The 57671-nt window shown below is 48.4% G+C and carries 46 protein-coding genes (1 of these 46 running past the window's edge); 18 read left to right on the forward strand and 28 right to left on the reverse strand.

Annotated elements, in window-relative coordinates:
- Positions 1–187, forward strand: a 187-nt coding sequence (locus tag V2I46_14180) for a sugar nucleotide-binding protein (protein ID MEE4178649.1), incomplete at its 5' end; no start/stop codon positions are given.
- 347 nt (positions 188–534) lie between these two features.
- Here V2I46_14180 and V2I46_14185 read toward each other — a convergent pair.
- Positions 535–843 (reverse strand): hypothetical protein, encoded by a 309-nt coding sequence (locus tag V2I46_14185; protein MEE4178650.1) that lies wholly within the window; start codon positions 841–843, stop codon positions 535–537.
- 78 nt (positions 844–921) lie between these two features.
- A complete protein-coding gene (gene metX / locus V2I46_14190; GenBank protein ID MEE4178651.1) occupies positions 922–1959 on the reverse strand; it encodes a homoserine O-acetyltransferase in 1038 nt (345 codons plus the stop codon).
- 125 nt (positions 1960–2084) lie between these two features.
- Between metX and V2I46_14195 the strand changes: the two genes are divergently transcribed.
- Positions 2085–3056: a D-cysteine desulfhydrase family protein gene (locus V2I46_14195; GenBank protein ID MEE4178652.1), complete on the forward strand. Its 972-nt coding sequence runs from the start codon at positions 2085–2087 to the stop codon at positions 3054–3056.
- 3 nt (positions 3057–3059) lie between these two features.
- Here the strand turns inward: V2I46_14195 and V2I46_14200 are convergent, their stop codons facing one another.
- Positions 3060–3737 (reverse strand): fatty acid desaturase, encoded by a 678-nt coding sequence (locus V2I46_14200; protein ID MEE4178653.1) that lies wholly within the window; start codon positions 3735–3737, stop codon positions 3060–3062.
- Positions 3738–3883: 146 nt separating this feature from the next.
- Here V2I46_14200 and V2I46_14205 point away from each other — a divergent pair, with 146 nt between their 5' ends.
- Positions 3884–4561 (forward strand): lycopene cyclase domain-containing protein, encoded by a 678-nt coding sequence (locus V2I46_14205; GenBank protein MEE4178654.1) that lies wholly within the window; start codon positions 3884–3886, stop codon positions 4559–4561.
- An 81-nt stretch (positions 4562–4642) separates the two neighbouring features.
- Here the strand turns inward: V2I46_14205 and V2I46_14210 are convergent, their stop codons facing one another.
- Both V2I46_14210 and V2I46_14215 read right to left on the reverse strand, forming a co-directional pair.
- Positions 4643–6415, reverse strand: a complete 1773-nt coding sequence (locus V2I46_14210; protein MEE4178655.1) for a thiol-activated cytolysin family protein — start codon at positions 6413–6415, stop codon at positions 4643–4645.
- Positions 6416–6631: 216 nt separating this feature from the next.
- Positions 6632–7393 carry a LytTR family DNA-binding domain-containing protein gene (locus V2I46_14215; protein ID MEE4178656.1) on the reverse strand — a complete coding sequence of 254 codons (762 nt, stop codon included), beginning with the start codon at positions 7391–7393 and terminating at the stop codon, positions 6632–6634.
- 617 nt (positions 7394–8010) lie between these two features.
- Between V2I46_14215 and V2I46_14220 the strand changes: the two genes are divergently transcribed.
- The 9 genes from V2I46_14220 to V2I46_14260 all read left to right on the forward strand — a co-directional run bounded on the left by V2I46_14220 (position 8011) and on the right by V2I46_14260 (position 20651).
- Positions 8011–9978, forward strand: coding sequence for a glycoside hydrolase family 97 protein (locus V2I46_14220; GenBank protein MEE4178657.1), 1968 nt, complete (start codon positions 8011–8013; stop codon positions 9976–9978).
- Between the two features lie 48 nt (positions 9979–10026).
- Positions 10027–13182 carry a choice-of-anchor D domain-containing protein gene (locus V2I46_14225; GenBank protein MEE4178658.1) on the forward strand — a complete coding sequence of 1052 codons (3156 nt, stop codon included), beginning with the start codon at positions 10027–10029 and terminating at the stop codon, positions 13180–13182.
- Between the two features lie 398 nt (positions 13183–13580).
- The gene (locus tag V2I46_14230) at positions 13581–14156 is read left to right on the forward strand and encodes a TetR/AcrR family transcriptional regulator (protein ID MEE4178659.1); all 576 of its coding nucleotides are present in this window, start codon (positions 13581–13583) and stop codon (positions 14154–14156) included.
- A 21-nt stretch (positions 14157–14177) separates the two neighbouring features.
- Positions 14178–14516 carry a cupin domain-containing protein gene (locus V2I46_14235; protein MEE4178660.1) on the forward strand — a complete coding sequence of 113 codons (339 nt, stop codon included), beginning with the start codon at positions 14178–14180 and terminating at the stop codon, positions 14514–14516.
- Positions 14517–14594: 78 nt separating this feature from the next.
- Entirely contained in the window at positions 14595–16907 is a 2313-nt protein-coding gene (locus V2I46_14240; protein MEE4178661.1) for an MMPL family transporter, read from the forward strand.
- 10 nt (positions 16908–16917) lie between these two features.
- Complete coding sequence (locus V2I46_14245; GenBank protein ID MEE4178662.1) at positions 16918–17850, forward strand: hypothetical protein; 933 nt, start codon at positions 16918–16920, stop codon at positions 17848–17850.
- 53 nt (positions 17851–17903) lie between these two features.
- Positions 17904–18683, forward strand: a complete 780-nt coding sequence (locus tag V2I46_14250; protein ID MEE4178663.1) for an outer membrane lipoprotein-sorting protein — start codon at positions 17904–17906, stop codon at positions 18681–18683.
- 20 nt (positions 18684–18703) lie between these two features.
- Complete coding sequence (locus V2I46_14255; GenBank protein MEE4178664.1) at positions 18704–19942, forward strand: DUF1302 family protein; 1239 nt, start codon at positions 18704–18706, stop codon at positions 19940–19942.
- Between the two features lie 151 nt (positions 19943–20093).
- Entirely contained in the window at positions 20094–20651 is a 558-nt protein-coding gene (locus V2I46_14260; protein ID MEE4178665.1) for a hypothetical protein, read from the forward strand.
- A gap of 573 nt (positions 20652–21224) precedes the next feature.
- Here V2I46_14260 and V2I46_14265 read toward each other — a convergent pair.
- The 7 genes from V2I46_14265 to V2I46_14295 are packed head-to-tail and all read right to left on the reverse strand — an operon-like array spanning position 21225 to position 28709.
- Positions 21225–21674 (reverse strand): V-type ATP synthase subunit K, encoded by a 450-nt coding sequence (locus V2I46_14265; protein ID MEE4178666.1) that lies wholly within the window; start codon positions 21672–21674, stop codon positions 21225–21227.
- A 27-nt stretch (positions 21675–21701) separates the two neighbouring features.
- Positions 21702–23507: a V-type ATPase 116kDa subunit family protein gene (locus tag V2I46_14270; protein MEE4178667.1), complete on the reverse strand. Its 1806-nt coding sequence runs from the start codon at positions 23505–23507 to the stop codon at positions 21702–21704.
- An 8-nt stretch (positions 23508–23515) separates the two neighbouring features.
- Entirely contained in the window at positions 23516–24118 is a 603-nt protein-coding gene (locus V2I46_14275; GenBank protein ID MEE4178668.1) for a V-type ATP synthase subunit D, read from the reverse strand.
- A gap of 2 nt (positions 24119–24120) precedes the next feature.
- Positions 24121–25446, reverse strand: coding sequence for a V-type ATP synthase subunit B (locus tag V2I46_14280; GenBank protein ID MEE4178669.1), 1326 nt, complete (start codon positions 25444–25446; stop codon positions 24121–24123).
- Positions 25446–27203, reverse strand: a complete 1758-nt coding sequence (locus tag V2I46_14285; protein ID MEE4178670.1) for a V-type ATP synthase subunit A — start codon at positions 27201–27203, stop codon at positions 25446–25448. The genes V2I46_14280 and V2I46_14285 overlap by 1 nt, the downstream gene beginning before the upstream one ends.
- Positions 27204–27209: 6 nt before the next feature.
- Positions 27210–28037 carry a DUF2764 family protein gene (locus V2I46_14290; protein ID MEE4178671.1) on the reverse strand — a complete coding sequence of 276 codons (828 nt, stop codon included), beginning with the start codon at positions 28035–28037 and terminating at the stop codon, positions 27210–27212.
- 51 nt (positions 28038–28088) lie between these two features.
- On the reverse strand, positions 28089–28709 hold the full coding sequence (locus V2I46_14295) for a hypothetical protein (protein MEE4178672.1): 621 nt from the start codon (positions 28707–28709) through the stop codon (positions 28089–28091).
- Positions 28710–29183: 474 nt separating this feature from the next.
- On the opposite strand from V2I46_14295, the gene V2I46_14300 reads away from it, so the two are divergent.
- Positions 29184–29852 carry a YceI family protein gene (locus tag V2I46_14300; protein ID MEE4178673.1) on the forward strand — a complete coding sequence of 223 codons (669 nt, stop codon included), beginning with the start codon at positions 29184–29186 and terminating at the stop codon, positions 29850–29852.
- A gap of 241 nt (positions 29853–30093) precedes the next feature.
- Here the strand turns inward: V2I46_14300 and V2I46_14305 are convergent, their stop codons facing one another.
- From V2I46_14305 to V2I46_14315, 3 genes are all read right to left on the reverse strand, one after another.
- Positions 30094–31833, reverse strand: a complete 1740-nt coding sequence (locus V2I46_14305) for a carboxylase (GenBank protein MEE4178674.1) — start codon at positions 31831–31833, stop codon at positions 30094–30096.
- 146 nt (positions 31834–31979) lie between these two features.
- Entirely contained in the window at positions 31980–33557 is a 1578-nt protein-coding gene (locus V2I46_14310; protein MEE4178675.1) for a 4Fe-4S dicluster domain-containing protein, read from the reverse strand.
- Positions 33558–33568: 11 nt separating this feature from the next.
- Positions 33569–34498: a DUF362 domain-containing protein gene (locus tag V2I46_14315; protein ID MEE4178676.1), complete on the reverse strand. Its 930-nt coding sequence runs from the start codon at positions 34496–34498 to the stop codon at positions 33569–33571.
- A gap of 141 nt (positions 34499–34639) precedes the next feature.
- On the opposite strand from V2I46_14315, the gene V2I46_14320 reads away from it, so the two are divergent.
- Positions 34640–35158, forward strand: coding sequence for a hypothetical protein (locus V2I46_14320; protein ID MEE4178677.1), 519 nt, complete (start codon positions 34640–34642; stop codon positions 35156–35158).
- Between the two features lie 177 nt (positions 35159–35335).
- Here the strand turns inward: V2I46_14320 and V2I46_14325 are convergent, their stop codons facing one another.
- Positions 35336–36472 carry a 4-phosphoerythronate dehydrogenase gene (locus tag V2I46_14325; protein MEE4178678.1) on the reverse strand — a complete coding sequence of 379 codons (1137 nt, stop codon included), beginning with the start codon at positions 36470–36472 and terminating at the stop codon, positions 35336–35338.
- 173 nt (positions 36473–36645) lie between these two features.
- On the opposite strand from V2I46_14325, the gene V2I46_14330 reads away from it, so the two are divergent.
- A complete protein-coding gene (locus tag V2I46_14330) occupies positions 36646–37248 on the forward strand; it encodes a DUF3109 family protein (GenBank protein MEE4178679.1) in 603 nt (200 codons plus the stop codon).
- Between the two features lie 13 nt (positions 37249–37261).
- On the opposite strand, the gene glpK is transcribed toward V2I46_14330, so the two are convergent.
- From glpK to lysS, 8 genes are all read right to left on the reverse strand, one after another.
- Positions 37262–38752: a glycerol kinase GlpK gene (gene glpK, locus V2I46_14335; protein ID MEE4178680.1), complete on the reverse strand. Its 1491-nt coding sequence runs from the start codon at positions 38750–38752 to the stop codon at positions 37262–37264.
- Between the two features lie 159 nt (positions 38753–38911).
- On the reverse strand, positions 38912–39940 hold the full coding sequence (locus V2I46_14340) for an aldose epimerase family protein (protein ID MEE4178681.1): 1029 nt from the start codon (positions 39938–39940) through the stop codon (positions 38912–38914).
- A 130-nt stretch (positions 39941–40070) separates the two neighbouring features.
- Positions 40071–41063 carry a Gfo/Idh/MocA family oxidoreductase gene (locus V2I46_14345; GenBank protein ID MEE4178682.1) on the reverse strand — a complete coding sequence of 331 codons (993 nt, stop codon included), beginning with the start codon at positions 41061–41063 and terminating at the stop codon, positions 40071–40073.
- 84 nt (positions 41064–41147) lie between these two features.
- Positions 41148–41786, reverse strand: coding sequence for a DUF6266 family protein (locus V2I46_14350; GenBank protein MEE4178683.1), 639 nt, complete (start codon positions 41784–41786; stop codon positions 41148–41150).
- A gap of 361 nt (positions 41787–42147) precedes the next feature.
- Positions 42148–43674, reverse strand: a complete 1527-nt coding sequence (gltX, locus tag V2I46_14355) for a glutamate--tRNA ligase (protein ID MEE4178684.1) — start codon at positions 43672–43674, stop codon at positions 42148–42150.
- Positions 43675–43691: 17 nt separating this feature from the next.
- Complete coding sequence (locus tag V2I46_14360; GenBank protein MEE4178685.1) at positions 43692–44321, reverse strand: LysE family transporter; 630 nt, start codon at positions 44319–44321, stop codon at positions 43692–43694.
- 6 nt (positions 44322–44327) lie between these two features.
- The gene (locus V2I46_14365; protein ID MEE4178686.1) at positions 44328–45866 is read right to left on the reverse strand and encodes a GH3 auxin-responsive promoter family protein; all 1539 of its coding nucleotides are present in this window, start codon (positions 45864–45866) and stop codon (positions 44328–44330) included.
- 55 nt (positions 45867–45921) lie between these two features.
- Positions 45922–47655 (reverse strand): lysine--tRNA ligase, encoded by a 1734-nt coding sequence (gene lysS, locus V2I46_14370; protein MEE4178687.1) that lies wholly within the window; start codon positions 47653–47655, stop codon positions 45922–45924.
- Positions 47656–47866: 211 nt separating this feature from the next.
- Between lysS and V2I46_14375 the strand changes: the two genes are divergently transcribed.
- The 3 genes from V2I46_14375 to V2I46_14385 all read left to right on the forward strand — a co-directional run bounded on the left by V2I46_14375 (position 47867) and on the right by V2I46_14385 (position 52683).
- Positions 47867–50506, forward strand: a complete 2640-nt coding sequence (locus V2I46_14375) for a M14 family zinc carboxypeptidase (protein ID MEE4178688.1) — start codon at positions 47867–47869, stop codon at positions 50504–50506.
- Positions 50507–50530: 24 nt separating this feature from the next.
- On the forward strand, positions 50531–51961 hold the full coding sequence (rlmD, locus tag V2I46_14380) for a 23S rRNA (uracil(1939)-C(5))-methyltransferase RlmD (protein MEE4178689.1): 1431 nt from the start codon (positions 50531–50533) through the stop codon (positions 51959–51961).
- A gap of 71 nt (positions 51962–52032) precedes the next feature.
- Positions 52033–52683, forward strand: coding sequence for an NAD(P)H-binding protein (locus V2I46_14385; protein ID MEE4178690.1), 651 nt, complete (start codon positions 52033–52035; stop codon positions 52681–52683).
- A 225-nt stretch (positions 52684–52908) separates the two neighbouring features.
- Here the strand turns inward: V2I46_14385 and V2I46_14390 are convergent, their stop codons facing one another.
- From V2I46_14390 to V2I46_14405, 4 genes are all read right to left on the reverse strand, one after another.
- On the reverse strand, positions 52909–55098 hold the full coding sequence (locus V2I46_14390; GenBank protein MEE4178691.1) for an agmatine deiminase family protein: 2190 nt from the start codon (positions 55096–55098) through the stop codon (positions 52909–52911).
- Positions 55099–55166: 68 nt separating this feature from the next.
- The gene (locus tag V2I46_14395; protein MEE4178692.1) at positions 55167–55436 is read right to left on the reverse strand and encodes an acylphosphatase; all 270 of its coding nucleotides are present in this window, start codon (positions 55434–55436) and stop codon (positions 55167–55169) included.
- Between the two features lie 13 nt (positions 55437–55449).
- Complete coding sequence (locus tag V2I46_14400; GenBank protein MEE4178693.1) at positions 55450–56820, reverse strand: exonuclease domain-containing protein; 1371 nt, start codon at positions 56818–56820, stop codon at positions 55450–55452.
- A 75-nt stretch (positions 56821–56895) separates the two neighbouring features.
- On the reverse strand, positions 56896–57671 hold the 3' portion of the coding sequence (locus tag V2I46_14405) for a hypothetical protein (GenBank protein ID MEE4178694.1). Its footprint extends 172 nt past the window's final position; the window shows 776 of its 948 coding nt (coding positions 173–948); its start codon lies off the right edge, out of view — the gene reads right to left on this strand; it ends in the stop codon at positions 56896–56898.

Raw genomic sequence — 57671 nt, forward strand, 5'->3', positions numbered from 1 at the left:
CGCCAAAGCCATCATTGAAATCAAAGGGCTTGATTGCAAGGTCATACCTGTGCTCACCAAGGATTTCCCCCAAAATGCCCAGCGTCCCCAGTACAGTGTTCTGAACAAAAGCCGTATAAAAAAGGATTTTGGTGTGGAGATTCCCTACTGGCGAGATAGCCTGAAGGAATGCCTGGCAAAATTGTAAAAACCTATTCCTCTCTTGCTTCTTTATGCAGAGAGGTTTTCCTTTTGTTTCTTTTCAAAACTTATTCATGTCTCCATTTCATTCAGAAATGAGGCTGGTTCTGTTTTTAATTTTCAGCCGGGATTTTCTTGTTTATTTCTTAATCGGGCCTTATCTGGCTCGGAGTTTATACGGTTTAAACCGTATAAACTCCGTATTAACTATGAAGATGCTATTAGAAAAGAAAGAGCAAGCAACCAGTATTAGCATTATAGATAATAAAAAACGAGGTGGCGAGCAGCCACCCCGTCTATTGGGATTCAATAAATTAGCTTGAATCAAAAATGTTAAACGAAGACTTTTACATTCTATTCAGGCTTTTCAGGTTTATCCTGAAACCTGGATCTGAAATTTTTAAACTTCTCTGAAAGTTGGTCAAAGGTTTCATCCAGGCTTTCCCTGATATCCTCCCAGGCATCTTCGCCCTTTTCTTTCAGCTCATTTAGTTTTGACTTGCTTTTTGAGACTTTGCCTTCCAGTTCGTCTATTTCGTCCTGGTACTCAATTTTGGTATCGGCTTTTGCAAATTTAGCCCTGGCCTTAAGCTTGTCGATGTCGGCTTGCCATTCATCAATTTTGGCTTCAATTTTTGTTTTGTAGTCTTCAAATTTCCCCATGATGTTTATTTTTTTGGTTATGTTTATAAAAATACAAAAAGATATTTTTTTTGAAACCATTCACCTGCTCTTTTTATCTCAGGACTGGACCTTATGGGTCATTTTTTCTTCCCAGTGGGTAGATTCGATGATGACTTCAAGGCCTTCCTTTTCAACCAGGAAGCCATCGTGGCCATAAAGGCTGCGGATGGTGTGATGGGAGGCCCCCGGAATCATTTCTGCAACCTTCCTCACCTCTTCAATGGGGAACAGGATGTCGGTTTCGATACTGATGCAACAAACGTTTGAGCGGATGCTTTGCAGTACCTTTTTGACGCCTCCGCGGTGGCGTCCCACATCGTGCGAGTCAAACGCGCGGGTGATGGTCAGGTAGGCGTATGGGCTGTAGCGGTTTACCAGTTTGTTTCCCTGGTAACGCAAATAGGAGGGGGCGTTGAAGCCTTCCATTTTATTTTCTTCGGGGTCATATTGGGTTTTTTCAAAGGCCTCGAAGCTGCGGTAGCTGATCATCCCAATGGCCCTTGCGGCACGTAGTCCTGCTTTACCACCTTCTTGGGTGTTTTCCAGAAAACTGGGATCGGCTTCCAGGGCCATGCGCTGGGCTTCGTTGTAGGCTTTGGCCCAGGGGCTGGTGCGCGCCCCTGCTGCAATAAAGATCAGGTGCTTGATGAGTCCAGGCTGCATGATGCACCATTCCATTCCCTGAAAAGCGCCCAGCGAAGCCCCAATAGCCACGTCAATTTTTTCAATGCCCAGATGCCCGCGAAGCAGCTCGTGGACTTGAACCATATCGCGTATGGTAATCAAGGGGAAATCGAGCAGGAAGGGCTTTCCCGTTTCGGGATTCAGAGAGGTGGCGCCTGTGGTTCCATAGCAACTGCCCAGCACATTGGCACATACGATGGTATGATAGCGGGGATCGAATGTCTTGCCTGGTCCGCAAAGATTAGGCCACCATTCCATGGGATCGCTGTTGCCCGTCAGGGCGTGGCACACCCAAACCACAGGATTCCCAGAATGCACATCGCCATAAAGGTGATAGCCGATTTCGATGCCAGGGAAGGTGTAACCCGATTCAGTGGTAAAAGGTTTGTCGGTCTTGAGGATTTGGAGCATAAAGGCAAATTTGCCGTGAAAATACAATTTTTTGGAAAAAAGGATCCATAAAATTTGAAAGAGAAGCTTTCCTTTGGCACGGAAAGAATTTTGTAGCTTTAGACGCTGATTAAAATTTTCAGGATATGAAGAAGTTTCCGCTGGGATTTTTTCCCACCCCGCTGCATGGACTGGAGCGGCTTTCGGATAAATACCGTCCCTATGAACTTTTTATCAAAAGGGATGATCAGACAGGGCTTGCGTCAGGGGGCAATAAAACCCGCAAGCTGGAATACCTTCTGGCAGAAGCGCTGGCGCAGGGATGCAATACGCTGGTCACCTTGGGTGCCCAGCAGTCGAATCATTGCCGCCAAACGGCTGCCGCCGCTGCAAGGGCAGGCCTTGACTGCCATCTCATCGTCAGGGGAAAGGCGCCTGCTATGCCCAATGGCAATCTCTTGCTTTCTTTGTTGTTGGGCGCTGAAATTCATTACGCCGGTGCAGAGATTACGGATGCATATATTGCACAGGTGATAAACGAGCTGCGGAGCTTTGGACTAAAGCCTTACCTGATCCCTTATGGCGGGTCGAATACCACTGGGGTGATGGGTTATGCTGATGCTGTGGCAGAGCTGAAACAACAAATGGAGGAGAAAAGCCTTTCATTTGATTATATTTTCTTTGCTTCATGCTCAGGAGGAACGCAAGCGGGTTTGATGCTGGGGAAAGAAAAGTTTGGCCTGGATGCAAGGCTGATGCCCGTTAGTATTCAGAAACCTGAGGCCGGTTTCTCATCTCTTGAAGAGATGGCTTTAAAGCTCGTTTATGATACCAGGGAATCCATGGGCATAGAACACAATTTCAATGCATCCGATGCCAGGCTGATCAAAGGCTATGATGAAGCGGGTTATGGTGTGGTGACCCAATCGGAGCACAAAGCCATTCATGAACTGGCCCGCCTCGAAGGAATATTGCTCGATCCCGTGTATACGGCAAGGGCATTCAATGCAATGACAGATTATTTGGGAAAGGGGAAAGTCCCTTCAGGTTCAAAAATTCTGTTCTGGCATACCGGGGGATTGCCGGCAAACTTTCATTATGCCGCCGAGATCCTGTAAGGATTAGTCTTTTACTTTGTATAACTTCCACCAGGCGATGTGCGGGTCCTCGTGGTGCTCACGGTGGTAGCCGAAGAAATAGCAGCTCAGCATTGCCCAGAAGTGGTTTTTTCCTTGTGTACGGGCTTTGTGTGGCCCCATAGAGGGCAGGTGTGGCAGGCGGTGAACCCAGTAAACGCCAACCGCGAAGAGCTGAAAGGTGCCCAATATGGCGGGCAGGGCCCAGAAAAGCAATACACTGGTCTGGTCAAGCTTCAGCAGATAAACCATGATGTTGAACAGGGCGGCCATGATCAGCAATTGGGTAATGGTGAGATATCGCCACATAAATACCGCCCACCACGCAAAGAAGTTTTGCGATTTTACATAGAAATCGGGGTCCTCAGCAGAGGCTGGGTTCTTGTGGTGCTTCCCGTGGTTTTTTCGGAGCATTTTATAGGACATCCCGGCAAAAAGCGCAACGGCAAGGGTTCCTATCACCGTGTTCACCCGTTTTGACGGATGGATGTTGCCGTGCATGGCATCGTGGCCTGTAATAAACAAGCCGGTATAGAGATAGGCCTGGATCAGGATATGGACGTAAATCCATGGATTGGTCCAGGAAGGTTCAAGAGAAATCAGCATATAGGCCAGGTGACCTGCCCAGATCAGGATGACCGCTATGGCAATAAGAACACCCATAAATTTGTGTTTTGACGTTTTCCAAAATTAGCCAATTTTATCTATCACCAAAATTTTTTGGGGATCAAAACATTTTTGCCTGATAACGTGTTAGATAAACATTGGTAAAGTATGAAAAAATTGGTTGAATTTTAATTCATAGCCTTATGCAACAATGGACTTATGCCCTGCTATTATTGGCCAGTATAGCCGTGCCCCTGATTCGCAGCTTTGAACCGCGAATTTTCTTTATTGGAAACTGGAAGGCACTCCTGGCAGGAATTTTTGTCATGATGCTGGTATTTATTCCCTGGGATGTGGCCTTTACAAAACACGGGGTCTGGGGATTCTCTCACGAATACGTGAGCGGGCTTTATGTTTTCGGCTTACCCATTGAAGAATGGATGTTTTTTATTGTGATAACCTATTGTGTGGTATTTTCCTACGAGGTGATCCGCTACTTTTTTCCCCGTATCTCTTTCCCCAAAACAGCTATGTGGACATCCCTGATCGTTGGAGCCGGATTGCTAGTTGCAGGACTACTGAATACCGACAAGGTTTACACCTTTATTGTCACCATGCTTGCCGGAGCACTGATGATCCTGATGCCCATCCTGAAATATCACAAAACCTGGCTCAGCCACTATTTGGTAACCTATCTCATTACCCTTATCCCGTTCTTTATTGTGAACGGGGTGCTCACCCGTATTCCCGTGGTTTGGTACAACAATGCTGAAAACCTGGGCATAAGGCTGACTTCCATTCCTGTTGAAGACAGCGCTTATTTTATGGCGATGATGCTAATCGTGATGCCCATTTATGAACGATTAAAACCGAAGAAATAAAATAAAGGTCAATTACAAAAAGAGGCCGCCTCAAATCGAGACGGCCTCTTTTAATTTTTGGCTAGATGAAAACAGATTCAGTTAATCGGGCCGGTATCCAAAATAAAAATGTTTTACGCCAATGTCATCCCCATCGGCATCTTCATTGAAATAAATTTTTCTAATTGGAGCTGGCGACACCACCCCGGTAAATCCACTTGAGAACCCGCCTGGAAAGTCGCCATTCATTATATAATCGATTTCACACTCATTGGTTCCATCAAACGCATAAACCTTTAAATATTCGTATTGACTTGCAGAATTATCGACAATAACAAATCCAATTGCATAAACATTACTACCATTTACACCGATCTCAAAATTATCGTCCTCAAAATTATCTACATCGCCAATGCTGATAGTATGAGGCCAGTCAACCTCACTATCTTCAAAAACCAGCCCTAGATGAACCTCAGGGTGGCCCTCATAAAAACCAGGATCTTTGTTTTCCAGATAGAATTCGAACGGCATGCCTGTTGTGTCAGGGCTGAAAGTAATTTTTTTACCCATCCATATTTGTCCTGTAGAATGGTAGCTGAAGTTTCCTGCTTCGTTGGCTTTTTTAATGTTAGTCCCGGTGGTTTCCCAGGGTCCTTCTGTTAAATGGTATGGCATTGCACTCTCCCAATTTGCTTTATTCTTAAAGATTCCAACGCTAGCTGAGTCATATTGGACCATATCGTAATCCACAGTAGAACTGACCTTTGCAATGCTGTTATCCGTCAGGCTACGTAGGGTATAGGATATGGGAACGGCTGTGGTTAAGGGAGCATCTGTTCTGAAAAACTCACCCAATTGACCTGTGCGAAGAAAGTTCAGCGCAGTTTGGGCATCCCCACCAATGGTAACCAGTTTAATGGTTGATTCTGATAGGGTCGTGAGGTGGTCACCTGAAATTTCTCCATCAATACCATTATAAGAAGCTGACAAGGCCGCTTTCATTTCCGTTTCACTATACGTGGAAGTCATTGTTAAAGTCATCATTCGCCCGTATACAATATTTGAAACATAAACCGGGAGGTTGTTCGGCCCGATCCTGCCCATACTGACTTGTTCATCCAGAATTTCCTGTGTAAATTCCTCACTGAATAAATCACCGGGTCTTTGGGGCAATCCCATCGACACAGTAAACATTTTTTGAACAAAATAGGCGGACACCGTATTTGTTTCGTTTGTGCTTTCCCATTGCAATGATGCCTGAACGCTTGATGTCATATAATCTGCCGAAAGCCCAAGAGCAAGAGCAGTTTGCTGAAAAGAATGGCTGGTCGCCTGGTTGAAAAAGATGCTGCTTCCCGAGATATGTCCAGCATTTTGGGCGGCTTCAACAAGCTCCGCAATTCCTTGCTTCACAGTAACCAGGGTCGGGTTTTCAATCAACCTGCTATTGTTCGACATCTGAAAACTTATGGAAATGGGGAGGTCAGCCCGCTGGTAGATTGGCAGGGATTGCATAGCCCCCAAGCCCTGAAGGTACCCATTGCCCTGGATTAATGATCCCAGGTAAAGGATCTCTGAATTTGGGTCGTAGGTGACAATATCTTCAGGGGTTTTTGTTATAGAGCATGGCGTAGTGGTTTTTACCATTAGGTCACTACAACTAAACTCCTGGATCGGGTCAAACTCCAGCATTGCATCAGCTTCCGGTGGACTAAAAACATCCCAGGTTGGGAGTGATGCGAAATAAGCATTTATCTCAAGGGTATCATCGGGATTGTCTTCTTCTTCCTTTGAGCAACTTATGGGGGCTACAATAAATAACATTAATATTGCCAGCAATAATCCGTTTGATAGGGTAAGCAGGGTCTTTTTCATGTCCGGTTTGGGTTAATGTTGAGATTACCTGTTTTCAGTTAAACAGGTCTTTTTGTAGACGAAGGACTGGTTTAATTAATTAAAACGATGTAATATAAATAATTCTAATAAGATCAGTTGATCAAAAGGGGGCAACGTGCTGTATTTGGGGCGAATTGATTAGCGAAAAAGGTGGGTGTCAAAAAGGAGGGTTAAATGACATTCGCCCCAATTTGATCAAAGGGCCTCTTTAATCTTCATAATGTAGCTTCGCGAGACTGGAATTTTCTCGTCAACTCCTTTTATGATCAGGGCTTGATTGTTGCAATTGCCAATGAGTTTTTCTATGTTATGTGAGTTAACTATACTAATTCTGTGGCAACGGATTAGGTTAGGAAAGTTCTTTATTTGGACTTCAATATTTTTCAGGGTATTTCTGATCAGTCTTTTTTTTACTTGATCTCCATCCAGATAATGAATTTCGGCATAATTATCGGCCGATTTAATAAACAGAATATTTGAGCTTAAAAGGCTGAATTTCTCTGCTTTGTTTTCTGAGATGAAGTCAACCGGCTTATTGGATTCATCTGCTTCCAGCGCCTTCATTTTGCTTTGCAAAATTTCTCCAAGAAGAAGCAAGGCCTCATTTTTCTCTCTTAATTGCAGCAATTTGTCATGAATGCCAATAATAACAGGTGGCAATATACATATCAAAGCAATTTTGTAAATATCAAAAGTTGTTAAGCTTACAGTTCGGGTGAAGATCAAATAAAAGGAAACCGAAAGGGAACAAAGAAACCATATAAGAAAGTTGCGTATTCCAAGCCGTAATTCAGGATAACTTTCTTCCTGGGGATCGCCCGCAACAAAGCTGGGATAAGCGATGCCTGTGAGGAAAATAATGAGGAAAATGATGATTCCAAAACCGGAAGCAAATAAAATCCTGTCTTCGAAATTCAACTGCTCAACATGGAATGGTTCAAAAACAATGACAAACAAGGTTGCCCCCAACCCGATGCCTAAGAAAAGGATCAGTTTCTGGTTTAGCTGGCAAAGCAAATGGTTCCACTTTTCTTTCATCATGGGTGAATGCGTGTTGGAATTTCCATTCTATTTGGAACTAAAAACTGCTAATGGTTATTGCGAAAAAAAAGGATGACATTATTAAATCTTAAAATTTGAAAGATAGGTGGTTTCAAATATACGATAAATTAAATACGGATGCAGGATTATTGTATTTATATTTTAAGCAATAGTTTAATCCAATCGAGATGGGAATGGGTTTCTTTATAAGATTGTGAGTTTTGGAGCATTTCGGATAATGTAAATCCTTTTCTTAATTACACCCCAGGAAATAATCCTATTAAAAAATGCGGAATGTTTTCTATTGATAAAATCAGGAGTTGTAACTATATGCTTTAAATATTTTTTATTTACTGTTTTGATTTAATGAAGGGTTTCTCTATTATTGTGTATTGAAAAAGGCGAGGCTGTTTTTGTAAATATCTCTTTGAAAGGTTTATATTTTCTCCTTTTTTTCGAAAGCCATTTTTTAAAAAGATTTGCCTCATTGCTTGACAAGAAATTGCAATATTCCCCCAAAAAAGAAACCTGCTGTGAAAAAATTGCCGGGCCTCGTGTTGTCATTGATTCTTCTTTCCCCGCTTTCATTATGGGCTGAAGTCATTGAAGTATTATCACCAGATGGGACCATAAGGGTTAAGGTTGAAGTCGGAGACCAGGTCACATGGTCGGTTTTTAAAGGCCAGGAAACACTGCTGTTGCCTTCTCAATTGAGCCTGGAGATTTCCGGAAACCGGAATCCAGGTGTGCAGCCCAGGCTGCGCAGCCATAGTATCCACATGGTGAATGAGGTGATTGAGGCGGAAGTCCCGGTAAAAAACCGTTACATTGAGAACCATTATAACGAGTTGCTATTGCATTTCAAGGAGGGATACAACCTGGCTTTCAGGGCTTATGACGAAGGGGTGGCCTACCGGTTCATTACCGCTTACCCTGAAAATAGCGTGGAGGTGATCGCAGAGACGGTAGCTTTTCATTTTGAGGAGAATCATCGCCTGTTCTGGCCGATGGAGAGCAGCCCTACGTTTCAGTCGCATTATGAAGCCGCTTACCGCGACATTTTCCTCGGTGACCTGACGAAGGAACAATACGGTTCGTTGCCAATGTTGCTGGAAACCCGACAGGGGACGCAACTGCTGATTACCGAGGCCGATCTTTACGATTACCCCAATTTATTCCTGTTTGGCACCGGCGCCAACAGTCTGAGGGGTGTGCTGCCCAAAGCCATTCTGGAGACTTACAAAAGGGGTGACCGGGCAGAGGTGATTGCAAGCAACGCCAATTACCTTGCCAAAACCCAGGGAAGCCGAAGCTTTCCCTGGCGGGTAATGGTCATAGCCTCGGAAGACCGTGAATTACTCGAAAATGAGCTGGTTTACAAACTGTCATCTCCCTGCGTTCTGGCAGATATTGACTGGATCAGGCCCGGCAAGGTGGCCTGGGACTGGTGGAATGCCAATAACATTTACGGGGTGGATTTCAGGGCAGGCCTCAATACGGAAACCTATAAATACTACATTGACTTTGCTTCAGCATATGGCCTGGAGTATATCATTCTGGACGAAGGCTGGTCGGTTTCTACCCTGGATCTGCGTGATGGAAATCCTGAACTTGATTTGGAGCAGTTGTTTGCCTATGCGGAAAGCAAAAACGTGGGCATCATCCTCTGGGTGTTATGGAATGCCCTGGATAAAGACCTGGAGGCAACGCTTGACCGCTTTGCCGGATGGGGTGCAAAAGGCATCAAGGTCGATTTTATGGTGCGGGCCGATCAGGACATGGTCAATTATTATGAGCGGGTGGCGAAAGAAGCGGCCAAAAGAGAGCTGCTGGTGAACTTCCACGGGGCATACAAGCCTTCGGGCTTGAACCGTAAATACCCCAACGTGGTTAATTACGAAGGAGTGAAAGGAATGGAAAACAGCAAATGGGAGGAAGCGGTCAGCCCCTGGCACGATGTACTACTGCCTTTTACGCGGATGGTAGCAGGCCCCATGGACTATACCCCCGGCGCGATGATCAATGCAAGCAAAGAAAATTTCCGGCCGGTGTTTACCCAACCAATGAGCCAAGGCACCCGGGCTCACCAGGCAGCCATGTATGTCTTGTATGATGCACCTCTGCAAATGCTTTCGGATAATCCTTCCAACTATCTCAAAGAACCTGAATATACCCGCTTCATTGTGGATATTCCTGTATCGTGGGATCAAACCATAGGTCTGCCCTCAAGGGTGGGAGAATATGTGGTGATGGCGCGAAAAAAGGGCGATGTCTGGTACCTGGGAGCCATGACAAACTGGGATGCCCGTACCCTTGAGATCGATGCTGCTTTTCTTGAAAATGTTCCCTACAGGATTGAATACATTGAGGATGGGCCCAATGCGGATCGTCATGCCGCTGATTACCGGATGAACACTCGCATTTTGCAGCCTGGTGAAAAGATCACCGTAAAAATGGCTCCCGGCGGCGGCTGGGTAGCAATATTGAGGCCCCTGCCTTAAAGATCTTATTTGAATCCACAGATCAAACACTAACCAAAAACCATAGCCATGAAAAAAAGTGTTTTATTTTCAGTACTTCTTTCCTTTGTGGGATTGATGTTTTTTCCCGGACAGGAAGCATGGGCCCAGGATGAGGGTTGGACGGTCGTCAACCAATGGCCAGTGAATAACAATGCTTCAGGCCTGGCTTACGATGGAACTTATTTCTATATAGGCACCTATGGGAGCAACGGCGGAGACGTTTACCAGTTCGACCCTGCCGCCGGGACAAACACCCTGCTCTTTACAGGTCCGCAGGAAGATGCCTTTGGCCTGAGCTATGACGGGGAATACCTGTGGACCATTAACCAGGTCTCTCCTTCATCCTCTCCTGCTATTGCATTGCAATTGGACCTTGAAGGAAATGTCGTTTCCCAGTTTAACCTGCCTGTCCACTACATGTCGGGCATTGCCTGGGATGAAGGCCATTTCTGGGCGGCTGCCTATTACCCGGACCCCGGAACCATTTATCGGGTGGATAACCTGGGCACGCCGCAGAGCAGTTTCGTGCCTCCGGCCGAACAGCCCTGGGACCTTGCCGTTCAGGGGGATTCGCTCTGGATCATCGACTACTGGAACGGCACCATTGACCTGGTCAGGAAGGACGGGACCTTCGTGCAGTCTTTTCCCTATCCTGATTACCGGGCCTCGGGGATCTGGCACGACGGCACTTACCTGTGGTATGTCGGCAGAGCCTCCAGCGGGGGCAGTACCCTCTATCAGGTGAACCCCTGGGGCGGTGGCACTCCTGTGATCAGTGTTCCGGAAAACCACCATTTCGGCAATGTTACCTTGTCGGAATCAGCCTCCTGGGAGCTTCAGCTTTCCAACACCGGAACCGGTGAACTGGTCATTGAGGGCATCAGCTTTTTGGAAGGGAATACGGTATTTTCCCTTGATAATGCTGAGTTCCCAATAACTGTTGAGGCTGCCGGTTCCGCTTCAGTTACGGTTGTTTTTAACCCGGATGCCATCGAGGAATTTTTCGGAACAATGAGTATTCATTCCAACGATCCCGCCCACCCTGTTGTTAACGTTAACCTGCATGGATTCGGGCTTTTTGATGGAGCATACCTGAGCGGGGTGCAGGAGATGATCGATTTCGACTTTGTGAGGATTAATTCCACTAACAGGCTCTATCTCCATATGGCAAATATGGGAAACAGCCCCTTGGAGTTTGAGAATATGGCTTTCTCCTGTGAATACTTTTACTGGGATGAATCTGTCAGTTTCCCGCTTACCCTTGATCCGGTGGAAGAAAAAGATCTGCCATTCTGGTTCAGGCCAATTGCAGGAGGGGTTTTCAATGAGACCCTTCTACTCACTTTTAACAATGCTGATCAATCACCCTTTTCAGTGTTGGTTAAAGGTTTCTCAGATGACACCTCTCTGCCCCTGGGTGAGATGCTCTGGGAGCATCAGTTTACCGGCTCTTATGATTTCCATGCAAGGGCCATCATGCCGGTGGCTGATATGACGGGAGACGGGATGGAGGATGTGGTGGTGGGGACACGTGATAACAAGATCCGGCTATTTAATGGGAATGCCAGCGGGAATACCGACCTGATCTGGGAAAGGCAACTTGGAACCGTGGAATATCCCAAGGGTTTTGACCGGCTTGATGACATCAATGACGATGGTTATCCTGATATTGTAGCCGGTACCGCCTGGGGTGACCGCGCCGTGACGGCCCTCTGCGGGAAGACCGGGGAGATCCTCTGGCGCTTCCTGACCAATATTTACGGTGCAGGCGGCTGGGTTTACATGGTCGATGTGAAATATGACTATAATGGCGACGGCTATAAGGATGTGCTGGCTGCCAGTGGCGATGATGGAGACGGAACCGGGCCTAAACGTGTTTTCCTGCTTGATGCGCTCAGTGGGTTGGTCATTTGGGATTCTCCCCTGAATGCTGCCGTATATTCAGTGCTGGCTATTGAAGACGTGAATGGCGATGGAATCCCTGATGTGCTGGCCGGAGCGACTTCTCCAGGAGAAAAGGGGATGGTGTTTGGCCTGGATGGTGCCGATGGGGGAATGATCTGGGATCTTTCTACCCCGGGCACGGCCGTTTGGGCTCTGGAACAGATTGATGACATTACGGAGGATGAAATCCGCGATGTGATCATCGGCACCTTCAACGGGGTCTATTACCTGCTGGATGCCACCGATGGAAATATTGAAGCTCAGGGCTCACTTGGAAACTCCATTATTCTCGACTTCTGGGTGGCTGGCGACCTTAACGGTGACGGCTATGACGATATCTTCCCGGCTTATTCCACACAGCCCAATGCGGTGGCCATCTCCGGGCTCGATGGCCAGGTTCTGTGGTCCACGATGGTTTCTGACCAGCCCTGGAGTGTCATCCCAGTGGGGGACGTTTCGGGGGATGGCATTTCCGATTTGGCGGTAGGAACCCTTTATCAGAATAACAAGCTCTATGTCATGAACGGGACCAATGGAACCATACTTTTTGAGCAAACCATGCCTGCGCCAGTGGATGCCATTGGAAATTTGGGTGATGTCACTGGCGATCACTCCCTTGAGTTCATTGCCGGGACGCGCAATGGCTGGCTTGCAGCCTTTGCCGGGGGACTGGATGCCGCTGAACCACAGTTTGAAGTAAACTTTCATGTCGAGGATGCCAGTGAACCGGCCAATGACATCCAAGGGGCTACCATCGTAATTGCCGAAACCGGTGAAAGTTACCAGACCGGCGAAAATGGAATGGCTAGCCTGCTTTTGGTCAATGGAACCTATCATTATACTGTGAGCCTGGAGGGTTTCTTTGATGCGGAAGGCAGTTTTGAAGTGGCCGGTGATGAATTATTGGTGGAAGTAGTGTTGCAGGTGGATGATACCGACGTGCCCGAGCTCTCCGATCCGCGACTGGTGAGGGCTTACAGCTATCCCAACCCGATGAGGGATCATACCCAAATTGCCTTTACGCTTACCCGCGGAGAAGCAGTGAGCCTCCGTATCTATGACTTGAATGGTGGAGTGGTAAGGACTTTTGATAAGCAAGCTTTCCCTGCAGGGGAAAATACCATTCGTTGGGATGGGCGCGATCAGCAGGGCAAGGAATTGCCCGATGGGATGTATTTCTTTGAACTGATTACCCCCACCCAATCCTTGAAAAACCGCATGCTGATCTTAAGGAATTGAAAATTAAAATAATTTGGAACTTGGAATTCTAAAATTAATTAATTGTAAAACAGTTTATTAGGGCATATTCCCGCCTGCGTTTCAGGCATTCAGGGGATATGCCTTAAAAAATAATTGCCAAAATATTTGGAAGTTAGTTAATATACACTAACTTTGTACAATGAAAAACATAAATATCAAATCGCATGAAAATAATTAGATCCATTCGAATGATCGCCTTTGTGCTGATCTTCATTACATCAATTCCACTGGTGGTTCATTTTTTTTCAGGTGCTGAACCAAGGCAAGCTTTTATAACCCATCTTCACGTGTATTCAGGTATTTTACTGCTGATCGTGGCTCCTCTGACAGTTTTTTTTGAAAGAAGGGTAATGGATAAAGCAAAAGGAAAATAAGTCATGCAAACCGACCGGCAAAAAGAAATTATCAGTGTATCGCTTGATCTGATCTCGGAGAAAGGGATTCAGGGACTTACCATTAAAAATCTGGCCCATCGCATTGGGATCACTGAACCTGCCATATACAGGCATTACGAGAACAAGATTCAAATCCTGCTAGCCATCCTTGAATTATTCCGGAAGAATACCGTTCTGGTTTTTGATCAAGAAGTTGGTCTGAAAGGAACCGCCATTGAAAAGATTGAGCATGTTTTTAAGAACCAGTTTCGCATACTTGCGGAAACTCCTCAACTGGTGGCGGTGATCTTTTCAGAAGAAATCTTCAGGAATGAGCCTCTTCTGATGGAACGTATTGGAGCCATCATGGACCAGATAAATCAAGCTATTTCAGGCATCATTAAAGAAGGACAGGAGCGAAAGGAAATCAGGTCGGATATAGAGGCTTCTCATTTGGCTATAATGATCATGGGTGGGCTTCGCCTTTTTGTGAAACGCTGGCAGATGAAAGACTTCGCCTTTAACCTGATGGCAGAAGGAGCCTCCTTCCTGCAATCAGTAAAAAGAATAATTACTTAAACCTGAGAAAATTAATATGTTATGATTATTACTGACTGGAAAGAACAAACCGTGAGGGAAACACCCCACAAAGTAGATGTACGTTTGCTGTATGAAACCACGGACGCACAGGTTATGCACATCAGGCTGCAGCCTGGCGAAGAACTCAAGCCGCACTTTACCCCTGTGGATGTTTTCTTTTTTGTGCTCGAAGGCAACCCTACCATCCGAATTGGGGACGAAATGAAAGAAGTGGCCGAAAACATGCTGGTGGAAAGCCCTAAAGATATCGTTCACTGTCTGTACAATAAAAGTGACAAGCCTGCCAGGATCCTGTTAGTGAAAACACCGAAACCCTTAACCAGCGCCAGGCTGCTTTAATTTAAGAAAAAAACAGGCAAGCGTCTGCTTGCCTGTTTTTTAGAAAATAATAGTTAGTTAACATTAACAAACATGATTATGAGAAAAGTAGAGAAAAAATATCTGGGCCTTTCCTGGGTCATTGTGATATTGGTATTAGCTATAACCGCAGGGTTTATGCTAGGCCTGAAGGAGAATGTCAGGATGGAGACCAACCTTGATGAGTATATGCCCCGAACGCATCCCGCTTTTGTATACAGCGATCAGGCTGAAGAATGGTTTAACATAAAGGATGGGATCCTGGTAGCCATTGAGAATAAGGACGGAATCTATAATACACAGACCCTTGAAAAGATTAGGGACATCAGTGAAGGGCTTATGTTTATGGATGCGATCGATGAGGCGGATGTGATGTCCCTTTTTACATCAGAGAACATCATCGGGACTGAATATGGTATGGAAGTCAATAATTTTTTCCTCAGTGCCCCTAAAGAGGCGAAAGCCCTAGAGGAAATCAAAAATGATGTCCGCACCAACGACATGGTGTTTGGCCGCCTGGTTTCTGAGGATGAGACGGTTGCATTGGTGGTAGCCGGAATGGAAGGTGATGTTTTTACCCAGGAACTTTACCAGGAAATTCTTGACTTTGCCAGATCTTTTGAGAGCGATACCGAATCTATTTATGTTGCAGGGCGACCCATTGTGGAAGGGACCATGGCATTGCTTGGGCCTGCTGACATGAAACGAATGGTTCCCATTGTATTGGCTGTCATAGCCATTGTTCTTTTCCTGCTGTTGCGCAGCTTCAGGGGAACCATTTCCATCCTTGCAGGGGTGTTTATCAGTACTGTCTGGGCATTTGGCCTGATGGCCCTGCTGGGAATTCCCGTTTATGCCGTATCCACTATGATTCCTGTTATGTTGATTGCCATTGGGGTGGCTTACGGGGTGTATTTTTACAATCACCTCAACCAGTATTACCGGGCTCACCCCAATGCCCGCAAGGTCACTGGCATTAGGTATGTGCTGCGTACCCTTTGGAAGCCGCTTACCATGGCAGCCTTCACGACCATTGTCGGTTTTATTTCCCTGCTGACTTCACAGGTATATCCCATCAAGTATTTTGGGACTTTCACCGCTTTTGGCATTTTTGTGGCTTTTGCTTTGGCACTCATGTTCCTGCCAGCCATGGTTATGATTACCGGTTATAAGGTAAAGGGCAAACACATTGATGCCAAACCGGTTGATATCGGGAAGACCCACAAGTTGGCTGAATTGTTCCTGAAAAACAAAAAGGCAATCATTATTACAACCCTTGTTATTGTAGTTGTTTCCATTTTTGGGATTTCCCGCGTGTGGATTAACTCCAGCTTTCTTGACAACTTTGAAAGGGATAGCGACATCGTGCTTACCGATTCATTCGTGAACAGCAAATTTGGCGGGACTTCCACACTTAACGTAATTCTTGAAAGCGAAACATACGATGCCTTCAAGCAGCCCGAGGCTTTGCGGTTGATGGACCAGATGCAAACCGAAACGGAAAAACTGGGCAGTGTGGGAAATTCCTTTTCTCTTGCCGATTATCTGAAACGAATGAACAAGGTGATGAATGAAGACCAGGAAGCTTTTTACAGCATCCCTGACAATTCTGATTTGGTCGCCCAGTATATGCTGCTTTACGAGATATCAGGAGATCCGCAAAATCTTGTAAAGGTTATTAACTACGATTACAACCGCACCAATATTACCTTTCAGCTCAAGGGTGATGACTCCAAAACGATCAAGGAAGCACTTGAGGTGATCAGGGAATTTGAAGCGCCGCTTAAGGAGTTGGGGATTTCCATAAATTATGCGGGATCAGGCTATAAGGCCCTGGTGTTTACGGATCTGATCCTGGAAGGGCAGATAAAAAGCATCGTGATGTCGCTGGTTCTGGTACTGATCATCCTGATGATCATGTTTCGCAGTGTAAAAGCTGGCCTGATAGGTTCGATACCCATTGTGGTAACCGCCCTGATCAGTTTCGGGGTCATGGGGCTTTTCAATATTCCACTGAGCACAACCACGACCTTGTTATCGAGTATTGCCATAGGGATTGGGATCGACTATGCCATCCACTTCCTGCAGCATTACCGGATGAACCTTGCTGCGCATCCTTCACGCCATTATGCCATATACCGCACCATGTCGCAAACCGGTAGGGCCATATTGTTTAATGCCATTGTGGTCATTGCAGGATTCCTGGTGTTGCTGTTCTCGGTCTTTCCGCCCAACCGTACGCTTGGGGCCCTGGTGTCAATGAATATGTTCACCAGTTTTGCCGGAACCCTTACCCTTATGATGGTACTGGTTTTTACTTTCAGGCTTTTTGTAAAAAAGGACACCAGTGTGTCAGAAAAGAAAAACCAATAAAGTTTAAGGTATGAAAAGGCTTTTGTGTTTGATTGTTTTCTTGCTGTTCAACTGGGCCGGGTTCCCCTTGCGGTCGGTTGCAGAGGTAACGGATTCGGTGGCTGCGGAGAATGTTTTCTTTCGCTCTATCCGGGCAAATCAGGCTGAAAGCTATATCACTTTTGGGCAGGGATTTGGCAATATGGAACCCTTGGTCTTCGAGGCCCTGATCGCTCCCTATTTCCTGTTGCGTACCAACCGCGATGCCAGGCTGGGGGCCACCCTTTCTTCGTCCATCATCCTGCGAATGAAGGCTAAGGAGTCCTTCCCGGTGAGGGCACCCAGCTATATGCCAGGTCTCACCTTTTATTTCCAGCTGCAAGATAAAGCTTTGGGGAACCAAACGTCGAGCTATCTCTTTCTTACCTTGGAGCATCATTCCAACGGGCAGTATGAAACTTTTTTCAATGATGATGGGTCCTATAATACAGAGACGGGCAACTTCTCCACCAATTTTCTGGAGCTGGGGGTGTTCGTCAATCAGAATGTGCTGCCCTTCGAGAAAACTATAGATTATTTCCGCACTTCCATCGAATGGCATCCGGATGTGGTAAGGAGCGAGGAGCTGAAGGGCCGCTACAGTTTTCTGAGGTGGCACAACAGTTTTAGGATCTTTCGCTTTCCCGGACAAGATTCCTTTAAAAAACATCACGCAAACATGGAGATCCCTAGGGTGCAAACCAAAGTAGAGACCACCTGGATGTTTGGTGACATGGAGGGAGCCGCTTTCTTTGATGCAGGCGAAAGGTTCAACCTTTCTCTGACCATCGCTTACAGACCTCGTGTACTTAACGATGTAAGCCTGTTTGTGAATTTTTATTCCGGTAAGGATTACTACAATATGCAATTTTTCCGCAGGATCAACACCCTGCGATTTGGCGTCCAAGCCTTTGCTTTTAAATAAATCAAATTTTTTAACCCAAATTTTTAACTGAATTTTATTAAGGAGAATGTATTATGAAAACACTAAAATGGAGTTTTATCATTCCTTTTTCGATCCTGCTTCTTGGCAGTACCCAAACTTCTGCCCAAATGACCGGGCAGCAAATTATGGAGAAGGTTTATAATAACCCCTCGGGTGAAGATACCCAGGGCGAACTGACCATGACCCTGATAAACAGCCGGGGAGAACAGCGCGTGCGCAACTTGTCTCAATTCATCAAAAACGATGGGAAAGTAGAGAAGAAGATCATGTTTTTCACTGCCCCTGCCGATGTTCGTAACACTTCTTTTATGAACTGGAGTTATACCGATGGCCGTGCCGATGACCAGTGGATCTATCTGCCTGCCCTCAGGCGTGTAAGACGCATTTCAAGCGACAGCAAGAGCGATTACTTTATGGGTTCCGATTTTACCTACGATGACCTGGGCGACCGTCATCCAAGCCAGGATACCCATAAGTTGTTGCGTGAAGAAACCATTGACGGGAAAGCCTGCTATGTCGTGGAGAGTACGCCCAAAGAAAGCGGTTACATGTATTCAAAGACCATTACCTGGGTCATGAAGGACAACTACCTGGGTTTAAAACGGGAATTTTATGATGATCGGGGACGCCTCCTGAAAGAACTGACGCTGAAAGATTATGCTAAGATTTCAGGCTTCTGGACCCTGCTTGAAGCCCAGATGGAAAACGTCCAGAGGAATCACCGCACCACCATGAAGTTTTCCGATGTAAAAGTGAACCAGGGCATTCCTGACAGTAAATTTTCGGAACGCAGCATGACGCTTGGGCAATAAAAATCTGAATAAATATGATGATGAAAAGTAAAATTCTTATCACGGTCTTTCTGCTGACACTATTTATTGTGCCTGCAAAATCGCAGGAGCAGGTCAACCTTTCAGGCTTCCTGCGAAACTATACCGGGGTGCTGACCGGGCAGGGCAATGAATTCTCCATTCTGCAGAACACCTTCGATTTTAACTTGGAAACCAGGGGCTCGCGAAAGGCACTGAAGGTGAACCCATACCTCTATCATTATTCCGACAGGAAACTTGAACTTGGTCTTCGCGAGGCTTATCTCGACCTCTATTTTAATCATTTCGACCTCCGGGTGGGAAAGCAGCAAATCATCTATGGCAAGGCCGAAGGGGTTTTTATCACTGATGTGGTTTCTCCCAAAGATTTGCGTGAGTTTTTGTTGCCCGAGTTTGATGAGATACGCATGGGGGTTACGGCTGCAAAACTAAACTTTTACAAAGGGAACAACACCTTTGAACTGGTTTGGGTACCTATCTTTACGCCCACCCAGCTACCCGAAGAGGGTTCTATCTGGCGGCCTGCGATGCCCTTTCCTTTTACACCTTCCTTTGACCTTTCGACAAAGGAAGTGAATCCTGAGCTGGAAAACAGCGAATTGTTTCTGCGCTATTCAGCAATGACTCCAGGGATCGATTTTGAATTGGCAGGAGGGTATTTCTTTGATGATGACCCCATCAACCATATAACAAGGCAGATAGATCCGGAGACCATGATGTTGACAGGCCTTATCGCCCGCCCCGAACATCACAGGCTGGCCATGGGGGGAGGTAGCTTCAGCACGCAGATAGGGCCTTTGCTCTTGCGGAGCGAGGCTGGGTATTACAATGGTAAGTACTTTCAGACCTCAACCCCATCGGTGGCCGATGGTACCATTGAAAAAGACTATCTCCATTATATGGCCGGACTTGATTACAACCTTGCTGGAATTACCCTTACCGCCCAGTTTATCCAGGAATATATCCTTGACTATGAAGAAGGAATCATGAATGAGGAGTTTGAAAACACCATGACTTTCCTCGCAAAAAAGGATTTCCTGAGGGAGAAACTTTGGATAGAACTATTTTCCTATGTTGGGCTAAATCGTGGCGATGCCCTCATACGGCCTAAGATGACCTATTCCTTTGCCGATGGCTTTGACATTCAGTTGGGAGCCAACATTTTTACGGGCACTGAGGGTCGCTTCGGGCAATTCAACGACAACGACATGGTTTACACCAAGCTGAAATACAGTTTCTAACAGCTGGTGCTATACCATATTTCAAATACATCCTGTTGCAAAAGCGAATTGACTTTGCAACGGGATGTGTTCTTTCTTTTAGGGTTATTGAAAAAAAGTGCCTGTTTTTCATTAATTTAGCCTTAGCCTTTAACAATATACTGATCCAATTATGAAAAAGATCCTGATTCTTTTGGCTTTACCGTTCTCCCTGTTTTTTGGTTCCTGCGGCCCGCGTGAACAACAGACTGAAGAACCTGAGACAGATACCCTGGTGATATATGTTGGCCGGGACACCCTGCTGCCGGGCGAGGAAAGCATACAAATGATCCCTGTGCCCGACCGTTTGATTGCTGTTTCTTCAGATCTTGAACTGTCAGAAAAAATCAGGCTGCTGGCCGACACCATTTCCGCCTGTTGCTTCAACAACTTGCCGATGGAGATCCTGTCAATCGATACCCTGCCCGAAACAGGGGTCGTGCTGATGGTGAACCTGGTGGAATTCCCTAATTATGAAGGGCCGGGGACGATGGATTCTTACCAGAGCTGGTATGACTTCTTCCAGGGCAGTATGGGCGGGATGAATACCAGCATCACCCTGCGCGAATCTTTCCTTCAGCCTGATTATGACGGTGTGTGGATTGATGCCGTGGCTTTTTATTACCAGGGTGATCCCATCGGGGCCTGGGATCATCTCCTGCTCGAAGGCGTGCTGGCTTCCGGAGAATAAAAAATAATTCAGGCTCAAAGGTTTTTTTATGGCCAATTCCCTTTTAATTAAGGCGATGCTTTTTTCCTCTTTAGGCTTGTAATCAGCTTACCCCACAACGTTTTCATTCTCTTCATTTTTCCCAAATGAGGGGCTGTCTCGGGTGACAATATGCGGTTTTCCTTGATTAATGCACTTTTGTGATGAAGTCTTACAGCCTTCCCATTCGCCCCTTTTTCTCATTTATTATGAAAAAAATTTTTACAGCAAAGCACTGGTTGAGGCCCTTCGGGGTTTAATCAGACTCGGGGTTCAAACGTATCTGAAACGTAATTAAAACGTAGTTTAGACGTTGGTGCACGTCTAAACTACGTCTTAACTACGTGTTAACTACGTCTGAACTACGTTTAAACTCTGAACCAGACCCTATCCTGATTTGACTTCTTTTCAGTTCATTTTTGAAAGCAATTTCATAGGAAATGGACGGCAGGGAAGGGGAGATGGCTATTCTTAGGGGTTCTGGTCAGGACATAAAAAAAAGAGGCTGCCTCGTGCATTTGAGACAGCCTCTTGTGAAATTTTGATATCTGTTGCTTATGCGATAGCGTTGGAGATCAGGAAGGTTGCGGCAAAGGCAATGATGGCATAAAGCTCGGGGAATACGGCAAGGATCATAGTATTGCCAAATACGTTATATCCCGAACCGATGGCTGCAATACCATTGGCACATACCTGTCCCTGGCGGATCGCAGAGAGCAGGCCAACAAATCCCAGCGCAAGACCTGCACCAAAAATGGCAGCGGCGCTAGCCCACGACATTTCAGGCACCAGATAGCCCGAAAGGATAAAGTAGCCCATAAAGCCATAGAGGCCCTGGGTGCCGGGAAGCGCGCTCAGGATGAGGTAGTTACCGAACGCTTCATCGTTCTTTTTCATAGCTCCGATAGCAGCGTTGCCACCCATCGATACCCCATATGCACTTCCAATTCCGGCAAGACCGATCATCAATCCAACACCAATGTAAGCGAGAATAATTGGTTCCATAATTTCAAGGTTAGGTTTAGTGAGACGTTAAGTTAATTTTTTAAATGGTTCGTATTTCTTTCCACCACCGGTAAAGCCGGCATTTTTGTAAAATTCAACAAAGGTCAGACGAAGGGGGTGAACGAAGGCACCCAGTCCTGACATGAAAATGTTAATGCTGTGCCCAATGACGAGGATCACGACCATGATCAGGATGTTGAGCACGGGAATGTCACCGCTCATCTGGACAGCCAGGCTGTTGAACACCAGCCCAAGAATGGCGCTGGAGATTCCCAGGGCAAACAAACGGATGTATGAAAGCAAGTCGCCTAAAAGGCCGGTGACCATATTATAAGTGTTCCACAAGCCACTGCCGATGTTCATGAACACATTACGGCCAAGGTTGTTGAGGGGCAAAATCAGCAACCCGCTTACCCCCAAAAGAATGTATTGGGCGATTTTCAAGTTCTCAAGAGGGATGTTAGAGAACATGCTGATCAGGTAAAGGGTGATCCCGCCCACAAGCAACAGAATCCAGCCCAAGGTACCCAAGGCAAAGCCCCAGCCAAACTGTTTGGTCTCATTTACTGCTTTGATAAATAAACCAAAGATGATTTGTACACCCCCAAAGAGCAGGGCAAGGTAAAACAGTAAATTGTTAATGTCGGTACCTTCAGCTTTAAACCGCTCAGCAAGTGTGCTGTAAACAGGTAAGCCTGTCTCATAAAGGGGAATGCCAAAGAAGGTCCCACCAATCAGGCCAAACAAAATGGTTGACAGGCCAAGGTAAAATACCAAGCCCAAGACGGGTTTCAGGGGCTTTGACACCTTTTTCTTAAATACGAGGGCCAGGATGGCCATCAAAATGCCATAGCCAGCATCTCCCAGGCAGAAACCAAAGAAGAGCATATAGAATGGCGCAAAGAAAGGCGTCAGGTCAAGTTCACCATATTTCGGCAAAGAGTAAAGCTGGCCCAGCATCTCGAATTTCTCTGAAAATTCCTTGTTTTTAAGCAGGACGGGTGGCTTTTCCTCCTGCGTGGCTTTCTCTTCCACGTACAGGATGTCGTTGGTTGCAAGAAAAGCCACCAGGTCTTCTTTCTTCTCTTCAGGTACCCAGCCTTCCAGCAACATCACCTTTTCGTCGGCTTCCTTAACGGTATTTTCAAGAACCCTTTCAAAGTGCAGGTCTTCTTTCAGTTGCAGCAAGTATTGCTGAATGGCTTCAAGGCTTTCAGAAGCGTGCTGGTCAAATTTGGCCTGTATGGCTTCAATTTCCTCGTTGAGTTTCTGCTTGTAGAAGTTCAGTTCAGAGATGGGACGCTCGGGTTGCCGCATCTCTTCTAGTTCCAGGTCAAGGACATCCTCTTCACGTTTCACCAGGATCAGGTAATAAAGCCCGGCGTGCTGGCCAACCACTTCTATGGGGTATTGCTGAAGCCATTCCTCCTCAAATTTTCTGGCCGATACAGTGTAGAATTTAACCTCAAGTCCTTCATCCTTCAGCTTTTGGATGGTTTCGGGGGTGAAGTCGCCCCAGGGGGCGGAATAGGAAATCTCTTTCCTGAGGACACTGAGCTGCTGATGCTTGTTTTCGAGTTCTTGCTGAAGCTGATCGACTCCTTCAAAGGCTTCCTTTCCATCAAGCCCCTGTTTTGGTGAAGGGTTTTCAATCTCGCGCTTTAACAGGAACTTCACCACTCCATTTACCTTGTTTATCAGGTCATACCTTTCCAGGACCGAATCCGGAACGTCTTTCTGCCGTTCGATCAGGTGAAGCACGCCCAGCTGACGCATATCCTCAAGGAACTTCAGGTAGTCCTTATGGTATACCAGGAAGGAATATTTTTTCATGGGTGCTATCATACGCTGGCCTCCATTTCCTGAATACGGGTTTTTACAATCTTTTGGGAAGCTTTCGAGAGGTTTTCCTCATCTTCAAGGTAGCGCTTGATCTTAAGAATGGCTTCCTGGAATCCGGGAATCTGCACCTTTTCGTAAAGGTTTACCTTTTGCGTGGTCTTGCGGCGGGCGTGATCGAGCAATTCCATCTTTTGAAAGAAGACTTCTCTTTCAATAGCTATTTGTGCCAGTTCCTTCACGATGCTGATGCCATCAAGGTACCAACCCGGTCGGTTGAAGATGCTGAACTCCTTAACGGAGAACTTCACCCCCTCAAGCACCGGGGTCTTCACGCCGGCGATCTTTTTCACAGTCAAATCCACGTCCTCAATGCTCACAAGATCGTTGTCAAATTCGCCCCAAAGCTCAATAGCACGCTGGTAGGCCTCAAGTTTTTTGTTGAGCTTTTGCTCAAACTCCTCGGCCGTGGTCTTGGCTTTTTTCACCTCCACCCGCAGGGCAGCTTCTTTGTTTTTCAGGGTAGGCAAGGCGCGTTCCCTGACTTTCAGCTGCTTGTCTATGTGCTGGAGAGAGGTTTTATTATATTGAAATTTAATCGCCATAATTAGTTTTTCTTCCAGTATTTGTCAACAAACTCCTGGCGGATACCTACCTCGGCGGGGGTAAAGTGCTTTTCGAAGAGTTCATAAGCCGTTTCCAGCATGGTATCCACATCGATATTCACGTCAATGGCCAACAGCTTTTCCGAATAGCCTTTGGCAAACTCCAGTGTACGCTCGTCGTAATCTGTCAGGTCGAAGCCGTTCTCGAGCTTGGTCTTTGCGTTGGCAGCATCAGCAAAAAGCCGCACGGCAGAGTTCATTACCTGCGGGTGGTCTTCGCGGGTTTTCTTGCCAATCACAAGCTGCTTCAGACGCGAAAGACTGCGGAAGGGGTCTACGATTACTTTCCCCACGTCGCTGTCCTTACGCAGAAAAAGCTGACCTTCAGTGATATACCCCGTATTATCGGGAATAGCATGCGTGATGTCGCCGCCTGAAAGCGTGGTAACCGCTACAATGGTAATTGAACCACCGTCAGGAAACTGAACGGCTTTTTCATACAGGCGTGCCAGGTCAGAATAGAGCGATCCGGGCATACTGTCCTTGGAGGGGATTTGGTCCATACGGTTGGATACGATACTCAGGGCGTCAGCATAAAGTGTGAGGTCGGTCAACAGCACCAGCACTTTCTGTTTTTTATCCACTGCAAAATACTCAGCAGCCGCCAGGGCCATGTCTGGCACCAGAAGGCGCTCAACAGGCGGGTCCTCGGTGGTGTTGATGAAGCCAACGATACGGTCGAGGGCTCCGGCATTATCAAATACATGTTTAAAATACAGGTAGTCGTCGTTGGTGAGGCCTACCCCGCCAAGAATGATCTTGTCGGCCTGTGCCCTCAAGGCTACCATGGCCATCACCTGGTTGAAGGGCTGGTCGGGGTCGGCGAAGAAAGGGATCTTTTGTCCGGTTACCAGGGTATTGTTGAGGTCAATGCCTGCAATACCCGTGGCGATAAGCTCGGAAGGCTGCTTGCGGCGCACCGGGTTCACGCTGGGCCCCCCGATCTCACGTTCTTCTCCCATGATATTACTGCCATCCAAAGGCTCGCCGTAGGCGTTGAAGAATCGCCCGGCCAGGTCATCGCTCACTTTCAGGGTTGGTGCCTTTCCGGTGAAAATAACCTCGGCATTCGTGGGAATCCCTTCTGTGCCGGCAAATACCTGCAGGGTCACTACATCACCCATGATCTTTACTACCTGGGCCAGGCGCCCATCCACAATGGCCAGCTCTTCGTTGCCAATGCCTGAAGCATGCAGTGATACAGTAGCCTTGGTTAATTGAAACAACTTGGTATATACGCGTTGAAATGCTTTGGTGTCTTTTTCCATTACGCAGTTTTCCTTTCCTGGATTATGGTTTCAAGTTCTTTTTCGTTCTTTGTGAACTGCTCAGAATCAAATTCTGAATAGTTCATTTGCTTCAGCTGGTTGATGACACGCTTGAAGTATGGGTTTACTTTTTCGAAATTCTCAAATTTGAATTCCATATCGCAAACTTCCAGTACTTTTTCAAGCATATAATGTTGCCGCTTCAGGGGTGTGGAGGCATCGATCTTGTCAAAGGCATCCTGTTGGAGGATTACAAAGTCGATCAATTCCGATTTCCAGTATCTTAAATGATAGTCAAGCGGGACCCCGTCATCGCCCAGGATATTGATTTGTTCGTGGGCTTCCTTCCCGCGCAGCAGGATATCTTTGGCCTTAAACACACTGTCAGTCCAGTGGGCAGCGATTTTATCGTTAAGGTATTCGGTGATTTCAGGATATTCCAGATATTTGGAATAGCTGTCGATGGGGTCAATGGCTGGGTAGCGTTTGCTGTCGGCACGGGCCTGGGACAATGCATAAAAACAACGGGCGGCCTTCTTGGTAGATTCTGTTACAGGCTCTTTCAGGTTACCACCAGCAGGCGAAACGGTCCCAATAAAAGTGATTGAGCCTGTTTTCCCATTGTTCAGGTAAACGAATCCTGCCCTTGAATAGAAGTTGGAGATAATGGCAGGAAGGTCCATGGGGAATCCATCAGGTCCTGGCAATTCCTCCATACGGTTTGACATCTCACGCAGTGCCTGTGCCCAGCGTGAAGTGGAGTCGGCCAGCAGTAACACTTTGAGGCCCATGGCGCGATAATATTCTGCAATGGTCATCGCGGTATAAACCGATGCTTCACGGGCAGCCACCGGCATGTTCGAGGTGTTGGCAATGATGGTGGTACGCTCCATCAGTTTTCGGCCCGTGCGCGGGTCATCCAGCTCAGGGAACTCGGTGAAGATCTCTACAACCTCGTTGGCACGCTCACCGCAGGCTGCAATGACAACCAGGTCGGCTTCAGCATTTTTAGAAAGGTTGTGCTGCAAAACCGTTTTTCCGGAACCAAACGGACCGGGGATAAATCCGGTGCCTCCCTCTGCGATGGGGTTAAGGGTGTCCATTACGCGAATCCCTGTCTCCATGATCTTAAAGGGCCTGGGTTTCTCCTTGAAGGCACGAATTGGGACCTTCACCGGCCAGCGTTGCGTCATGGTAATCTTGATCTCCTGGTTTTCTTTGTCAGTGACCACGGCCATCGTATCGTGGATGTGGTATTCCCCTTCCTTGGCGACGCTTTTCACCGTGTATTCCCCTTCCATTTTGAAGGGCACCATGATCTTATGGGGCATCCAGTTTTCCTTTACTTCGCCCAGCCAGCTTCCGGCCGTCACTTTATCGCCTGCTTTTGCAAGAGGTACGAATTCAAAGGTCTTATCGTCATCGAGCGCATCGGTGTATTCTCCCCTTTTCAGGAATACGCCTTCCATCTTGTCCAGGTCATTCTGCAAGCCATCAAGGTTTTTCGAAAGCAGTCCGGGCCCGAGATCCACCTCGAGCATATGGCCCATAAATTCAACTTTTGCGCCAACCTTGAGGCCACGTGTGCTTTCAAAAACCTGCGTGTAAGCTTTATTGCCCATGATCTTGATCACCTCAGCCATCAAACGTGTGTTATCGTGCTCGATAAAACAGATCTCGTTTTGTGCAGCCGTGCCTTCGGTTTCTACAATGACCAGGTTGGCAATGATTCCGGTTACCTTACCGATTGTATTCATATATGTTTATTTTTCTGTAAATGTTTCTGGTAATTCATAGCTTGATTGCAATTCCTTAAGCAGTTTTTTGAACATCTCATTGCCGTATTCCTTATCAATGCCCAGCCAGCGTTCGGCAATGCCCAGCTTAATAACAAAGGCAAGAATTTTTTCTACGGTGAAATATTCAAAAAAGGTCACTTCATCCAGGTAGCTCCAACGAAGCTCGTCAATAGACTTTTCCCGTTCCTGCACATTGTCGTTTTTCACCAGGTTCGAGAGGTCTTCCAGATAGTCGAGCTCTGCCCCCAGGCCAAAATCCCGCGCGTGGCTTTTACGAATGATGTTCGAGGTTTCGCCCGTACCAATTATCTGGTATTCGTAAGGGATGTCGTATTTACGGGCCAGCAGGGCTGTAACAATGTTACGCAAATTCAGTTCAAACTGAAACCAGTCGCGCAGAAAGGCATTGTCAAGCTTCAGCTTTTCGTCGTAGAACAGGGTGGTAAGCTCGTTTTCGGGGAGCATTTCCGGCATCAGGGGGTCCTTGTTTTTGAAGGCCGTGATGAATTCCATTATATAGCCGGGCAGGTCGTGAGGCTCCTTGATGTTATCCTCCAATCGTATTTGACTGAAGTTGCCTTTTTCGTTAAAGGGTTTCCCTGTCTTCTGCAAAAGGTTGAGGAGGTTGGCATTGTCGTGAGGCAGGAAAAGCTTTTGCACCAGTTTGTAATCCTCGGGGTGCAGGCCCGTCTTCAGCTCTTCACTAAAGGCCTGTTGCGAATACTGCAGCTTGTGTATGTCGATGGTGAGATCCTGAAGTCCCGCCACCAGGTAGTAATAATTTCGCTTCACGTGCTTGAGGTTTTTGTTTTTGAATGGCTTTCCGGCCGTTGGCCAGGGCGCTTATTCCTTTTCCCCGTAAAGCATCTCAATCAGCCTGGGGCGCAGGAAGGCTTTGAAAAAATTCTCAAAGTCTTCATCTGCAAACGAGATCAGGTAGCCACCTTCCTTGGGGCCAATTTTAAAACCGGTCTTCATGCGGTCGCTGTAGTTTACCTCAAGGCCCTTGTCGAACAATCCCTTGGCCTTTTCCTTAAAGAAGACCTCAAAATCTTTTTGCTTGTCACTGGGAAGCAACAGGTTTAATGATACATTTTCCGAATCCTTGGGGTTCCAGTTTTTGACTATGGTTTGAATCAACTCCTGGGTGAAGGCAATGTCCTTAAAAGCCCCTTTGGTCTCAGGTTGAATTACACGTGCTTCCACCAGTCCGGCTATCTTTTGCTTCAGGTCGCTGATGGCTTGCCTGCCTGCGAGCTTCAACTCGTTGAGTGAATTCTGCTGAAGCGTACTTGCGTCCTTCTCGGCAATTTTTACAATGTCATCCGCCTCCTTATGGGCTTTGCTCACCAGCTCTTCCGCCTTCTTTTTGGCATCTGATAGAATCTTCTCTGCTTCTTCATTGGCTTTGTTGACGCCCTCCTGGTAAATCTTTTCGGTTAATTCCTGAAGTTTCGTTTGCATATCTGTTTGATTTATAAAGACTTTTCGGAAAATGAATGTGCGAAAATATAAAAAGTCCGGCAAAGAATAAAGACTTTAACTTAAGTTTTACTTTCTTTTTTCTTCTGACTCCCGTTTAACGTTGCAAAGATAATAAAAATCCGATATGTTATTTTGTTAACAACTCCTAAAACCCCGCCAGATAAGACTTAAAGCTTTTCTGGTTCTATGAATATTCGTTTTTTTTCCATAGGTCAGCCTTATTTTTTTCTTCAGGCAAAAAGCCAATCCAAATTATTAATGCAGTCAAAGAAAAAGATGTTTTTTAGCCTTAACCAAATTGGAATGCCGTTTTAAACAATCATAGCGGAGAGATGTTTAAAGTGAACCTGAAATTAATTAATTTTTTTTGAATAATGTGAACAAATTATAACTCCTCTGGTTTCTAATCTGTACGATCAAATAAACATGAAATTAAAAAACCAAAATAGAAAAATGAAAAAACTGAAGTATTTTGCAGTTATGGCAATCGCAGCCATCATTATGGCCTCCTGTGGGGGACAAAACGCTAAAAAAGCTGAAATCATTGAGAAACTGGAAGCTGGTGAGGTTCCTGAAGAAGTTACCCGTGCTGTCGTTGATGTTCAGGCCAGTGAAGTAGGCTGGGAAGGGCAGAAGATTACCGGCGCAGGCCACAATGGTACCATTGCCCTGAAGGAAGGCGTTATTTACGTATATGATAACCAGCTCTGGGGTGGTGATATGGTCATTGACATGACCCAGATCGTTGTACTTGACCTTACAGATCCTGAAATGAACGCTCGCCTGAAGGGGCACCTAGAATCAGATGACTTCTTCAGCGTGGCTACCTATCCTGAAGCTCGCTTCGAGATTGTGGACTTTGAACCCATTGAAGGCGCTGCCGAAGGCCAACCCAATTACCGCGTTTCTGGAAACCTGACCATTAAGGACATTACCCATAGCCTGGCTTTCGATGCCATTGTCAGTCATTCTGAGGGGCAGATCAACGCTTCTGCTGAGTTTGCTTTCGACCGCTCCTTATACGAAGTTCGCTTCGGTTCGGGACGTTTCTTCGATGACCTTGGCGATAACCTTATTAACGACGAGATCAACCTTTCCATTAAACTGGTTGCTTCTTACTAATCGTTATTGCTAAAAAAATTCATGAAGCCGCCCCAAATTGAGGGGGCGGCTTTTTTTATGGGCACATACAGGTTTATTGCCGTATTTAATCCTGAGGAGTCCAAGTTGGAGCATATGCAAGGGTGGAGAAAGCTTTAGGCCAGGTTTACTGTCTCGGGATAACTAGCCCATTATGACAAAAAAGAATGCGGCTGCAGGATTCAAGGCTTGATCTTGAAGCCGCATTTCAAAGGGGAAAGCTTTAGTCCTCGTGTTTGGTATCTTCTTCGCCGGGATGAAAGGAGGTCCACTTGTAACTGTACAGACCTTCCTGAAGGCGTTTTTCTTTTTCCTCGGGTGAGAGTTTTTCGTATTCTGCTTTCTCTGCTTCGTATTTTCTTCGTTTCTCCTCCTGTAAGGCCCTGATGCCTGCCAGGTGACGCTGTTCAATTTGGTTCGAAAGGAAGGTCGTTGCCACTGAAGGGAACAGCTCGAGCAGCAATTCTTCCTTTTCGTTCTGGGCCAGATGCACTCCGCCAAACTCTTCAAGCACGGGGTTGTCTTGCTTTTTATAGTCCTTTGGGTCGTATGGCGTTTCTTTTTTCGAGCCGGTAATCTGCTTGCGGAATGCTGGGTCGATTGGGATGGGCGTTTTTCCGTAAAGGCCTTTCACCAGGTTGACAAACTGCACGGAATTGGTATTGTAAAAAGGTTTCCCATTATTTTCGTCGATGACACAGTTCACGGCCTGCACACCAACGATCTGGCTGGTGGGGGTTACCAGTGGGGGCAAACCAGCTGCCAGTCTTACCGTGGGAATAATTTCCAGGACGCGGGGCAGCAGTTTCTCGAGTTTAAGTTGTTTTAGTTGTGCAAGCATATTGGTGTACATTCCCCCGGGGATTTCGGCTGTGCGCACGTTTTCATTGGGTGGAGGGAAATTAAAATAATGTTCGATGGCTTGCGTGGTGGCCAGCAGTTCACGTTCCTTACGTTCGCTCGCCAGTTCGATGGCCCTGTCGAACAGGGCATCAATTTCTTTCGGCAGCTGGTCCTTGGTGATGTCAAAGTCAATGGGGAAGATCTGATAGCTGTCGTAATCGATGAGTTCCTTACGGATCTCTTTCAATTCGCGGTTGATCTCTACCACGGCCTCCAGGTTGACGCCGGTATCGATGCCCAGCTTATTACAGAACAGCTGCACGATTTCAAAAGAGGGTCCTGCAGGTCCGCCGGCAAAGTTCAGTATGCAGGTATCAACCACATCAACACCGTTGAGGATGGCTGTCAATACCGAGGCCAGTCCATAACCCGGGGTGGAGTGGGTGTGGAAGTTGATGGGAATACCCACTTCCTCCTTCATCAGCTTGATGATGATTCCTGACTTTACTGGTGGTATCAGACCAGCCATGTCCTTGATGGTGATCATGTCGGCACCCATGCGTTCCAGTTCCTGGGCCTTGCGAACGAAGTACTCTATGGTGAAAACCTTGCCTGGTAAAGGCTTGCCCTTAAGCAGGCCAAGGATGCGGTCGCGATTCCTGAATTTTGGATCCACCGTATAACAAACCGTACAGTCGGCAAGTCCCCCGTTTTCCTTGACGAACTTGATGGTCGAGGTGATGTTGCTGGTGTCGTTGAGTGCGTCGAAAATGCGCATGATATCAATACCCGATTGTACGGCATTGCGGTTAAAGCCTTCGATGACTGTGTCGGGGTAGGGGTTATAGCCGAAGAGATTACGGCCGCGTGAAAGGGCGGTGAGTTTGGAGGTATCACCAATAGCGGCTTTGATCTTTTCCAGCCGCTCCCAGGGGTCTTCGTTGAGGTAACGCATCACCGAGTCAGGTACGGCTCCGCCCCAGACTTCCATGGCATAAAAACCGGCCTTCTTGTATAAGGGGAGAACCCGGTCAACCTGGGCCTGGGTCATCCGGGTAGCGAATAAGGACTGCTGCCCATCACGTAAAGTAAGGTCTCTGATCTTCAGGGTTTTATTCATAGCTGAGAAGGATGTGAGAAATATTTTTTCGATTTTCTACGAACTGCAAAGGTATAGATTATCCTAGAATTGTGAAAAAAATAACAAATTAAAAACTAACCGTTTTTTTCGAAAACGGAAAATTTAATTTGTTTAGAACTAGTGTTTTAAAAAGGGAAGTCGTCAAGGACGTCTTCTTTTGGTCCTTCACTTTCTTCGATGGGGACTGCCACCAGGTGGGTTGAATTGCTTTCCACAAAAATAGCCTTGTAGGGCTGGGTGGGGCAGGCATATTCGCAGGCGCCGCATCCTACGCAGATCTCAGGCCTGACCTCGGGAATACGTAGGCCTTCCCATTCCACCATATGCACAGCCTTGGTGGGACAGTGTTCCGAGCATGCTCCGCAATCGGTGCGGTCGATGGTGACAATGCAGCTCTCCTGTAAAAAGTGTGCAACACCCATCTGTATGGTTTGTTTCTGCTCAGGGCTTTGCCGGGTAATGGCGCCGGTGGGACATACCTCGGTGCATTTCACGCAGTCGAAGTTACAGAAGTTCTTGTGGTAATCGAGCTTGGGCTGCATAAAGCCTTCCAACCCGTAATCGAAGAACGAAGGCACGATTACGTTGGTGGGGCAGGCACCCACGCAGAGGTAACAGGCAATGCAGTTATTGGTGAAGTGCTCAATACTTAAAGATCCAGGTGGAGTTACTGGGGTAGCTGTACCGGTGGGTATCATGCCTGGACTGCTAACGCCCTGTGCCAATGATGTTTTCCTCAACAAGGGTAAGGACAAGGCGCCTGCTGTGAGAGTAAGCAGGAACTTCCTCTTGCCTGTATTTGGAACCGAGGTTTCGTTGGTCTTGGCAATCATTTCCGGTTTCATGCGGCTGTAAAAAAGGGCATCGTTGCTGCATGCCGTAAAGCAGTTGAAACAACTGATGCAGCGGCTGTGGTCGATGGTCTTAGTGCGGCTGTCAAGACATTCAGCCTTGCATACTCGCTCGCATTTCCCGCAAAGGGTACAGGCATCATCCTTGAAAGTGATCTTATAGAAAGATTTACGGGACACCAGACCTAATAGGGAACCAGCCGGGCACAGGGTATTGCAGAACAAACGCCCGCGCCATATTGACAGGGTGCCTATGGTCAGAAGGATGATGGATGAAACAATTAAGACATTCAGGGGCAGTGTTTTAACTTCCATGGGTGCCACCGAGTATATATGAAATTGTTCCAGGAGCAGTCCTAGCTTGTTGTTGATGAAAAGGAATGCCGGTTGCAGAATGCTCACCGATATCTTGCCGAAATTGGAATAGGGATCCAGCAGGTTTACAAGGAACAGGCTGCCGAAGAACCAAAAAATGATGGTAGCTCCAAGGATGCTGTATCGAAGTATGTTATTTGGATTTTTGGAATAAAAGAACCGGCGCTTTTTCTTGCTTTTAAACCTGCGACCTAATGCGATAAAACCATCCTGCAGGGTCCCCAAAGGGCAGATGGAGGAGCAGTATACCCTCCCGAAAAGGAAGGTAAGCAAAAGGATAAGCACAAAGCCCAATCCCGAAACGGTAAAAAATAGGGCCAGGAAACGCAGGATGGAGGGGATGAGCTGGAGGCGCAACAACAGAGTTGAGGGCTTGCTGAGCCATCCTGACTCAATGCCCAGGAAAAACAGCAGCAGCAAAGTGAAGATCAACAGGGAGACCCCGATGCGGATTTTTTTCAGGTGTCTTAATTTCATAAGAATGCAGGTTAAACAGCGACGCGCTTGATGTTGAGGCTGCTGAGGTCCATCTTGCCAATCTTCATCTCATCAGCGATTTTAATATGTCCGATATTTTCGGGCTGAGTGCCGAAGATGAGAGCACTTGCTGCATCCACCGCTACAATGTCGGTCGATACCAGCAGGCTCTTCTTCAACGAAAGGTCGGCTGTAGAAGTGCCTTTTGGGCCGTTTTGGGTCATTACCAGGTAGGCATCCACGATGTTCAGGTCCGGCTTGCTGTAAGTGCAAAAATCTGCAATGCACTGGTGCAGGTCGTTGCGGTGCCAAAAGCGGCGATCCCATACCGCCCCCATGAGGTTCTTCATGGCCACGGTAACGGTTGCCGAACCGTGATGTTTTAACACAGGCACATTGATGAACACATCGGAATCAAGAATCTGCTCGTGGACTTTGGCGGAGGTCAGTCTTTTTCCTCCCGGGATCGTTACATCCCGGTAATAGCGCTCAAGGTTGCCGGGAACCATTTGTCCGCCGGCTTTTTTCACGGCTTCTTCAATGCCGCTGTTTTGATAGCAGCGCTGCCAGTTGTCGCAGGTGTTGTCGAACACAAGAACACGGCTGGCGCCCACCTCCAGGCAATCCTTGACAATGGCTGCCACCAGCTCGGGGTTGGTGTTGCCTGCACGTTCAGCGGGCACGTCCCAGCCAATGTTGGGCTTCACCACCACCCGCTGCCCGCGCCTGACAAAACGCTGCATGCCGCCCATCTCCTGCATGGCACGCCGGTACATGGCCACGGGTTCACCCCCGCGCACTGCAACCAGATCGTAATTACCCCTAGACTGTGAAGTCGTTCGTTGGCCAGCAAAAAGCGGAATGCGGCCCAGCGTGAATGCATATACCCCGGCCAAAGCAGAGTAAATAAAACCTTTCTGGATGAAATCGCGCCTGTTCATAGTATTCGATTTAATGGATTGCCTGAGTGATTACGCAAAATTATTATTTCAGGACAAATTTTCTTATTTTTACGGCCTTAAACACCTTGGAAAGTGTTTATTTATAATGATTTTAAAGTAGGACCCAAAATAAATCAACATATGGCAGCATCTGCAAGCAGTCTCACCGTATCCTCCTGGAAGAGTTTTGTAAAACCAGCCCTTCTGGATGTATTTGCATTAGCATTCATTTATTTTCTGCCCGCCATTTCACATATGCTCAGCATTAAACTTTACCTGATCGAGCCCATGCGGGTAATGCTGGTGCTGGCCCTGGTGCATACCCATAAAAAGAATGCCTACCTACTGGCCCTGACCTTGCCGCTGTTTTCTTTCCTGATATCAGCCCACCCGGTGCTGGTGAAGACTATGCTAATATCGGCCGAACTGGTGGTAAACGTATTCCTGTTTTATTTCCTGGTAAAACGCATCCATGTGCTTGCGGCCATCTTCCTCAGCATCTGGCTCAGCAAGATCTTTTATTATGGCCTCAAATACCTGGCCATGCTTTCCATTCTTCCCGGCGACAGTTTGGTCAGCACTCCGCTGCTCATCCAACTGTCCACCTCGGTAGTGTTTAGCCTTTACCTCTTCGTGTTCTTAAAGAAGGAAAAAGTTTAAGCCTGCCTGCCGCTGGCAGGGTTTAAGGTTTGAGGGTTAAGATTCAGGTTATCAGGCACATCAAAAATCAGAAATCCTTAATCCTTGATCTGAAATCAATAGAAATAGGGTATCAGGTACCGGGTTTCAGGTACCGGTTATTAGCTTTTTCTTTTCAACTTTTCAACTTTTCCTTTTTTACCTCTCATTTTCAAGCGGATACCCCAAAGCGTGGATAAAGGCTTGGGTTTCCTTGCTTTGATTGAATGCCCTTACCTTCAGGGCGTGGGGTTCGCGGCGGATGGGGTAGTCGCCCCGCAAGCGTTCAAAGCTGGAAGGATCTTGGCGCAAGGCCCTGTCGTCTGCAAAAATATTATAGGCCTGTAAACTTAAAAGAAAGAAGATATCCTCCTTACTTTCCACTTTTGGAGGAAGGCTAAGCAGGGCGCTTGCAGGCATGGGGATGGCCTGGGGAGTCCAACCGTCGAGGCCCAGACTGAAAAAGCGACTAAGAGCCCTGACACTCGTCGCCGTGCCCTTGGCTTTGCCGTCGGCTGAGTAGCCTGCAATATGAGGCGTGGCAACAGTCGTGAGGCTGAGTAATTCCTGATCGATCTTGGGTTCATTTTCCCAGACATCCACGATGGCCCCCGAAAGTTTCCACGATCGGATGGCTTCGATCAATGCTCCTGTTTCTGTTACTTCGCCTCTGGAGGTATTGATGAACCAGGCCCCTTCCTTCATTTTTTCGAAAAAGGCTTTATCCGCCAGGTGAAATGTTTTGTCGGGCATCCCAGTATTAAGCGGGACGTGCAGGCTGACAACATCAGACTGTTCCAGTAATTCTTCCAGGCTGCAGAAACCTCCTTGGCCTTCGGCGCGCGCCCGGGGCGGGTCGTTTATAAGGGTCTTTATGCCCAGGACTCTGGCAAGCGCTGCCAGGCTTCCGCCCACATGGCCGGCACCAATAACCCCCAGGGTGGTTTTTTCAAAAGAGGTATCTGTATGGCGAATAATATGGCCAAGGGCCGAGGACATATACTGCACCACAGAGCCGGCATTGCATCCCGGTGCATTGGTCCAGGTGATATTGTTACGCTGGCAGTAATCCTTGTCGATGTGGTCATGCCCTATGGTGGCCGAGGCAATGAATTTCACGGATGTACCTTCAAGCAGGCGTGCATTGCAAAGGGTGCGGGTGCGCACAATCAGCGCATCTGCATCCATCAGATCCTCCTGGCTGATGGCTGCCCCAGGCAGGTAAACCACCTGTGCTACAGGCTCGAGCGCGCCCTTCAAAAAGGGGATCTTGTTATCTGCAACGATCTTAAGCATTCTTATTATGAAAATAAGGCTGGTGAAACTTAATTAACCCCCAACAAATCCAACCACAAAGGTTCATAAAATCATTCAAAGTTCAGCAAAGTTCTGTTACCAAACTCTGCTTTTGTTTTCTTTCACGGCTGAAAAGTCCGCCTTACAAATCAGTTTTCCTTTACCTTTGCGCCATGATTATCATTGGCCAGACCTTAATTTCCGACGAGATTTATCTCGAACAGTTCGTCTGTGACCTGCCGGTTTGTAAAGGCGGGTGCTGCATTGAAGGCGATGCCGGTGCGCCCCTTTCGCCGGAGGAAACTGAAATTTTACAAAAAATCTATCCCCTGGTCAAGCCTTTTATGATGGAGAAGGGTATTGCTACGGTGGAACAAGACGGTACCTGGGTGACCGACCCTGCCGGCGAGCCTGTCACACCCCTGGTGGCGGAAGGCCCCTGTGCATACGTCTATTACGATGCAAACGACATTGCCAAATGCGCAATCGAGAAAGCCTGGGAAGCGGGCGACATCAGCTTCCAGAAACCCATTTCCTGCCACCTTTATCCCATTAGGGTCACTTCTTACACCCACTACGATGCCCTAAACTATCATCGCTGGCCCATTTGCAATTGCGCCCGTAAGAAAGGGAAAAAGCTGAATGTCAGGGTGTATCGTTTTCTGAAGGATGCCCTTATTCGCAAATACGGGGAACAATGGTATGAAGAACTTGAGGCATACATCACCTTGGCCTTCGACGAGAATCCTCAATTTCCTGAAATTTCTTCCGAATAAAGAGGTTTTGATGCTAGCGTGTCCACGAGCGGGCGCGCTGAACGGCATCGGCCCATTTTTCCTTCAGGGTCTGAACTTTACTTTCCGGCATACTAGGGTCGAATCGTCTGCCAAGTTGCCAATGTTCCCTTAGCTCATCGATGTCTTTCCAGAAGCCCGTGGCAAGTCCTGCAAGATACGCGGCTCCCAAGGCTGTCGTCTCGATGATCTCGGGGCGAATGACGGGGGTTTTCAGGATGTCGGCCTGGAACTGCATCAGCAGGTTGTTGGCCGAAGCGCCTCCATCCACACGTAGTTCGCTCACCCTCATCCCGGTATCCAGTCTCATGACGTGAAGCACGTCCATGGTCTGAAATGCAATGCCGTCGAGTGCGGCACGGGCAATGTGGGCGCGGGTTGTGCCCCGGCTGAGGCCGATCATCAATCCACGGGCATACTGATCCCAATAGGGGGCGCCCATCCCTGTGAAGCTGGGGACGAAGAACAACTCACCACTGTTTTCTACTTGTGCCGCCAGCGCTTCTATCTCATCCGAGGACTTGATAATACCCAGTCCATCACGCAACCACTGCACCACTGCACCTGCAATGAAGATGCTGCCCTCAAGGGCATAGGTGGTGGTATCACCGATCTTCCAGGCAATGGTTGTCAGCAGGTTGTTTTTCGAGAAGAAGGGTTTCTGGCCTGTGTTCATCAGGATGAAACAACCGGTGCCATACGTATTTTTTACCATCCCTTCCTGTGTACACATCTGCCCGAACAGGGCCGCCTGCTGATCGCCTGCAATGCCTGCAATAGGAACCTCAGCTTCTATGAAGGGCGTTGAGGTGGTATCATAGATCTCGCTGGAAGAAGCCACCCGCGGCAGCATCGATGCAGGGATGCCCATCAGCTCAAGCAATTCATCGTCCCAGTTCAGGGTATTGATATTGAAAAGCATCGTGCGGCTGGCATTGCTCACGTCGGTCACGTGGGTGCGGCCACCCGTAAGTTTCCACACCAACCAGCTGTCCACCGTTCCAAAGGCCAATTCACCCTTTTCCGCCTTTTCACGGGCTCCATCCACGTGGTCAAGGATCCACTTGATCTTGGTACCGCTGAAATAGGCATCAATGACCAAGCCTGTCTTTTCTCTGATCTTCTTCGCCAGTCCGCGATCCTTTAGCTCATCGCAAAAGGCTGAGGTGCGCCGGTCCTGCCATACGATGGCGTTGCATATGGCTTGTCCGCTCGCGCGGTCCCATACGAGGGTGGTCTCCCGCTGATTGGTGATGCCGATGGCTGACAGCTCGCCTGCACCGATCCCGGCTTTCTCCAGGGCTTCCCTTGCCACCTCCCCCTGTGAGGTCCAGATCTCTTCCGGGTCGTGTTCCACCCAGCCCGGCTTGGGAAAGATTTGCCTGAACTCCTTTTGTGCAACGGATTTAATAATTCCCTGTTGGTCGAATAACAAGGCCCTGGAACTTGTGGTACCCTGATCAAATGCAAGTATGTATTTTTCCATGGAGCAATGGCTTGGGATTTCCCTTTGTAATGGACTTTTCTAATGAACGGTCACCGATCTTAAACAGCAAAAGTCCTCAACAAAGGTAAAGTATTTCCAGTTTTCCTTCCTGACCGGGGCATAAATCTGCGAGGACTGATTACATCCCTTAAGGTTCAGCTATTCTGTCTCAAATACAAACCGGCTCTGGTGGAGATAGGTCTCTCCGGGCCTGAGCAGGGTAGAGGGGAATTCCGGGTGATTTGGCGAATCGGGGAAATGCTGGGTCTCGAGGCAAACCGCCTGGTGCTGGCCGTAGGCGATGCTCCCGTGTCCTTTGAGGCTTCCGTCAAGGAAGTTTGCAGAATAAACCTGAATGCCGGGCTGTGTACAATAAAGGCTGAGCCCGCGGCCGGTTTGGGGATGATGAAGTATGGCCGCCGGGCGATCGAGGCTGTGGCCGTGATTCAGCACAAAGCAATAGTCCATTGGCTCACGGATCAGGCTCATCGGGGCCTGCCCTGGGCGGTAATCGTAAGGGGTGCCCTGCACCGGTATCAACTTTCCGGTGGGAAGAAGGCTTTCATTGAGTTCAAGATAATGGTTGGCGTCCACCATCAGCTGGTGGTCGAAGATCTTGTCGCGAAATCCCCCCAGGTTAAAATAGGCGTGGTTGGTCAGGTTCAGGTGTGTTGGCGCATCCGTCCGGGCTTCATAGGTGATCAACAGCTCGCCGGATTCCTTCAGGGTATAGGTTACCATTGCTTCAAGATTTCCCGGATATCCTTCTTCCAGGTGGGGGCTGAGATAATGCAGGCGCAGGCTTATTTCATCCGCCTTTTGATCAATGCTGTAATCCCAAAGGCGGGTATGAAAGCCGCCGGGGCCCCCGTGTAGGTGACTTGGAGGGCTGTTCAGCGGCAACTGCCAGGTCTTGGCATCCAGCTCAAAGCGTCCATTGGCAATGCGATTGGCATAGCGGCCCGTAATGGCCCCAAAATAGGGATGCTCTTCCAAATAAGCTTGCAACGAAGGGAATCCCGCTGTAATTTCATCGGGTTGGCCATGGCGATCAGGCATCCGGATGGAAGTGATGATGCCGCCATAATTGGTGATGCTTATCCTGAGCCCCCCGGAGGTCTCAAGGGTAAACAATTGAGCGGTTCGTCCATCAGCCAGATTTCCAAAAATAGCGTTGTCCAGAATCATGTGTAAATATAATGAACCTTCCGTTTTAATGTGGAAGCTTGTCTTTTACGATTTGTCAAAGGGCTGTCTTTTGGCCGGTGGCAATTCCAAAACATCTTAATGGAGTCTTTTGCGCAAAGGCCGTTCATCCCTAAACCGGATCATCCTGCACATATAACAGCCCGATCTCCTTCCTTACCCGGTCCAGCGTCCGGATCAGGTCAAGGCTCATCGCGTGTGACATCTTCGGGCTTTCCTTCCTGACCTGGCGCAGGCATTCCATAACTTCCACAATTTCATGAAAATAACCGTTGCCTGTATATTTTTCTTCTATGATTTCGGGGGCCTGGCCGTTCAGATTCAGACTGATCTTTTCGGTATGATGAAAACTCTTGTGTAAGGTCAGAGAGCCCTTGCTCCCCACGATCAGGGCTTCGGTGGGGGTGGTGGCCAGAACGGTTGATTCCAGGATGGCCTTTGGCCCGCCGGCATAGTCAAAGAGCATGGCGCACAGGCTGTCGACCCCTGTATGAGCCAGGCGGGCGATGGCCTGAATTTTGTCAGGTACGCCCAGCAACAGCAAGGCCAGGTAAACGGGATAAATGCCAATGTCCATCATCGAGCCCCCACCCAAAGACTTGTTGTACACCCGCTTTTGCGGATCGGGGTCGCCCAGGAACCCAAAATCGGACCGGATGTATTCAATCTCGCCGATGGCGCCCGACTGAATGATCTCCTGCATCCGGATGATTCCGGGAATGAAGCGGGTCCAGAAAGCTTCCATGATAAACAGGTCGCGTGCTTTGGCCTCTGCCAGCATCCCCTCCACCTCCCGGGCATTCATCCCGAAGGGCTTCTCACACAATACCGCCTTGCCGTATTGAAGGCACAGCATTGCATGGGGATAATGAAACACGTGGGGGGTGGCCACATAAACAATGTCTACCTCCGGGTCTTTAACAAGCGCCTCGTAGCTTCCATAGGAGCTGACCGCCCCGAAGGTCTCAGCAAATTGGCGGGCTTTTCCGGCATCGCGCGAGGCAACGCCTTGCAGCACAGCCCCTTCCACCAGCATTAAGTCCTCTGCAAATTTTCGGGCGATGTTGCCGGGGCCAATAATCCCCCAGCGAACCGGTGTGCTCATGATTCCTGTTTTTTAAAAATGAAGTGAAAGCATTTCAAATCAGTGCCCGCCGTCCAGACAGGCTTTCAAAATGTCATTAAGCGGTCAGGCCTTCACTGCCTGCGAGTTGGAGATATTCGCGGGATCAGCTTTAACGGCAGCCCCGGCCAGGTCGTAAAAAGCAATAAATACCAGCACGGGCTGTCCGGCTTCGGCTGTGGGCAGCTTCAGGCTGGCCTGTCCCTTGCTTCGGATGCCTGCTTTCAGGTTGTCGGTTTCCTCCAGGGTCACTGTGTTGAGGGCCAGCAATAGCACGTGGTCGTTCTTGTCCCAGGGCATGCCTGCTTTAGCATCGCCCCAGCTCACTTTGGCCTCGTTGCCCAGCACCTGAACGTTCAGGTCCATTGCACCGGCCCGCTCGCCCTTACTTACCAGCAGCCAATCAAAGAAATCGGGATTCTCTGATTCCTTGTAGCGGATCAGGTTCTCCGAGAGGGCCCGCTGAAACACGAACTTTCCTTCTGCCAGGTCATTGAAACCAATGCGGATGAAAGGCTTCACGGCTGCCATCACCGACATTACTTTGGCAAAATGACCCTGGGACTCCTTGAGCTTGGGTGAGACCTGGCCCCCTTTACGCGTGGGCATGCTCCGTACAACGGTCTTGCCATTCATTTGATAAACCACCATTTTCCCCAGGCGGCCCTTGAAATTAGCTAATACGCCTTCCTTTGAATATGCCATACCATTAAGTTTTAAAGGATTATACCTGTAAAGTTACAACAAATTCTGAGTTAATACGGAGTTAATACGGAGTTTGTACGGTTTAAACCGTATAAACTCCGTATTAACTATGAAGATGGTAGAACGCTTTTTCTTTAGAAACATAGGGATGATTTGATTATCAACGTATTAAGTAACTTTTTCTGCTAAACACAAAAAGGGCCCAGAAAATTTTCTTTTTTAAAAAAAATGCAAAAGCTCTTTTGCTCATTCAATTAGCAAAAAGGCTGTTGCATCATCCGGGTTTTTTCTTTTCGAAAAAAAACCTTCAGAAAAATTCTGGTTAGGACAGGGAAATCCCAGCTGCCTTTATACCTGTTGGTCAGGTCTTTACGGTTTCGGCGGCATTTTGGATACGCCGGATACTTTCTTCCTTGCCGAGGATGACCATGATCTCTGAGAGGTCGGGGCCCATGCCGCTGCCTACCAGCGACAGCCGGAGGCCGGGCATCAGTTTGCCGGCGCCAATTTCCTTATTTTCCATAAAGCTGTGGATGGCCTCGTGGATGGCGGGGGCGGTGAAGGGTTCAAGGCTTTCGAGCACCACGGCAAGGTCCATCAGGATGCCGGGGGTATCTTCCTTCCAGCGCTTTTTGGCAAAAGCCTCATCGTATTGCGTGGGGGCGGTAAAGAAAAAGCCGGCTTGGTCGAAAAGCTCGTGGACAAAATGCACCCGTTCGCGCATCAGGCCTGCGATACTGGTCAGCTTATCAATATCAGCAGCGATCCCATGAGCCTCAGCCATCCTTAGCAGTTCACGGCCAAGTTCTTCAAGGGGCTTCTGCATCAGGTACTGGTGGTTGAACCATTTGGCCTTTTCAGGGTCGAATTTTGAGCCGGATTTGCCCACCCGGTCGAGGGAGAAAGCTTCAACCAGCTCGCTAAGGCTGAAGATCTCCTGTTCGGTGCCGGGGTTCCATCCCAGAAGGGCAAGGAGGTTGACGAAGGCTTCGGGGAAATAGCCTGCTTCACGATATCCGCTGGAGGTTTCGCCCGATTTGGGATCTTTCCACTGCAGTGGAAAAACAGGAAATCCAAGGCGGTCGCCATCGCGCTTGCTGAGTTTGCCGTTACCATCGGGTTTGAGCAGCAGGGGCAGGTGGGCGAAGCGGGGCATCTGTGCTTCCCATCCCAGGCTGCGGTAAAGCAATACATGCAGGGGAGCCGAGGGCAGCCACTCCTCACCCCGGATCACGTGGGTGATCTTCATCAGGTAATCGTCCACCACATTAGCCAGGTGGTAAGTGGGCATCCCGTCACTTTTGAACAATACCTTGTCATCGAGCTGCCATGAATGTACCTTGACAGTGCCCCGGATCAGGTCTTCCAGCACGATTTCCTCATCTTCCGGGGTCTTGATACGGATCACATAGTTTTCGCCGGAGGCGATCCTTTGGGCTATTTCTTCTTCTGTAAGGGTCAATGAATTCTTCATACTGAGCCTTGAGCGGCTGTCGTACTGAGGGTTACCGCTTTTTTCGGTTTCGATGCGCTGGCGCATCGCCTCCAGCTCTTCGGGGGTGTCGAAAGCGTAATAGGCCTTGCCGCTTTCGATGAGTTGCATGGCATACTGACGGTAAAGGTCTTTACGTTCGCTCTGGCGGTAGGGTCCAAGGGGTCCTCCCTTTTCGGGACCTTCATCCCAGTGGATGCCGCACCAGCGGAGCGATTCCATGATGTATTCCTCTGCACCGGGAACATAGCGGTTCTGGTCGGTATCCTCAATGCGGAGGAGGAAATCGCCGCCGTGTTTTTTGGCAAACAGGTAGTTGTACAAAGCGGTGCGTACCCCGCCCATATGCAGGGGGCCGGTTGGACTTGGAGCAAAGCGTACTCTTACTTTCGACATTATTTTTTCTATTTAAATCACATAAAAAAACACACCCTGATAATCAGCACAATGCCGGCCAATACCAGGGAAACCCCAACCACACGGTTGATGACGGTCAGTACCCTGGCATTAAGGTATCGCTTGATGCGATGGGCAATGAAGCTTTTAAACACATCGGCCACAAAAACCATTCCGATGACCCCGGCAAAGAATACAAGGATTTCGCGTGAGGGGATGGTGTATTTTGACGAGGCAATCCCCATCACACCGATCCAGAACAGCAGCAGGAAGGGGTTAAAGATGTTCATAAAGAACCCCTTCATTATATACTTGAAGACCCCTTGCCCTTTTACCCGCACTTCAATGCTGACGGGGGCGGGCATCACATATTTTCGGGTAAAGGTCACCGCCCCGAACCCCATCAGGATCAATCCGCCAATAAAGCCCATGGTGACCTGGTTGCTTTCGTTTTGAAAGATCTGCAGGGCGCCCAGGTAGCTGAGGGCAATGAAGGCCAGGTCGCTCAGCACAACGCCCATGGCAAACTGTACGCCTGAGCGAAAACCCCTGTGAATGCTGGTTTGTACCAGGGCAATGAAGGTGGGCCCGATCAGGAAGGCCATGGTGAAGCCCAGGATAACGCCTTGAATCAGAACAGAGAACATCAGGTTTTAAACTGGTTTTTGTTGTTTGACAAAAGCTTCCCACTCTTCGTAAACAGCGCCTTTAACTACCCTTGGGAATTTATTTTGTGAGCCTTCTTTGCCCTTTGATCGCATCCACTGGTAAAACACCGCCGGGGGCAAGACTTCCACCATCACCTCACGGATGGCGGCAATGCGTTCCACCCGGTAGTCGTCGTTCAGGATCTTGAGGTTTTCGTCGATGGCGTTACGCAAAACTTCGGCGTCTACCTCACTGTCGGTCCCTACGAACCATTTGTGAGCAAACATGCTGTTGTACTTGATCCCGGCAACGGTGAACTCGCGAACCTCGACATTCAGCTGGTCTTCAGCCATTTTGATGGCCATGTTCATATTCTCCTGCGAGAGGTGCTCGCCGCAGAGGTTAAGGAAATGCTTGGTGCGGCCGGTGATGACGATCTCGCTGAGCTCCTTGCTGGTAAACTTGATGGTGTCGCCAATAAGATAGCGGTATGCCCCGGCACAGGTGGTCAACAGCAGGGCGTATTCCTTACCTTCTTCAATTTGCCCGATGGTCAGGGTCTCGGCATCGGGTTTCAGGTTGCCTTCACCGTCGAAATTACTGCTGTTGAATGGCACGAACTCATAAAACAAACCATTATTCAACACCAGTTGCATGCTGTTGGTGTTGGGGCGCGACTGGAAGGCAATAAAGCCTTCGGAGGCCAGGTAGGTCTCAATATAGGTGATGGGTTTGCCCAGCAACTTTTCGAAACCTTTGACATAAGGGGCGAACGACACGCCGCCGTGGACAAAGATGCTCAGGTTTGGCCAGATCTCATGAATGTTCTTCAGCTTGTAGTGGTCGATGATCTTTTCGATAAGGATCTGCCACCAGGCCGGTACGCCTACAATGACCCCAATGTCCCAGTCCCTGGCTTTCTTGACGATCTCATCGAGTTTGGTGGGCCAGTCGCGTTCCTTTGAGATTCGCTTGCCGGGCTTATAGAAATGCTCGAACCAGAAAGGGATGTTCTTGGTGGTGATGCCCGAGAGGTCGCCTTCGTAATAGGTCCCGTTGTATTGAAGGTGAGTGCTTCCGCCCAGCATCAGGATGCCTTTTTCAAAAAAAGACCTGGGAAAGTCGTAGCGTGCCAGGGAAAAGATCTGGCGGGTGCTGGTTTTCTTTATGGCCCGCAGCATATCATTGGTAACGGGGATGTATTTGCTGGAGGCTTCAGATGTGCCGCTGCTCAGGGCAAAATACTTTACTTTACCTGGCCAGCAAACGAAGGGCTCGCCATTGAGCGAGCGAAACCACCAATCGCGGAAGATTTGGTTGTAGTCGTAAAGGGGTACGCGCTTTTGGTATTGGCTGACCAGGTCGTTTGCGCGAATCATTTCACTGAACCCAAAATGTTCACCAAAGGCGGTGGAAGAGGCTTTGCGCAGAAGCTTTTTCAGCTCCCTGCGCTGGACCTTCTCAGGTTCCCTGGTGCTGAAAATAACGGGCATTCTGCCTTTCAGCTCGATGGCCCGTTTAATGATGGATCCTAAAATGGGCATGATGGTTTGTTTTTTTGGTTGGCAGTATGTTGACCGGAATGACCCGGCGTTTGGATCAGGTTCCGGCTTTTTCAATCCATTCCTTCACTTCTTCAGGTTTTGGGGCAGGCACATCCATTTTAAGTTTTTTGCGCAGGCCGCATAATTGATTAAATACCTTGTTGGGATTGGCATCCTTCAGGGCTGCAGGTTCTGCAAAACCGGCTTGTTGCAGGACGGGGATCCAGGTGTTGGGTACGCCGATGGCCTGGAAAAGCTCTTCGTGGCCGGTGGCCGTGGAAGTTTTCTCGGGCCGCATCTGGGGAAAGAACAATACATCCTGAATAGAGGGGCTGTTGGTCATGATCATGCTCAGTCGGTCGATGCCGATACCCAGGCCAGCGGTGGGGGGCATGCCCGTCTCAATGGCGTGCAGAAAATCTTCGTCGAGGATCATGGCCTCGGGGTCCCCACGGCGACCCAGCTCGATTTGTTCTTCAAAGCGCTGACGCTGGTCGATGGGGTCATTAAGTTCGGAAAAAGCATTGCAGATCTCCTTGCCGTTGCAGATGGCCTCGAAGCGTTCGACCAGCCCGGGCTTGCTGCGGTGTTTCTTAGCCAGGGGTGACATCTCCACCGGATAATCGGTGATGAAAGTGGGCTGTATCAGTTTGGGTTCGCAAAACTCGCCAAAGATCTCGTCGATGAGTTTCCCCCGGCCCATGCTGGGGTCGGTCTCCAGTCCGAGGCTGTGGGCGAAGCTGCGCATCTGGTCTTCGTCCATTTCCGAGACATCGGTGCCGGTAAAGTGCTGGATGGCACCATACATCGTGAAACGGGTCCATGGCCTTTTGAAATCAATCAGGTGCTCACCAACCTGTACCTGGGTCTTGCCGTGGAGGTCGAGGGCGATCTTCTCGACCATTTCTTCCACTAGGTTCATCATCCACTCGTAGTCGCGGTAAGCCACATAAAGTTCCATCTGGGTGAACTCGGGGTTGTGAAAGCGGCTCATGCCCTCGTTGCGGAAGTCCTTGGCGAACTCGAAGACGCCTTCGAAGCCGCCTACAATAAGTCGTTTCAGGTAAAGCTCATTGGCGATCCTGAGGTAAAGGGTTGTATCAAGGGTGTTGTGATAAGTCTTAAATGGCCTGGCGGCAGCCCCTCCATAGATGGGTTGCAATACAGGGGTTTCCACCTCGAGGTAACCTTTGTCGAGGAGGAAGCTGCGCATGCTATGCACCAGCTGTGCACGCTTGCGGAAGGTATCTTTTATCTGGGGGTTTACAATGAGGTCGATATGACGCTGGCGGTAACGCTGCTCGGCGTCCGTAAAGGCGTGATAGACGTGGCCTCCCTTTTCTTTGACAACGGGCAGGGGACGCAGCGATTTGGTCAGGATCTTGTATTCCTTCACGTGGATGGTGATCTCGCCCATGCGCGTGACGAACACGAAGCCCTTCACGCCAATGATGTCGCCAATGTCGAGCAGGCGCTTGAACACCACATTGTAGAAGCTCTTGTCTTCGCCGGGACAGATTTCATCGCGGTTGAAGTAAAGCTGGATGCGGCCGGTGTCGTCCTGCAGCTCTACAAAGGAGGCGTTGCCCATAATGCGGCGGCTCATGATGCGGCCGGCCAGGCTGATGTCCTGGTAGAGGTTATTGTCATTGGGGTAATTTTCGTGGATATCCCGGGCTGTGACATTCACTTCAAAACTATCGGCCGGGTAAGGGTTTATGCCCATATCGAGCAATTCATTGAGCGCATCCCTGCGCATTTGCTCCTGTTCGCTTAATCGCACACTCATTGTTTTTGCTTTCCTTTAAAAAATCGATTGCAAAGATACGGAATATAATATTTTTTGCACTCAGGCAAGGGGCAAGACTTTTTCTTTTCAAAAAGGCACAAGGCCAGATGAGGGAGAAGGAGCATCTTTGTCAGAATTAAATGCACTATTTTCAGTGATTTCGGTTATTTTTGCCCCTATACTATTGATGCCATTTTAAACCCCTGCAGTTATGAAACGCCTTTTTACGTTATCCCTGTTTGTTTTACTCACTATGGCAGCGGCTGCCCAGCAGCCGGTTTATTCGCGTCTGAAAATCAATATGGAAGGACGCGAGCTCAGGGAGCTGGCCGAACTGGGTGTGGATACTGAAAGCATGGAATATCGCCCCGGATTGTATGTCATCGGGGAATACAGTGAGAAGGAGCAGGACCGCATCGCCGGGGCAGGGTTTTCTTTTGAGGTGCTGATTGAGGACATGTCGGCATATTACTCGGCAAGAAATGCCGGACTGGATAAGGCTGCCATTGAAGCATCGTGGCGCAAGCCAGACCCCAACCGGAAATACCAGACGCCTGAAAATTTTTCTTTGGGCAGTATGGGCGGGTATTTAACTTATGATGAGCTCCTTGCTGAACTGGATGCGATGCATGCGCAGTACCCTGATCTCATTTCAGAGAAGGCACCCATCGGAACCATTCTGACAATTCAGTGGCGTCCGGTTTACTGGCTGCGTATTTCAAACAATCCTGATGTTGAGCAGGATAAGCCCAAGGTGCTCTATACGGCTCTGATGCACGCCCGCGAGCCGATTGGCATGCAACAGATGATTTACCAGATGTGGTATCTGCTGGAAAACTACGGGACAGATCCCGAGATTACTTACCTGATGGATAATGTTGAGATGTATTTTGTGCCTTGCATTAACCCTGACGGATACATCTATAATCAACAGACCAATCCCAACGGGGGCGGGATGTACCGTAAGAACATGCGGCTGAATGGGGACGGAAGCTATGGGGTGGACCTGAACCGGAACTTTGGGTATTTCTGGGGGCACGATGACTCGGGTTCCTCTTCAACCCCTTCTTCTATGACTTATCGAGGCACCGCTCCTTTTTCGGAACCCGAGACCCAGATCGTGAAATATTTTGCCGAGCAGTTTGATTTCGACCTTGCGCTGAACAACCATACTTATTCCGACCTGCTGATTTATCCTTGGGGGTACCAGAATCAGCTTACTCCCGATGGTGAGATCTTTTCGTCTTTTGCGGAGCTTCTTACCCGGGAAAATAATTATACATATGGAACCTGTTACGAAACCCTGAACTATCTTGTCAACGGGGGCTCTGACGACTGGTTTTACGGTGAACAGGAAACCAAGGATAAAGTGTTTGCCTTTACGCCTGAGGCGGGCAGTCCCTCGGATGGGTTTTGGCCAGCAATGAACCGCATCGAAGAGATTTGCGCCGGACATACCTGGATGAACCTTGGCCTGGCCAACCTGGCACTGTCCTATGCCGAACTCAAGCCTTTAGCAGCGCAGCAGGCGGAAACACATTATTTTTATTTCCCCTTTGAAATAAAAAACCTGGGGCTTGCCTCTCCTTCAAGCTTCACAGTTTCTGTGGAACCCATCAGTCCCCTGGTCATCTCAAGCGGGGGCCCCCTGGTATTCGAAGAGATGGAAGTTTTGGAAACGCTTGTTGATTCCATACAAATTACCCTTCACCCATCGACTTACGCTGGGTTAATGTATGATTTCGAGGTGTTGCTTGACAATGGGAGTTTTATCTGGCGCGATACCATCAGAGGATATTTTGGGGAGGCCCCCGTGTTGTTTGCTGACAATTTTGAAACATCCGAAAACTGGAGCAGCACGGTTTGGGGTCTGACCAGCAACCAATACGTTTCGGCCCCTAACTCTATGACCGACAGCCCGGGCGGGCAGTATGGCAATTATGCCAATGCGGTATTAACCCTGAATGATCCGGTGGACCTCAGCAATCACGGGATGGCATTTACAGAGTTCTCAGCACGCTGGGACATTGAAAGTAATTATGACTACGTGCAGTTGCAGGTCTCGGAAAATGGAGGAACGAGCTGGACGGCCTTGCCAGGCCTTTACACCCGCAGTGGTTCGAATAACCAAGACTCGGGGCAACATCTGTGGGACGGGAATCAAAGCACCTGGGTGCAGGAAAAGATCTCGCTGGAAGCTTTTGCCGGCAAGGAAATCCTGATGCGCTTTCGCCTGGTGAGCGATGTCAGCCTCACCAAGGATGGCTTTTATTTTGATGACTTTAAAATTTATGCCCTGGAAGACTTTGAGCCTTTGGCCCCGGTGATCACCGGGCAACAGCCGATGACCATCCTTATGGGAGAAACGTTCTCCATCGAATTGGAATGGATAACAGTAGAAGATAATTTTGTCAGCTATCCCCAGGGTCATACGCTGGAGATCATTCCGGGCGAGGATTATTCACTGGAAGGGGATAATATTGTCCCCGACCCGGATTTTTACGGCAACCTGGAGGTTTTGCTGAAGGTGAATAACGGCATCCTTGAAAGTGAGGAATACCCCTTTGTGGTGGAGGTGCTGAATACGATGGATACTGAAGAACTGCTGCAAAGTAATTCCCTTGTTTTTTATAATCAACTGAGGAAATCCCTGGTGCTGGTTCCGGGCAACGACTTTGAAAACGGAGCATTGCAGCTGACGGTCTTTGACCTTTATGGGCGAAAAGTCCATCAGGAGGTCATTTCGAACGCTGGCGGAAGACAAGCTATTCCCCTGGCACTCAGGCCAGGTGTATACGTCTTTGAGATAAGGGGAGAGCAAGCCTTCAGGGGTAAGTTTTGCGTATATTAATCCCAATTTAGAAAATAACAGACTATGGCACGCAGGCACCCCCTGTTTAACCAGGTTATCGAGAACCTTCCCATTACAAGCTTTGCTGCCGAGGGTAAAGCCATTGCCCGGGTGGGCGAGCTGGTGGTGTTTCTGAATTACGGTGCCCCGGGCGATGTGGTGGATATCCGAATCAAAAAGACCAGGAAGAACTACCTGGAAGGGGAGATCCTGAAGATCCATACCACCTCACCAGACCGCGCAGAGCCCTTTTGTGAGCATTTTGGCCTTTGCGGGGGTTGTAAATGGCAGCACCTGGATTATGAAAGGCAGCTGCATTACAAGCAGCAACAAGTGGTCGACAGCCTGGAACGCATCGGCAGAGTGAAGCCCGGCAGCTATGAACTGATCCCCATTGCCGGATCAGAAAAATCGACTTTTTACCGCAACAAACTGGAATATACCTTCTCTGACAGGCGCTGGCTTACAAAAAGGGACATTGAATCTGGCGAGGAGTTTAAAGACCTGAACGCTCTTGGGTTTCACATCCCCGGACTTTACGACAAAGTGTTGGACATTAAAAAGTGCTGGCTGCAGCCCGAGCCTTCCAATGCCATCCGGCTTGCCGTCAAAGCCTTTGCACTTGAACAGGGACTTTCTTTTTATGACATTAGGGAGGATAAAGGATTGCTGCGTAACCTGATCATTCGCAACAGTTCAAGCGGGGAAGTGATGGTTTCGATGATTTTTGGAGAAAACGACACGGAGGGTATCAGGTTGGTGATGGATTTTATCGGTGACCGTTTTCCGGAGGTAACCACCCTGGCTTATTTTATCAACAACAAGAAAAACAGTAGCATTGTCGATCTGGAACCGGTGATTTATAACGGCAATCCCTATATGATGGAGGAGATGGAAGGGCTGAAGTTTGCCATTGGGCCCAAGTCGTTTTTCCAGACCAATGCGCCACAAGCTAATCGCTTGTATACCATTGCCCGGGATTTTGCAGGTCTGGAAGGGCACGAGGTGGTTTATGACTTATATACCGGAACGGGTACCATTGCCCTATTCCTTGCGCAGCAAGCTTCGAAGGTGATTGGTGTGGAGTATGTGGAAGAGGCCGTTGTGCATGCAAGGGAGAATGCTGCTTTTAATGGGGTTACCAATACCCTGTTTTTTGCAGGTGATATGCCCAAAGTGTTCAATGAGGTCCTGCTCGACCGTCACGGGTATCCGCACGTGGTCGTAACTGACCCCCCCCGGGCTGGCATGCATTCTGATGTGGTGAAACAGGTTGCCCGCAGCGGGGCAGATAAAGTGGTCTACGTTAGCTGCAACCCTGCTACACAGGCGAGGGACATTGAAATGCTCATTGACACTTACATCCTGAAGAAGGTGCAACCCCTGGACATGTTTCCGCATACCCAACATGTGGAAAGTGTTGCACTGCTCATTCGGAAAGGACTGGAGGAGTAAGAATCCTTTCCCTTGTCAGCGAACAACAAAGCCCTATTGTTGTTTATTGAAATAAAAACCTACTGAATTGTATGAAGACAGCGCTTGTTATCGGGGCTACGGGACTGGTAGGCCATCAGTTGGTAAAACAATTGATGGTTGATAAGGATTTTGACAAAGTGGTTTTGTTTTCGCGGCGTTCAACGGGGCTTGCAAGCCCTAAGCTGGAGGAACACCTCATCGATTTTGACCATCCTGACCAGTGGCAACACCTGGTCAAGGGCGATGTGTTATTCTCGGCCTTGGGTACAACGCTTTCTAAGGCAGGCAGTAAAAAAGCCCAGTTTAAGGTTGATCATGGCTATCAGTTTCAGTTTGCTGCTGCTGCTGCACGCAATGCAGTGCCGGCCTATGTGCTGGTTTCATCAGCAGGGGCCAGCCCCAGAAGCAAGGCCTTTTATATGCGTATGAAAGGTGAACTGGAGCGCGATGTGAAAGGGCTGTTGTTTTCATTCATTATCCTGATCAAACCGGGCCCCCTGCAGGGAAATCGTCAGGAGAAGCGCTTGGGTGAAAATATAGGCGTGGCCGTTATTCGTTTTTTCAATGGTTTAGGCCTTTTTAAGAAATACCGGCCCATTGGTGGAGATGAAGTTTCCCGTGCGATGATCAGAGCCTATAAGCAAGCGAAACCAGGGGTGTCTTCTTTTCAGCTGGATGAATTGTTTGCCCTGGCCCAATAACTTAAGAGTCTGATTATTATTAAGGGTGGTTTTGAACGTCTTGTATTTTTCTTTCTTGCAGTATTGAATATCACTCTGTTCCTTTCGTTTAGGGTGTTGAGATTTACATCCCCAGGAAAGAGGAATTGTGAGGGTGTGTCTTACCCATTAAATGGAAAATAAGGAAATAAAAAATGGTAACCTGCTGTAAGCAAGTTACCATTGCTGTTTTATATCAGTCGGGTTTTACCGGATCATGACTTTCTCCAGCTGGGAAACATTTCCATCTGTAAGGCGAATCAGGTAAATTCCGGCAGGCTGCCCGCTGAGGTTCAGGCTGATGAGCGGGGCAGTTGCCCTTGGAGGGATGACTCCCCGGTGAATGATTTGCCCCTGAATAGTGGTGACGGTATATTCAACCCTGGCCGGATTGGCGGGCAGGGAAAGCGTGATATGTCCATCGGAAGGATTGGGGTAAACCATGAAGCGCAGGCTTCGTTCAGGACTAGTAATGCTAACCGTTGATTGCTGGAAGATGGCTTTTGCCGTGGTGTTCTCATTCAGGGTCAGGGTGATGGTCTCCGTATCAAGGGTCTCTTCGCCGGGCATCAGCAGCCAATTGTCGAATTCCCAACCTGAAGCTGCGGTGGCAGTTAGTTCCACATTACTGCCTTCCTCATAATAATGGGTTCCTGGTTCTGGTTCAGTTGTGCCTTGTCCTTCCGTTTCCACCATCAGCATGATGTTGTTGGGGCCTAACACTTCAATGTAATCCTCACGGGTAACCTGAATGTCATCGTTTGCGGTGAGGCTGATGGTCTTCAGGCCGCTGGTCTGGTAAACCACAGTATGTGGTCCGGCCCCTTCTGCTGCCGAAGGCTCAGCCCCTTCGCCAAAGTTCCAGACGAAGTCATACTGGCCTTCGTCACAAAGCTGAAAAGTAATGGATTCTCCAACCATCAACTGCTGTTGGTCAGCATAAAAATCAACTCCCTGCCCATCCAGGAATAAACTGTAATATCCTTCTGGTGCTACCAAGGGCTTGGTACTGGTTTTGTTGTTCCCGTTGGTTGCGCTGAAATAGTAAAAGATCTCGGTATTACAATCCTGCCTGGGTACCCAGAACCTGAAGGTATCATTTTCGAGCAACATTTCTTCCGTAGTGAATCCAAGCTGGGGATCTTTTGTCCAATAAAATTGAGCTTCTGTAATATCTGAATAGCTGTGGATGGCTGCCTTCATCTCATAGGAATCCTGCCAGGAAGGGAGGGTGTCGGGGCTAGCATGGGCAAACAGGATAGGATCGTCAGCAGCGATTTCCCTTGCGATGCAATGGATGGCGCCACTGGCCCCTATGACCGACTCCATGTTAATACCCACAATATTGCAGCCGGGCATGGCATCCTCATAGATCTGCAGGGCCTGACTATCAGGAAAGAGCCCGTAGATGGGCACCAGCACCAAGTCGTTCAGGATCAGGGAATTGGTATAGGTACGATAGGAGGTGTAGGGGGAATAGGATCCGGAAGAACTGGCAGGCATTGGGATTCGTACTACCTTGTATTGTCTGTCGTATACACTGGGAAAATTCTGAAGGACCGCCTGCAGATTGTTCTCAATATAAGGGCCATCGGATACCCCAGTGGGGAACTCTCCAACCAGGAGGGTCTCCTCGTTGATCAGCTTCATGTGCATATCGATGTGGCTGATGTTATCGTAGGGCAACTCAGGCATTTTGATGTAGCGATCAATACCCAGGTAATTGTGGGCAATGTTGTCAATCTGCGTTACCGAGAGGCTGCTGTTTTCAGCCAGGATGAGTTCGGAAGAGAATCCGGTGCCAAAGCCATCAGTCATAAAGTTTCCTCCGGTAGCGACCAGGCGATTGGGGCTGCTGGTCATCTGGTAAATGGGCAAGTCCAGGTGATCGGACATCACCACGGGTATCTGGTCGTCAAGGGGGCGGGGGCGGTTGTATACCCAGTCGGCAAAGGCCAGTTGGCCATCTTCTGCAAGATAAATGCTTTGGGGGCCGTAATCCCTTACCCATACCGAGTTAAAGGAGGCCTGAATAAAAACGATGTTGTCGAGGGATACATTACCTGAAGTAAGGTAATTCTGAACATTAGAAATATTTGAGCAAATAATGTAAACCGTAACCACCTCCCTGGCGTGTCGGACAATCTCACGCAACTCATAGGAATAACTGGCCCATGTCACAATGACGCCCTGCACTTCCTCAAACTCACCTGGGGCTCGTGGGATGCCAATAGGAGGGGAGGTGGATTTCCCTTCGGGAATGTTGTCCAGGTAATCCTGGAAGATGGCCTTTTCAGCCTCAGTCATCCAGTGGGGCAAGGGTTCCTGGGCAAACACTGAGGCATTTAAAAACAGGGAAATAAAGAAAAGGATTGTTAAGGGACGAAATAAAAACATTGCGGAGACAGAATTTATTAAGCTAGGATGATAGGGTCTCCAAAAGTAATGAATGATTCCGAAAGGAATCAGAATATTTCAAAATTTTCGAAGCCCGTAAGGGATGCCGGAGAAATGTCCATACTGGTGACATTCGCCCAAGAAGGTCCTTTGCTCACCCAAAGTTTGAACATCTCCAGTGCAGATTCCTCGCCTTCGGCTTCGATGTAAACACTGCCGTCGGAAAGGTTTCGGACGAATCCTGTTACTCCTGTTTCCTGTGCTTTGGCACGGGAATGATACCTGAATCCAACACCCTGGACTCGCCCCTGCACGCTGATGTGAATGGCTTTTTTCATCCTTTGACGATTTTCAGAAAGGAATGAGTTTCTCCACGCGCTTGTTGCGGACAAACCCGCTGATGATCAGCCGGGCATCGCGGTTGTCTGTTGCCGGCTGTAATATCATTTCCAGGTTGGCTGGTGTCATGGCCTGTACCTCCTCGGGAACGGCATAGCCTGCCGCGCTGAACCTTCCGCCTTCGATCATGATCAGGTATTTTTCTCCATGGCGGCGGCCCTTGTCAACGATGATCATGTTTTGAGAGGGCATTGAAGCGTTTTCCAGGGCCTCTCTGACCCGTTGGTTATAACTCTGGGGAGGTTCAATCCCCAGGCAGGCGCCCCGGCATTGCTTTACGGCATATTGGAAGCAAGCTCCGCTGGTGGGGAAAAGACCACTGAGATTCTGGCAAAGATTGTATTTCTCAACAAGCTTAAAGAGAAAATCCCTGCCCATTTCCTTGTTGGCAAAACTGGTATGTGGTGTCTGGGAGCTGCTGGTCTTTTCGACTTTCAGGTTCAGGTATCCTTCCGGATCGGTGAAGCTATAGAGCCCATAATTAAAAAAATTGCGGCGCTGCCGGCGGTTAAACAATGGCTGGTGGCGCTTGATCTCTTCCGATTCCAGCAGAAGTGCGGCCAGTTCACTCCCTGTTTCCTCGTAGTCAACCCGCATAACCTGGCCGGCCATCTTCAAGGCTTTCTGCGATTTCAACGAGCTGAAGTGGCTCATGACGCGTTGGCGGATGCTTTTGCTTTTCCCGATGTAGATAATTTCATCCTTTTCATTGAAGAAGTAATAAACCCCTGTCCGGGGAGGAAGGGCCTCCAGATGTTCTTCTGAAAGAGATGGATTCATCGCCTGTCGGGGGCTGAAAGGACCCGGAAAGCCATTGAGGAAGCCCTCGGGATGTTCCTTGAGTAGCCGTTCAAAGAGTTTTACCGTGGCCAGGGCATCACCAGCTGCCCGGTGGCGATTGTTTATGCTGATACCCAATTCCTGGCAAAGCCTGCCAAGGCTGTAGGAGGTCTTGCCGGGCAGTAACTTCCGGCTCAACTTAACGGTGCAGACGTGATTCCGGTTGAAATCATAACCCAGGGTTTTGAATTCATTGCGGACGAAGTTGTAATCGAAACTTGCATTGTGGGCAACGAAAACCGTATTCTGCGTCAGTTGAACAATTTCTTTGGCGATCTCAAAAAATCTGGGAGCCCGGGCTACCATTTCATCAGTAATGCCCGTCATACGGGTGATGAAAGGCGGAATACGCCGTTCAGGATTGATCAGGGTGTTGTATTCCCGGACCACCTGCTTGCCATCGTGGATGAAGACGGCAATTTCGGTGATCTTGTCACGGTAGGGATTACCCCCTGTGGTTTCGATGTCGATGATGGCGTACATGGGCCTTGGCCTGAAATACCCTCAAAATTAATGATTTTTATCAGCCGTTGCCCGGCTCGTGAAAGGGTATTGTTATTATTGCTTATTCGCTTGCATTACCCGTATGTCTTGACAAGAGGGCTGTGTGGCATTCTTAACCAAACGTTCGAAACGCCCGTCGGATAAGGATAAGTTGTAGATGTCGGTTTGTCGTTGTCCCTGGGTCTTTTTTCCCGAGAAGATGATACCCAGGCTATCGCTGCTCCAGTTGAAGTCGCTGATGAATAATTCTTCAGGAGAGATCCTGGTTGTCGATTTGTCCAATTCATCAAAGAGGAAAAGAGTCAGTGATGTTTTCCTTGGCCTTCCAATTGGTTCTTCTGGGCCTGTTCCAATCAACCAGCGATTGCCATCAGGAGAGGGAAGAACAACCGTAGATTCGTTGTAGTGCAGCGAGCCAAATTTCTCTTTCATTACGGCGTGTCCAATGAGCATACCGGTTTTTTCAAACTGATACAAGAAACGGGTGTCGTGCGCATAAATGGATTCTCCATCGGGCGCCCAGGAAGGGGAAATGATGTTAACACCCTCACGGGCAATGACATACTTGTTCTCTTCACGGGCGTGGCCTACGATGGCCACCTGATAGGACGAACCTTTAAAGTCCACCCTGGCTGAAAACAGAAAGCGGTTTTCGGTGGGCGACCATACGGGGTTCCAGGAGGTGCCTTGCACATCTTCAATAATATTTGTGTTGCGATTGGGGAAATCCAGAATGGCTATGCGCTGTTTGTTGCCGACATTATTCACATAAGCCAGGTAGCGTCCGTCGAAAGACAAGGCAGGCTCTGTGCCGGGGCCTACTTCCGTAT

Origin of the sequence: Bacteroides sp., assembly GCA_036351255.1 — a bacterium.
Lineage (GTDB): Bacteria > Bacteroidota > Bacteroidia > Bacteroidales > UBA7960 > UBA7960.

What these genes read in the sequence shown, in the direction of transcription:
- V2I46_14325 (MEE4178678.1), bottom strand. Translation starts at nt 36,472, where the DNA reads ATGCTTAAGATCGTTGCAGATAACAAGATCCCCTTTTTGAAGGGCGCG.
- V2I46_14315 (MEE4178676.1), bottom strand. Translation starts at nt 34,498, where the DNA reads ATGAACAGGCGCGATTTCATCCAGAAAGGTTTTATTTACTCTGCTTTG.
- V2I46_14255 (MEE4178664.1), top strand. Translation starts at nt 18,704, where the DNA reads ATGAAAAGTAAAATTCTTATCACGGTCTTTCTGCTGACACTATTTATT.
- V2I46_14230 (MEE4178659.1), top strand. Translation starts at nt 13,581, where the DNA reads ATGCAAACCGACCGGCAAAAAGAAATTATCAGTGTATCGCTTGATCTG.
- V2I46_14235 (MEE4178660.1), top strand. Translation starts at nt 14,178, where the DNA reads ATGATTATTACTGACTGGAAAGAACAAACCGTGAGGGAAACACCCCAC.
- V2I46_14395 (MEE4178692.1), bottom strand. Translation starts at nt 55,436, where the DNA reads ATGAAAAAAGCCATTCACATCAGCGTGCAGGGGCGAGTCCAGGGTGTT.
- V2I46_14375 (MEE4178688.1), top strand. Translation starts at nt 47,867, where the DNA reads ATGAAACGCCTTTTTACGTTATCCCTGTTTGTTTTACTCACTATGGCA.
- V2I46_14350 (MEE4178683.1), bottom strand. Translation starts at nt 41,786, where the DNA reads ATGGCATATTCAAAGGAAGGCGTATTAGCTAATTTCAAGGGCCGCCTG.
- V2I46_14330 (MEE4178679.1), top strand. Translation starts at nt 36,646, where the DNA reads ATGATTATCATTGGCCAGACCTTAATTTCCGACGAGATTTATCTCGAA.
- rlmD (MEE4178689.1), top strand. Translation starts at nt 50,531, where the DNA reads ATGGCACGCAGGCACCCCCTGTTTAACCAGGTTATCGAGAACCTTCCC.
- V2I46_14300 (MEE4178673.1), top strand. Translation starts at nt 29,184, where the DNA reads ATGAAAAAACTGAAGTATTTTGCAGTTATGGCAATCGCAGCCATCATT.
- V2I46_14340 (MEE4178681.1), bottom strand. Translation starts at nt 39,940, where the DNA reads ATGATTCTGGACAACGCTATTTTTGGAAATCTGGCTGATGGACGAACC.
- lysS (MEE4178687.1), bottom strand. Translation starts at nt 47,655, where the DNA reads ATGAGTGTGCGATTAAGCGAACAGGAGCAAATGCGCAGGGATGCGCTC.
- V2I46_14260 (MEE4178665.1), top strand. Translation starts at nt 20,094, where the DNA reads ATGAAAAAGATCCTGATTCTTTTGGCTTTACCGTTCTCCCTGTTTTTT.
- V2I46_14195 (MEE4178652.1), top strand. Translation starts at nt 2,085, where the DNA reads ATGAAGAAGTTTCCGCTGGGATTTTTTCCCACCCCGCTGCATGGACTG.
- gltX (MEE4178684.1), bottom strand. Translation starts at nt 43,674, where the DNA reads ATGTCGAAAGTAAGAGTACGCTTTGCTCCAAGTCCAACCGGCCCCCTG.
- V2I46_14305 (MEE4178674.1), bottom strand. Translation starts at nt 31,833, where the DNA reads ATGAATAAAACCCTGAAGATCAGAGACCTTACTTTACGTGATGGGCAG.
- V2I46_14390 (MEE4178691.1), bottom strand. Translation starts at nt 55,098, where the DNA reads ATGTTTTTATTTCGTCCCTTAACAATCCTTTTCTTTATTTCCCTGTTT.
- V2I46_14225 (MEE4178658.1), top strand. Translation starts at nt 10,027, where the DNA reads ATGAAAAAAAGTGTTTTATTTTCAGTACTTCTTTCCTTTGTGGGATTG.
- V2I46_14285 (MEE4178670.1), bottom strand. Translation starts at nt 27,203, where the DNA reads ATGAATACAATCGGTAAGGTAACCGGAATCATTGCCAACCTGGTCATT.
- V2I46_14185 (MEE4178650.1), bottom strand. Translation starts at nt 843, where the DNA reads ATGGGGAAATTTGAAGACTACAAAACAAAAATTGAAGCCAAAATTGAT.
- V2I46_14295 (MEE4178672.1), bottom strand. Translation starts at nt 28,709, where the DNA reads ATGCAAACGAAACTTCAGGAATTAACCGAAAAGATTTACCAGGAGGGC.
- V2I46_14365 (MEE4178686.1), bottom strand. Translation starts at nt 45,866, where the DNA reads ATGCCCATTTTAGGATCCATCATTAAACGGGCCATCGAGCTGAAAGGC.
- V2I46_14360 (MEE4178685.1), bottom strand. Translation starts at nt 44,321, where the DNA reads ATGTTCTCTGTTCTGATTCAAGGCGTTATCCTGGGCTTCACCATGGCC.
- V2I46_14385 (MEE4178690.1), top strand. Translation starts at nt 52,033, where the DNA reads ATGAAGACAGCGCTTGTTATCGGGGCTACGGGACTGGTAGGCCATCAG.
- V2I46_14345 (MEE4178682.1), bottom strand. Translation starts at nt 41,063, where the DNA reads ATGAGCACACCGGTTCGCTGGGGGATTATTGGCCCCGGCAACATCGCC.
- V2I46_14400 (MEE4178693.1), bottom strand. Translation starts at nt 56,820, where the DNA reads ATGTACGCCATCATCGACATCGAAACCACAGGGGGTAATCCCTACCGT.
- V2I46_14320 (MEE4178677.1), top strand. Translation starts at nt 34,640, where the DNA reads ATGGCAGCATCTGCAAGCAGTCTCACCGTATCCTCCTGGAAGAGTTTT.
- V2I46_14250 (MEE4178663.1), top strand. Translation starts at nt 17,904, where the DNA reads ATGAAAACACTAAAATGGAGTTTTATCATTCCTTTTTCGATCCTGCTT.
- glpK (MEE4178680.1), bottom strand. Translation starts at nt 38,752, where the DNA reads ATGGAAAAATACATACTTGCATTTGATCAGGGTACCACAAGTTCCAGG.
- V2I46_14210 (MEE4178655.1), bottom strand. Translation starts at nt 6,415, where the DNA reads ATGAAAAAGACCCTGCTTACCCTATCAAACGGATTATTGCTGGCAATA.
- V2I46_14310 (MEE4178675.1), bottom strand. Translation starts at nt 33,557, where the DNA reads ATGAAATTAAGACACCTGAAAAAAATCCGCATCGGGGTCTCCCTGTTG.
- V2I46_14205 (MEE4178654.1), top strand. Translation starts at nt 3,884, where the DNA reads ATGCAACAATGGACTTATGCCCTGCTATTATTGGCCAGTATAGCCGTG.
- metX (MEE4178651.1), bottom strand. Translation starts at nt 1,959, where the DNA reads ATGCTCCAAATCCTCAAGACCGACAAACCTTTTACCACTGAATCGGGT.
- V2I46_14280 (MEE4178669.1), bottom strand. Translation starts at nt 25,446, where the DNA reads ATGGAAAAAGACACCAAAGCATTTCAACGCGTATATACCAAGTTGTTT.
- V2I46_14240 (MEE4178661.1), top strand. Translation starts at nt 14,595, where the DNA reads ATGAGAAAAGTAGAGAAAAAATATCTGGGCCTTTCCTGGGTCATTGTG.
- V2I46_14265 (MEE4178666.1), bottom strand. Translation starts at nt 21,674, where the DNA reads ATGGAACCAATTATTCTCGCTTACATTGGTGTTGGATTGATGATCGGT.
- V2I46_14200 (MEE4178653.1), bottom strand. Translation starts at nt 3,737, where the DNA reads ATGGGTGTTCTTATTGCCATAGCGGTCATCCTGATCTGGGCAGGTCAC.
- V2I46_14270 (MEE4178667.1), bottom strand. Translation starts at nt 23,507, where the DNA reads ATGAAAAAATATTCCTTCCTGGTATACCATAAGGACTACCTGAAGTTC.
- V2I46_14275 (MEE4178668.1), bottom strand. Translation starts at nt 24,118, where the DNA reads ATGGCGATTAAATTTCAATATAATAAAACCTCTCTCCAGCACATAGAC.
- V2I46_14245 (MEE4178662.1), top strand. Translation starts at nt 16,918, where the DNA reads ATGAAAAGGCTTTTGTGTTTGATTGTTTTCTTGCTGTTCAACTGGGCC.